This window comes from Clostridium sp. CTA-5, assembly GCF_054768135.1.
In genome coordinates, this window is sequence record NZ_BAAAAT010000008.1 from 1 (window position 1) to 57,671 (window position 57,671).

Here is a 57,671-nt window from a genome sequence, read left to right on the forward strand (position 1 = left end):
CTCAGTTGGTTAGAGCAACCGGCTCATAACCGGTAGGTCCGGGGTTCGAGTCCCTGAAGGTCCACCATTATGGGGGTATAGCTCAGTTGGGAGAGCACCTGCCTTGCACGCAGGGGGTCAAGAGTTCGAATCTCTTTATCTCCACCATTATTAAAAGCTATGAATTAATTCATAGCTTTTTTTGTTATAATTAAAAATATATATTAAATATTTATTATATAGTAGGAGAAAATAATAAAATGATATATAGAATAAAACAATTTTTTTGGGGAATAACATCCTTTTTTTATAAAGATGATGTTATCTTTTTAGATAAATATCTTACTGAATTAGAGAAGAAACTATTTATGAAAATGAGAAAATCTGATAGAGCTCATTCATTTAGAGTATGCAAAGAAGCTATAGAAAGTATTAATAATTATAAAAATATAGAATCTATAGAAGAAAAAAAGATGGCTAAATGTGCATTATTACATGATATAGGAAAAGTAAGTTGTTCACTAAATACTATAGAAAAAGCTTTGGTAATTATTATAAATAAGCTTACGGTAGGAAGATTTCTAAAGTATAATAAAAGTAAGAGAATAAATAATTATTATAATCATCCTGTTTTGGGAAAAGAAATGTTAGAAGAAATTGGTGTTTATGATAGTGATATTTTATACTGTATAGAAAATCATCACAATACAACCATTAATAGGATGGATGAAGACAACTTATATTTGAAAGTATTAATAATATGTGATGATCAGAATTAAGTAAAATTTTTATATTAGGAGGTTTAAAGTTATGAATTCTCTTGAAAGAAGAAAAGATATACTTAAGTCCTTAGTAGATAGTGATGTCCCATTAAAAGGAATTAAAATTGCCCAAAGATATGGAGTTACTAGACAAATAATAGTAAAAGATATAGCTATACTTAGAGCTAATGGAAAAAATATAATAGCTACTCCAGATGGATATATAATTAATAGAGAAATAAATAAAATAAGAAGAATTATAGCTGTAAGTCATAATGAAGGAGATTTAATCCGTGAGATGGGTATAGTAATAAAATATGGTGGAACTATAGAAGATGTTATTATAGAACATCCTTTATATGGAGAAATTAGAGCAATGTTAATGATTAAAAATTATAATGATTTAGAGAAGTTTTCAAAAAAATATAAAGGTCAGGAAGCAAAGTTATTATCAGTTTTAACTAATGGTGTTCACCTTCATACTATATCAGCAGACAATGAGGAGAATATAAATTTAATTATAAATGAATTGAAGGAGAATACATTTATAATATCAGATTAGGAGGCAATGTATAACTATGGATTATGATATATTAATCTTAGGTGGAGGTATAATAGGATGTGCTGTAGCCTATGAATTATCAAAGTATAACCTGAATATAGCATTAATAGAAAAAGACTATGATGTAGCAGATGATATCTCTTTTATAAATACAGCTGTTATATATGATGGATCAGAAACTTCTGATGATGTTATGGCTAAATTGGAGAATATAGGGAGAAATCTAATAGAAAAAGCATGTGAAAAGTTTAATGTACCATATAAAAAAACAGGAGCATTAAGAATAGCATCAAATAATAATCAAAAAAATAAATTAGATATTATGTATAATATAGCAAAAGAACGTAGAATAGATGGAGTACACATAATAGAAAATGATGAGATGGCAATACATGAAATTGAACCTAATCTAAATATAAAGATTGATAAGGCATTATATTCAGAAAATATTGCTGTAATTTCACCATATGACTTAGCAATATCTTATGCAGAAGTTGCTGCAGATAATGGTGTTAATTTTAGGTTAGAGGAGCTAGTAATAGATATTAAAAACATCTCTAATGGATTTAAAGTAACTACAAATAAGAATAAATTTAGCTGTAAAGTAGTTATTAATACAATAACTAATGAGGTTACAGAAGATAAACCACAATGTAATTATAAGAATATGAATTACATACTGTTTGAAAATAAGATGGAGAATAAATTAAATACTATACTTATAGATGATATAGATGATTCAACATTTATAATAAATAATCCAATAATATCAGAAGGAAACTTAATAGGAATAAAAAGTAACCACATGCTTACATTAGAAGAGGGAATAGATATGGCAAAGAATATTTTTCCTCAGGGAAAAAAGGAATTTGTAAGCAATATATTCAATGAAGTATGTGATAAAGATATAATTATAATAGATGATAATAATTTAGATAAGGGATATATAAAAGTTACAGGGACTCATTATGGAAAAATTACTATGGCACCTGCTATTGCTATGATGATAAAGGATAAATTAAAGGATAGTTTAAATGTAACTAGAAAAAAAGATTATGTAGATAAAAGAAGAGATGTATATAGATTTAATGAAATGTCAAAAGAAGAAAGAAATGAAATAATTTCCTTAGATAAAAGATATGGTAATATAGTTTGTGCTTGCAATAATATATCAGAAGGAGAAATAGTTGATTGTATTAGAAGACCATTAGGGGCACGTACAGTAGAAGGAGTAAAGAGACGTACAGGTGTAGGTCTTGGGAATTGTAATGGGTCTTATTGTAATATTAAAATAATAAAAATATTAGCTAGAGAAATGAATAAAAATATTCTAGATATAGTAGAAGATTCTAAAGACTCTAACATATTATCTACTAGAATTAAGGAATTTAGAGAGATGTAATATATTTAAGGAGAATTAATTTATGAGCAGTAAAGATATCTTTACAAGTTTGGTTAGAATAAAAGGCGATGAACGTAATAAAGTAGTTTCTGTAAGAAGTAATAAGCCAATAGAAAAAGAATTATGGAGAGAATTTTCTAAGGTGCTTAGTAGAATATATGTTAGTAGTCCTGTTAATATAGGTGATATTATATGTAAAAATATAATGAATACAGGTATAGACATTATAAGTACTAAAAAAATTAGTGATAATGATTAAAAGAAAGATTTAATATGTTGACAAATATAAGTATTTTGTAATATATTTAATACAAGTTAATATGAAAACCTTAGATAAGGCTAGTAATGATATTATGATTTTTAGAGAGTCAGTGGTTGGTGTAAACTGATATTCAGGTATTATGAATCCACCTTTGAGGGACTGTGAATTAAGCAGTACGGTAATAATATCGTTAAATTTTTAGAGTGAATAACATTTATATGTTATTAATTAGGGTGGCAACGCGGAGTCTTTCGTCCCTTTTATTAGGGGGAGAAGGATTCTTTTTTTATATAAAAAATTTTTTAGGAGGAAAATATAATGTTAGATTTAAAAAGAATTAGAAATAATCCAGAGGAAATTAAAAATCTTTTATCAAACAGAGGAGAAGATTTTGATGTTTCAGTTATTGATGAAATAATAACATTAGATGAAGAAAGAAGAAAGATATTAGTAGAAGTTGAAACTTTAAAAGGAAAGAGAAATCAAGTTTCAGCAGAAATTCCAAAACTTAAAAAAGCTGGTGAAGATGTTACTGAAATAATGAAGGAAATGAGAGAATTAGGGGATGACATTAAAAAATTCGATGTAAGAGTAAATGAAATAGATGATAGAATAAAATACATAATGCTAAGAATCCCTAATATTCCAAATCCAGAAGTTCCAGATGGAGAAACTGATGAAGATAATGTTGAAATTAAAAGATGGGGTGAGCCTACTAAATTTACATTTGAAGCTAAAGCACATTGGGATTTAGGAAAAGATCTAGATATTTTAGATTTTGAAAGAGGTGGAAAGGTAGCAGGTTCTAGATTTACTGTATATAAGGGATTAGGTGCTAGATTAGAAAGATCAATAATTAACTATTTCTTAGATAAGCATACAGTAGAAAATGGATATACTGAAATATTACCTCCTTATATGGTTAATAGAGAAAGCATGGTAGGAACTGGACAATTACCTAAATTTGAAGAGGATGCTTTTAAGGTTGAGAATAATGGATATTTCTTAATACCAACAGCAGAAGTACCAGTAACTAATATGTATAGAGATGAAGTATTAAATGGTAATGACTTACCAATAAAACATGCAGCATACTCAGCCTGTTTTAGAGCTGAAGCTGGATCAGCAGGAAGAGATACAAGAGGTCTTGTTAGACAACATCAATTTAATAAAGTTGAATTAGTTAAGTTCTGTAAACCAGAAAATTCTTATGATGAATTAAATAAATTAGTAGCAGATGCAGAATCTGTTTTACAAGGTTTAGGATTACCTTATAGAATAGTTAGAATATGTAAAGGTGATTTAGGTTTCACAGCAGCTTTAAAGTATGATATAGAAGTTTGGATGCCTAGTTATAATAGATATGTAGAAATTTCAAGTTGTTCTAATTTTGAAGATTTCCAAGCTAGAAGAGCAAACATTAAATATAGAGAAACACCAAAAGATAAACCTCAATTTGTCCATACATTAAATGGATCAGGAGTAGCTATAGGAAGAACAGTAGCAGCAGTATTAGAAAATTATCAAAAAGAAGATGGAAGTGTGGAAATTCCAGAAGCAATAAAGAGATTTATGGCTGTAGATTTTATTAAATAATATATTAAAGATGTATTAGACTATAAGAAGAATTATAGTTTAATACATCTATTTTAATTTATAGATATGTTATAAATTTAAAAGTATAACAAAAGAATACACAGATTTTTGGTTTATTGGACAATTCTTATTGCAACATAATATATAATATTTATAAAAAATTAAAAAAGTTTTTAAATTTAGTTGACAATATAAAATTAAGTTGATATAATAACTCATGTAGTCACGGAGAGATGGTCGAGTTGGTTTAAGGCACCGGTCTTGAAAACCGGCGTGCGTGTGAGCGTACCTAGGGTTCGAATCCCTATCTCTCCGCCATTTTTTTTTATAAAAAATTATTTAGAAGGCACATGGAGAATTACTCAAGTGGCTGAAGAGGCGCCCCTGCTAAGGGCGTAGGTCGGGCAACTGGCGCCCGGGTTCAAATCCCGGATTCTCCGCCAAAGCATCTAACGATATGTTAGATGCTTTTTATTTTTAAGGGAATTATAGAGATTTAAATTGTTATGTAATTTATAATGCAATTTGGAATACACATGATCTAAAATCAAAAACAAAATATATTTATTTTTAGATTATATATAAATATTTTATTAAGTTAAGACATATATAATTTTTTATAGAAAATTATATAGTTAATTAATAATATCTAGTTAGATGCATATATATAATAATTTTTTTTCTATAAGTTCATGACTATACTGATGAATTATAACCTTTATAAATATTCCAAGATTTATATTAATGAACATATTTTATTTAAACTTATATATATTTAAAAAATATGGATATTAAGAATTAATGAATCTAAAAGGTATATAAAATATTTTCTATTCATTATACATATGTTGCAATATGATTTCTACAATCAAATTTTTAATTTGGAATTATCTTTAACAAGATAATTTAAACAAATGTAGATTTTAAATTGCAAGATATATAAATAATAAAAATATACAGCAATTAATTATAAAATTATGTTGACACTTTCCAATTTGATTGATATAATAATTTCTGTAAGTTATGGAGAGATGGTCGAGTTGGTTTAAGGCACCGGTCTTGAAAACCGGCGTGCGTGTGAGCGTACCTAGGGTTCGAATCCCTATCTCTCCGCCATTTTAAATTTATATGTAAGGCACATGGAGAATTACTCAAGTGGCTGAAGAGGCGCCCCTGCTAAGGGCGTAGGTCGGGCAACTGGCGCCCGGGTTCAAATCCCGGATTCTCCGCCAAAACATCTAACAATATGTTAGGTGTTTTTTTTTACAAAAATTTATTAATTACAAATATTGTATTAAATTGATAAATAGTATAATAGTATGATAGATTAATTTTTATAGGAGATATTGTGCTGAAAGGTAATAAGATATACTTAAAGCTAATAGAAATTAAAGATTTAAGACGATTATATGATTTATGTAATGATAAAGAAGTAAGGAAATATAACAATCAATCAACCAATATAGAAAAAAATACAGATTTAATAAAGGATATAAATGATAGATATTTTAATAGAAAAAAAGTATTAAGTATAATTAATGAAAAAAATGTTTTGGTTGGATTCTTAACTTATAGTGAAAAAATTGACTCTAAAGGTACTTATTTAATAGGAGTTACTATTGGAAGGAAGTTTTGGAATCGGGGATACGGAAAAGATTCTATAAATACATTATTAAAGTATTTATTTGATGAATTAAAAGTTAAGAGAGTAGAATTAAAAGTTGTATCAGGGAATTTAAGAGCAATCAGCTGTTATAAACGATGTGGTTTCATAGAGAAAGAAAGAAAACCAAATAAATATTATATAGATGGAAAATATATGGATATAATAATAATGGAAATTACAAAAAAGATGTAGTTGTATAATATTATTAAAATATAAGATTAATAGGAGTCATTATGGGAATAAGATTTATTTACGGAAGAGCAGGAAGTGGGAAAAGTCAATTTTGTATAAATTCAATAAAAAGTTTAATAGAAAGTGGAAAATCAAATAATGCTGTCTTAATAGTTCCAGAACAATATACATTTACTACAGAAAATAAAATATTAAAACAAATAGGAGAAAGGGCACTTTTAACAACACAAGTTTTAAGTTTTAAAACTATGTGCCAAAAAGTATTTGAAGAATGTGGGGGTAGGGTTAAACAGATAATTAAGGATACTGGTAAGCATATGTTAATTGACAAAGTTCTAAATGATAAATTTAGTGAGTTAAACTATTTTAAAAAGATGTCTAAGGAACAGGGCTTTAATAACATAATTTCTAAAGTAATTACTGAATTTAAAAAATATAATGTAGATATTGATAGTTTAACATCTTTAGAGAATAAACTAGATGATAATGAATTAATTGAAAAAATAAAAGAACTAGCATTAATATATGAGGAATTTAATTTTAAAATGCATAAATCATATATAGATACGGATGATGAATTATATTTTTTAAGTAAAAAATTATTAAAACATAATGTATTTTCAGGAAGTGAAATTTGGATAGATGAATTTACAACTTTTACACCACAACAATTAGAAATAATAAAAATATTATCAAAAACTTCAAAAGTTAATATAACACTTTGTATGGATAAAGTGGAATGTACTATTAATGATGATATCACTAATGTATTTAATTGTATAGAAAGCACAGAAAATAAGATTTTATTATTAATGGAAGAAAATAATATAGAGTATTTGCCACCTATTAATTTAAATGATAGAGAACCATATAGATTTAGAAATAGTAATGAATTAAGACACATAGAAAAATATTATATTGCTTATCCTTTTAAACCTTACAAAGGAAAAAATAAAGATGTAAAACTTTATAAAGCTAATAATATTTATGATGAAGTTGAAAAAATAGCTCAAGATATAACAAGGCTAGTAAGAGATAAGAATTATAGATTCAAAGATATATCTGTTGTTTGTAGAAATATTGATGATTACAATAAAATAATATCTGTTATTTTTAGTAATTATAATATACCAGTTTTTATGGATAAAAAAATCAAATTATTAAATAATCCATTAATAATTTTGATAAGCTCTGCTTTTGAAGTATTAATAAAAAACTGGTCATATGAAAGTGTATTTAAGTATTTAAAGAGTGGATTAGCAGGAATTAATAATTATGACATTGATAGATTAGAAAATTTTGTTTTAGAACATGGAATAAAGGGATATAAATGGAATATAGAAGAAATAAATAAGTTTAGAGAAGTAAGTAAGCAAAATGATATGACAGAAGAAGATTTATCTATTTTTGATGTAATGGAACAAGTTAAAAATTCCATTACATCATTTCATAAAAGTATATCTGGTAAAAATAGAGTAATAGATATATGTAAGGCTTTATATGAGTTTTTAGTTGATATAAAAGTCTTTGAAAAAATTAATACTCTAATAAAAGAATTTGAAGAATTAGGATTAGAGGATAAAGTCAAAGAATATAGTCAAGTACAGTCTATAGTTATTGATATATTAGATCAAGCGGTAGATGTTATAGGTTTTGAAGAAATGGAGCCTTTTGAATTCTTTAAGGTATTAAACTCAGGCTTTGAAAATGAAGAGATAGGTGTTATACCAGTTGCCTTAGATCAAGTTAATGTTGGAGATATTGCTAGAATAAAAGGAAGAGATGTAAAAGCATTATATATAGTTGGTATTAATGATGGTGTTTTACCAAGTGCCCATAAAGAAGAAGGGGTATTATCAGATAATGATAGATTAAAATTAAAAGAACTTGGAATTGTTTTGGCATCAGATACTAGAACTAAAGCATTCGAAGAGCAGTTTTTAGTATATACTGCATTAACAATAGCTAGTAATTATTTAGTTCTATCTTATCCAATGGCTGATTTTGAAGGAAAGTCTTTAAGACCATCAACGGTAATATCAAGAATTAAAAAAATACTACCTAATTTAATTGAAGAAAGTGATTTGTATGATTTAAATAAAAAAAATGATTATTTAAACAAAGTTATTTCTCCAATTCCAACATTTAATGAATTAATACTTGCTTTAAGAAGAGAATTTGAAAATGAAGAAGTAGATGAAGAATATTGGGGAGAAGTATATAGATGGTTCAAGAATAATCCAGAGTTTAAAATAAAGCTAGAAAACACGTTTAAAGGGCTTAATTATACTAATGTAGGTGAAAAAGTACATAGAGATAAATTAAAATTATTATATGAAAACAATGCTGGAAAGTTAGCATTTAGTGTTTCAAGATTAGAAAAATATGCTCAGTGTCCATTTTCATATTTTATTCAATATGGTCTTAAAGCTAAAAATCGTAAGATATATGAATTTGCGCCTCCGGATTTAGGCTCATTTGTACATGATATTTTAGATTTGTTTACAGAGAAAGTTAAGAATGAAAAGATATCTTGGTCTGAATTAGATAATCAAAAATGCAAGAATATTGTATCACAATTAATTGATAATAAATTAAAAGAAGAAACAGGATCTATATTAAATAGTAGTAACAAATATAAATATTTTTCTAACAGATTTAAAAGAGTTATATCTAAATCTGTATCTGTTATATCGGAACAAATGAGAAGAGGAAAATTTGAAGTATTTAATAATGAATTTTCTTTTGGTAGTTATAAAGATGGAGAAGCTATAGTATTAAATCTACCATCAAATGAAAAAGTATATTTGAATGGAAGAATAGATAGAATAGATACTTTAGATTTAGAGGGTAATACATATTTAAGGATTGTAGATTATAAAACAGGGAATAAACAATTTGATTTAGTCGAACTTTATTATGGACTTCAAATGCAATTACTTGTTTATTTAGATGCTTTAATTAGAAATTCACAATATATACTTCATAAACAAGCTTTACCTGGTGCTATATTATATTTTAGAGTAGATGATCCAATAATTAAGAGTAGTAAAGAAATGAATGAAGAAGAGATAGAAAAAGAAGTATTAAGCAATTTAAAAATGAACGGGTTAATTTTAAAAGATGCCAGAGTTGTTAAGGCTATGGATAATAAAATTGAATCAGAAGGTTATTCTTTAATTATTCCAGCAGCTTTAAAGAAGGATGGAGATTTTAAAGCTAATAGTGATGTTGTTACTGAAGAACAATTTAATATGCTTAGAGAATATGTAAATAAGAAAATGGTTGACTTATGTGAAGATATGTTATGTGGCGATATAAAAATTGAACCAACTAAAAATTCAGATAAAACTCATTGTGATTTTTGTGATTTTTCTTCTATATGTCAATTTGATAGTAGTATAAAAGACAACAAATATAAAATTATAATGAAAAAATCTAAGGATGAGATTTGGAATAATATAAAATCTGATTTAGATGTAGATAATGAAGTAAATTAGCTATTTGAATAGGAGTAGAATATTATGGGAGATACTAAATGGACAAATGAGCAGCTAAATGCTATTACAACAAGGGAATGCAATTTATTAGTTGCAGCAGCAGCAGGATCAGGAAAGACTGCTGTTTTAGTAGAAAGAATTATAAGAATAATTACTAATGAAGATAATCCAATAGATATTGATAGACTTCTAGTTGTTACATTTACAAGTGCAGCAGCAGCAGAGATGAGAGAAAGAATAGCTAATGCAATATCAAAAAAACTAGATGAAAATCCAGCTTCTAAAAACCTCCAAAAACAGTTAACTCTATTAAATAGAGCTAATATTACAACTATGCATTCTTTCTGTCTAGATGTAATTAAAAATAACTTTCATAAAATAGATTTAGATCCATCTTTTAGAATATCTGATCAAACAGAAGGAATTCTTTTAAAAATGGAAGTTATAGAGGAGTTATTTGATGATAAATATGATGAGGATAATGAGAAATTTATAAAATTTCTTGAGGCTTTTGGTAATTATAAGAGTGATGAATCATTAAAGGAGCTAGTTTTAAAATTATATGGTTTTACAATGTCTGGACCTTGGCCGAAGGAATGGTTAGAAAAATCTTCAGAATCTTTTAATATAAATACTTTAGATGAACTAGATAAAACGCCTTGGGTAAATGTATTAAAGCAAAGTATAAAGATTGAACTAGAAAGTTATATAAAGATGGTGGATAAGGCAATAAATATAATTAATGATACAGAAGGATTAGAACCGTATTTAGAAGGGTTTAGCAGTGAATTAGAATCTATAGAGTATGCTTATGATAACATAGACTCTAATTTAGAGAATTTATATGATTCGTTATATAAAATAAAGTTTAATAGATTAAAAACAATAAAGAAAAATACTGTAAGTGATGAAAATGCACAAGCGTTAGTTAAACAAATTAGAGAGCATGTAAAAAAGAAAATAAATTCTTTATTAGAAAGTACATTTTCAACAAACCCTAGTGAGATGTTAAAAAATATTAAATTATCTTATCCTTATGTAAAAGAGTTAACAGTACTTGTATCTGAATTTATAGATAGATTTAGTGCAAAGAAAAAAGAAAAAAATATATTGGATTTTAATGATTTAGAACATTTATGTTTAAAGATATTAACAGATAGAGATGAAGATAATAACATAATTCCATCTAGTATAGCAGAAAAATTTAAAGAATATTTTGAAGAGGTATTAGTTGATGAATATCAAGATTCTAATAATGTACAAGAAGCAATAATAGAATTAGTATCTAGAAAGAATTCTAATAATCCTAATGTATTTATGGTTGGTGATGTAAAACAAAGTATATATAGATTTAGACAGGCTAAACCAGAACTTTTTATTGATAAATATAATACTTACTCATTAGACGAGGGAAAAAATAGAAAGATACAATTATATAAGAATTTTAGAAGTAGAGAAGGCATTATAAATGGAGTAAATTATATATTCAAAGAAGTTATGTCTAAAAATGTAGGAGAATTAGAATATACGGATGATGAATCATTAAATTTAGGTGCAAATTACCCTTTAAAAGACAATGAAGAAGATATAGTTGGCGGATCTATAGAAGTTAATATATTAAATAAAAAAGATAGTGAATCATTAGGAGAAACAGATCAAGATGATGTAGATGAAGAGGAAATAGGTGATATTAATTTTGAAGCAAGAATCATTGTAAATAGAATTAATGAATTAATGTCTAAAAATAATGATAATAAATTTAAAGTTTTAGATAGTGAAACAGGAAAATATAGGAATTTAAAGTATAAGGATATAGTAATTTTATTGAGAGCAACAAAAAATTGGTCTGAAGTATTATTAGATGAACTTGGTTTAGCAGGAATTCCAGTATATGCAGATACTGGATCAGGATATTTTGAATCAATAGAAATTAGAACAATTATGTCTTTATTAAAAGTAATTGATAATCCTATGCAAGATGTACCAATGTTAGCATTTCTAAATTCACCTATTATAGGTCTTACAGCAGAAGAATTAAGTGATATAAGGCTTATAGATAAGGATCGATATTATTACGAAAATATAAATAAGATTATTCAAGAAGAGTTATTATCAAAAGAAATAAGAGATAAATGCGAATATATAATTAGAAGTATTGATAAGTGGAGAAAAAAATCAATATATATGCCTATTGATGAATTTATTTGGTATTTATATATGGATACTGCATATTATGGATATGTTGGAGCAATGCCAAACGGAGTTTTAAGGCAAGCAAATTTAAAAATACTTTTCCAAAGAGCAAAGCAATTTGGTGAAACTAGTTTTAAAGGGCTATTTAATTTTATAAACTTTATAAATAAACTTACTAAATCATCAGGGGATATGGGAAGTGCCAAAATATTAGGAGAAAATGAAGATGTAGTACGAATTATGAGTATACATAAAAGTAAGGGATTAGAATTTCCAGTAGTATTTTTGGCGGGTACAGGAAAGAATTTCAACCTAATGGATTTAAATAATAAAATTTTATATCATGATGAATTAGGAATAGGACCGGATTTTATAGATTTAGAAAAAAGGATTAGCATGACTACATTACCAAAGGAAGCGATAAAAAAGAGTATTAGATTAGAAACGTTATCTGAGGAAATGAGGATATTATATGTTGCATTCACTAGAGCAAAGGAAAAATTAATTATAACAGGTGCAGTAAGAGATATTGAGAAGTCTATAGAAAAGTGGTTTAATGCAGCCATATTGGATAATAAACTTATATTATCTAGTGAAGTTTTGAAAGGTAAGTCATATATAGATTGGATTGGAATGGCTTTATCTCAACATAAAGATGGGAGTGTATTGAGGGAAACTTTAGGGTATTCAAATGAAATATGTAAGAATGATTTGTCTAATTGGAGTATTAATATATGGAACAAAGAAACTTTAAAATCTGGAAATATATTAGATGAGATAGTTGATGATAACAATAATAAAGTATCAATATTAGATAAGAATGTAGATAAGAATATGGAGTATGAGATTAATAGAAGATTAGGATATGAATATATTTTTAAAGAATCAACAAAACTTAAAAGTAATATATCTGTATCTGACTTAAAAAAAAGAAATGCTGAAGAGAATAATGAAACTATTAATTTATATGAAGATTCAAGCGAAATTATTACTCCTAAATTCCTTCAAGAAGAAAAAGGACTGTCAGCAGCTGAAAGAGGTACAGCGGTACATTTTGTAATGAAGAAAATAGATTTTGATAAAGTTAATTCATTAGAAGAAATTAAAGAGCAATTAAAAAATCTATATGAAGAAGAATTTATCTTAAAAGAAGAGCTTAATGCTATTAATCCGTATAAAATATTAAACTTTTTCAGAAGCGGGTTAGGTAAGAGATTGATAAAAGTTCATAAGCTTGGAGGCATGATATATAGAGAAATTCCATTTTATACAGAAATAAGTAGTCTAGAACTAGATAATACATTATCTAAAGAATATAATAATGAAAAAATAAGACTACAAGGTATTATAGATTGTTTTTTTGAAGAAAATAATGAATTAATACTTTTAGATTATAAAACAGATTATATAGAAAAAAATAATGAATTTGATTTAATTGAAAAATATAAAAAACAATTAATATATTATAGTAATTCAATATTTAAGATGACAGGAAGAAAAGTTAAACAAAGTTATTTATATTCATTCTTCTTAGATAAGGAAATAGAAATAATATAAATAAATAAAGGGCTTTACTAAAACGTAAAGCCCTTTATTATATAGTGTTATTTAATTATAACAGAAGTTTCTTTTGGAATATTGTCGTAAATCCATCTAGCATCATTTAATGAAAGCCTTATACAACCATGTGATGAACGTTTATTTAAAGTATTATCTAATACTGTTGTTCGGTCTTCTGCGAATGGGACTGAATGGAATAATATATTTCCATTTATTTGAGTCCAGTATTTCCCGCCTTGTTTATATTTATCAGAGAAGAACCAATCCCCTTTTTCTTTAATAGAGAAGGAACCAGTAGGGGTATTTTCACCATCTATACCAGTAGAGCATGGGAATGTTCTATCTAGAACCCAACTATTAGAATTACCTTTATAAATATATGTTTTTTGATCTTTGATACTAATGTTTATTAGATAAGGAGTATCACTTTTTAAATTTAGAGTATTAATATTTTGAGTTGATATGTTGCTTATAAAAGATTGAGAAACTGCTGGAGCAACTTTTGAATCTTTATCAAGATATTCTTGTTGTTTAACTTTAATTTCAGCTATTTTTCTTTTAATCTCACTATCATCATTGAATAAATAAGCATTATCATATAATTGGTTTAATGCCTGCTTATAGTAATTACTATCACATAATTCATCACATTTATTAAATAAATCATCTTTAAGTTTATTTTTACATTCTCTTAAATATGTTAATGAATCTCCATAATCTGGACTAAGTGAAGAAATATTGTTGAAACAAATCATTGCTTCAGAATATTGATTATTATTAAGAAGATTAATTCCATTAGAATATTTATTAATTGAATCTTCAAGAAATGGAACTGAATCAATAAAAGATGATATTTCATTTTTATTAAATCCATATCTATTGATTTCATTAACTTTTAATAAAATCTCTTCTATAGTTAAGCTTCTATTATCTAAATCTTGTTTTAAATTATCAATATTATTAACAAAGTAATTAGATAAATCTTTTTTTAACATTAAAGCCTTAAATGGGTTGAATTCTTCCTTTGTTAATAATAAATTATTTGCTTGTGAAAATTTATTATCATTAAAAGTTGTTTTAAAGTTATTAAAAAATTTATTGTATCTATAGGCTTCAAAAAATATATATGAACTAATCAGTAGAAATAGTAATAAAATATATATAATTATTTTATTAAGTTTTTTATTAAAGTGAATAAATCTATTAATTATCAAAATATACCTCCTATTTATTGTAAAATTAAAATAATGCAATTAAAAATTATATTTCAATAACATAAATAATAGTTTTATATTATATTATTACCATAAAGTTCTAAATATAAACATCTATGTTTAATGCATATTCAATATATGTTAAGATATTTAATATAGTATACTTAAATGTATAAGATAAAACTATGATTGGAGGATCTAATGAAAGGAAAAACTAAATTTTTAGAAAAATTTATTAATTCTATTTATAATATAAAAGAATTTTCTAAATATGTAACAGAGGGATTAGGTAAAGCAATACTATATGTATTTTTAATGTCATTAATTTTTGGAACTTTGAAGGGGATATCAATAGGTTATGAAATTAATAAGCAAGCAAATGGTATAAATGAAAAATTGCAAGATGAAGAAAATGGATTTATTATAGAAAATGGAATATTAAATACCAAAAACTCTCCATTAAAATTTGAGGAAAATTCAAGTTTAATATATATAGATTCAAGTATAGAATTAGACAAATCTAGTGAATTAAGAAATTTAACAGTTAATAATGACATTAATGTATTATTTTTGAAAGATGGGGTATCATTAAAAACTCCTTTTGAAAATAAGGTAGTTTATTATAAAGAAGCTTTTGGAAATGATAAGATTGATAATAATGAAATAATATCACAAATGTCAATAATAACAAAAGTTTTAATAGGTATTTCGTTTATTTATGCAATAGGTATGTGCTTCATAAATGTATTAATAAATTGTATTTTTGTAACTATATTTGCAGGACTTGCATTAATATTTATGAAATTAACAATAAAGTATAAAGTGTTGTATTCATTAAGTTTATATGCATGTACATTACCACTTATATTTAAAACTATTTTAGAGATAATATTCCCTAATATTTATTTAGATACTATGTTTATAGTAGGGACTTTAGTATATGTTATTTTTATATTAAGATATATAAAATTTGAAATAATAAGTAAAATTAAATCATCTAAATGAATTAAAAGATAAATATAAAAAAAGAGCTATCCGAATTTAGATAGCTCTTTTTTTATAAATACAAATAAATTATTTTATAAACTAAGCTGATAATTTATTTTCATTTTCAATTCTTTTTAATGAAGATTGTTTTTTAAATTTATTTTTAACAAAGTAATCAATAATTAACGCTAAAGCACCATCACCAGTTATGTTAGTGGCTGTACCAAAACTATCTTGAGCAGCATGAAGTGCAATCATTATTGGTTTTTCCAAACCACCAAATCCAAGCATTGATTCAAGTAATCCAAGTGCTGCCATAACTCCACCCCCAGGTACACCAGGTGCTGCTACCATAGTAACACCAAGCATTAATATAAATGGCATCATCATAGTGAATGTTGGTACTTGACCTTTCATAAGCATAACCCCAATTGAAGTTAATACAAGAGTTATAGTATCCCCTGCTAAATGAATAGTTGCACAAAGTGGAACTACTAAGTTTGCTACATCTTCTGATACATTATTCTTTTTAACACAATTTAGAGTAAAAGGAATAGTTGCGGCAGATGATTGAGTTCCCACTGCTGTAAAATAAGCTGGAGCCATATTTTTTAGCAGTTTAAATGGATTCTTATTATTAAGTACTCCTGCAATTGAATATTGACCTATTAAATATAAAAATTGTAATGCAAATAATATAGCATAAACAGTTATGAAAGATTTTATAGTAGTAAATATTTCTCCATTTAGGCTCAACTTAGAAAATATTGCTCCAATATAAATAGGAACAAGTGGAATAAGTATTTTAGAAAGTATCATTGATACTATAGAACTAAATTCTTCAAAAGCTTTTAATAGACTACTATTTTTTATTTTAGAAATTCCAACTCCTAATATAAATGCTAAAACTAATGCAGACATAATATTAAACATTGGTGGTATATCTATAGTAAAATAAGGAGATACATCCATACCTTCATTAGATGCCAATGTAGCATTTGTAATTAGTTTTGGTAATAAAGCTACACCTAAGAAGTAAGCTAAAATCCCAGCAATAATAGTAGATATATATGACAATATAGTTGTGAACATTAATACTTTACCTGAACTTTTACCTAATGATGCTATACCAGGAACTATAAATGCAATAATAATTAATGGAATCACAAATGATAAAAAACTTGAAAATAATGAACTAAAAGTCGCTAATATTTTAATTGGGAACAAAATGTTGGTGTGTTTACAGACCAATCCCAATACTATTCCTAATATAAGAAATAAAAAAATACGTTTAATTAATGAAAAATTTTTCAATTTTAAGTTCCCCCCTTTATAATAATCATGTATTCTTATGAAATACATGTGTAATTCTAACAAGTACAAATATAACATTAAACTACTTATTGGTCAAGTATTCACTATAATTTTACAAAAAATTATAATAAACAAGAAAACGTTGTAATTATTTTCATTCTTGTATTTAATATATTTGAATTTATTAATATTTAAGTGTACGATTAATATGATAGTTAAATAAAAAATTATAAATAAAATGGTTGTTTACATAAATCGCATGTGATAATATATAAATATAAAATAGAATAATTTGGAAAAAATCCAACAAGATAATTTATTTATAAGAAGGGGAATTTGTAAATGGGTATAGTTGATAATTTAATTAGCGATACAACAGAAGAAAATGGAATACCAAGTAAATCTGAACTTGCCAAATTGTCAAAAGAAGAATTAATAAATAAATGTATTGAAATAAGTCGTTATAAAAATTTACAAGAAGATCTCCTTTTAAATGTTTCTCATGATTTAAGATCACCACTAAGTGTAATTTTAAGTGTATTGCAATGTTATGAAAGTGGGTATGTAGATGAAAATAATAAAAGTAAAATGAAACAATATATGAAAAATATAAAGAGAAATAGTTATAAAATGTTAAAGCTTATAAATAATTTAATAGATACAACAAGATTAGAAAAAGATTATTATAAAATAGAAAGAAGAAATTTAGATATAGTTAAATTAATAGAAAATACAATAGCATCAATAGATAGATATGCAAAACAAAAAAATATATCATTAGTATTTGATACTAATGTTGAACAATGCATTATGGCAGTAGATGCTCAAGCATTAGATAGAATAATTATGAATTTAATTTCAAATGCTATAAAATTCTCATTTGAAAATAGTAGTATATATATTAATTTATTAAAGTGTTGTAATGAATTAGTTATATCAGTTAAAGATGAAGGTATAGGAATACCAGAAAAAGATCAAAATAAAATTTTTAATAGATTCATACAATCTACAAGTAAAAAACAATATGAACATTGTGGAAGTGGAATAGGATTATCTTTAGTAGAAAATTTAACTAAAGCACATGGTGGCAGTATAGAATTAAATAGTATAGAGAATCGAGGAAGTGAATTTATAATTAAATTGCCAATAATAAAAGTTTCAGAAAATATAGTAGATAAAAATATTAGTAATTGTAATAAGAATAATGTTCAAATGTTAGAAATAGAATTTTCAGATATTTATTTATAAAACAGTATCAAATACTTAGGTTATTTTGTAAATAACTTAAAGTATTTGGTTGTATAAACTTGCGTATTATAATAGCTTGTGATAAGATATTTTTGTGGAAAAAATAAATAATATAATGAGGAGCGTTAGTTAAACGGATATAACACACCGCTACGGACGGTGAATTAAGGGTTCGATTCCTTTACGCTCTGCCATAAATAAAAGGCTTAGTTTATCAACTAAGTCTTTTATTTTTATTTAAAATAATAAAAATAATATATGATAATAATAAAATATAAAGTTAAGGCACATTCTAAAGATAATAGACTATTATGATTATGGATTTAAACTATTATTTATATAGCAAAATTTATTATACATAACTATATAGAAGTGAAGGTGTAATGATGAAAACTGATATTTTAATTAATTTATTAGATGAACATAATGAAGGGAATTTATTAGCTACAGATAAACTACAACCTAATAAAGTTATTTATTTAAAAAGTAAAGAAAATGAATTATTATATGAAAAATTAGAAAAATATCATAAGAGTATTTTTCCACAGATAGATATTGTAAGTTATAGCATTAGTAATGGGGATATAAAAGGTATTAACGAAATATTAGATAAAATGAGTATAGAAGAAACCATTATAAATATAACAGGTGGAAAAAGAATAAATTCTTTAATATTATTAAACCAAGCATTAATTAGAAAATTTAATATAATATACGTGGATATTTTAAATAAAAGATGGTATCAGTTAGGATTGAATGCAAATGATAAAAGTGAAAAATTTAAAGATATATATTTAGAGGATATATTAAGAATAACAGGTGCGAATATTTTATTAGATTCAACCCAAATAAGTACATATCCTAATATAATAAAAATAACAGAAAAAATATATGAAAATTTAGATATATGGTATAAATATAAGCATCGTCTTTATGATAATAATGTATTTATTCATGATTACACTGATAATAGTAAAGTATTAGTTGATTTACAAGAACTAGAAGAGGAAGAAGTTAAAATATTAAAAGCTTGTTTAAAATATTTAGTTGAAATAGATGGAATTATATATAAAAAGATTAAAAATAAAATAAAGATAAATTTTCAAAAAAATTATTTAAAAAGCTTTATATTTAAAAGTGGAACATGGTTAGAAGTATTAACTAATATAGTGGTTAGAGAAATAAATGAAATAGATGATGTTAAATGTGGAGTAGTATTTGTCTGGAATGAAGAAGATAGTAAAGTTAAAAATGAATTCGATGTATTAGCTGTTAAAGATGATATATTAATATGTATATCATGTAAAGATAGTGCAAAATATGATGAAAATGCATTAAATGAACTTGATGTATATAGTAAAAGACTGGGAGGAATTAATGCAAAAAAAATATTAGTAGCCACAAAAGAACCAAATAAAAAATGCATAAATGAAAGAGCTAATGCTATGGGAATAAGTCTTATAATTTTAGATAGAGATATTAAAAAATTCAAAAATAGTTTAAAAACTATAATTAATAGTTAAAATTAATGCTCACTCTTAAAATAGAGTGAGCATTAATTTTAACTATTAAATTTTATACCAATTTTTTCACCAAATAAAACTTTACATTCATAGCCATTTTTTGACTGATATAATATATCATCATCTATTTTAATTTTGTTTTTTTCAAAAAATAGAATAGTAGTTGATCCACCAAATTTAAAATATCCTTTTTCTTCTCCCTTTTTTACTTTTTTATTAGGAGTATATGTTTGAATTATAGATCCGACACAGGTAGCACCAACTTCTATATTCAATATATTACCAAAATTATCTGATTTCAGTACAGACCATTCTCTTTTGTTTTCGCAAAAGAGCTTTGGAATTGAATTAAGAGCAATAGGGTTAACAGAATAATAATGTCCTTTTATTTTATATGTTTCAGATGGAACCCCAGAGTCTGCAAAATGAAATCTATGATAATCAGTAGGACATAATCTTAAAATCATACAAGTTCCATCTTCATAATTTTTAGCTATTTCATTATTTTTAATTAATTCATTTAAACTATAAGTTAAACCTTTAATCTGAATAATATTATTTAAATCTATATTTTCATAAACAGTAATTCTTCCATCACCAGGAGAAATGAGCACATTATTATCATTTGAAATAGGTCTTGCATTAGGAACTAAACGTCTAACAAAAAAATCATTAAATGATTTAAAGTCAGATACATTTTTTTCTGCAATTGACATATCAATATTAAAATTTTCAACAAAATCAGGAATATTTTTAGCACTAAATTTAGTATCACAAAATTTACCATATATTTTAGAAAACATTTTTCTTTTTGCTATCAATTCAGCAAAATTTTTACCTAATGGTGATTCATAAGTCCACTCAATAAATTTTTTTCCAGCGACTTTTTCCTCTTCATATTCTTTAGTAACTCTATTATATACTTTAATCATATATACCTCTTTCTTTAAAATAATTAAGAAATAAATCAATATACAATGATTTTATCATATATATTAAAAATATCAAAAAATTAAAAATAAAAGGAATATATAGTAAAATAATAGTGGTATAATGAAATTATCAATGAGATTAGAAAATGAGGGATATGTTGTGAATAAAACTAAACGTTTAATTTTTAATTCGGGAATAGAAATATTTTCAAATGCAGGTTACAGAGGGGCAACAATGGATGATATAGCAAAAAGGGCTGGACTTGCAAAAGGAACATTATATTACAATTTTACTAGTAAAGAAGATATTTTTAATTTTATAGTGGAAGAGGGTTTGAATATACTTAATGAGCGAATTTTAAAAGTTAAAGAAATGGACATAAGTTCTATTGAAAAATTAAAACAAACATGTAACATACAGTTAACATTTTTATATGAAAATAAAGATTTTTTTAAAGTAGTAATGAGCCAATTATGGGGAAATGAAGAGAGGCAAATTGTATTAAGAGAAAAAATAAAAAATTATATAAAAGAATTAGAATTTTATATAAAATGCGGAATTGAAGAGGGAAAAATAAGAACAGGAGACAGTAGGCTTATGGCTTATGGAGTTTTTGGTACATTATGTTCTGCAGCTATATATGAATTAATTAATATAGAAAAAATTGACTTAGAAAATCTTATTGAAAAAACATTAGAATTCACATTAAATGGTTTAGCAACTAAATAAAAATTTAAAATATATATAGAAAAAATAAAGGTATTAAAATGTTTATAAAATACCTTTATTTTTCTTTTTAACTAATAAATATTATTATTTACCACTTATTTTTATTTAATAATTATGTTAAAATTATATTTGCTTAATTTTAAATAATATTTAATTGGAGGATTATCTTTTATGATAAATGTAATAATAGATGGAGAACAAATAAAAAGTGAAGAGAATAAAACTATTTTAAAAGTGGCATTAGAAAATGGAATAGAGATACCAACATTATGTTACTTAAATGATTGTAGTAATACTGGAAAATGTGGGGTATGTGCTGTTGAAATAGAAGGAGAAGAAAACTTAGTATTATCTTGTGAAACTTTAGTTAAAGATGGTATGGTTATTAAAACCAATTCTGAAAAAGTTCAAGAAGAAATTAAATCAAAAGTTTCTAATATGTTAGATAAACATGAATTTAAATGTGGACCATGTAAGAGAAGAGAAAACTGTGAGTTTTTAAAATTAGTTATAAAAACTAAGGCTAGAGCAAGTAAACCGTTTATAGTTCCAGATAAATCTAGTTATGTAGATGACAGAAGTAAATCTATAGTACTAGATAGAACAAAATGTATATTATGTGGAAGATGTGAAGCTGCATGCAGTGAAAGAACAGGTACTGATTCTATTAAGATTATAAATGATAATGGAGAAAGAAAAGTATCATCTATAGAGAATAGATGTTTTGATGAAACTAATTGTTTATTATGTGGACAATGTGTAGCTGCATGTCCAGTAGATGCACTCTCTGAAAAATCTCATATTGAAAGAGTACAAAATGCAATAAATGATTCGAATAAACATGTAATAGTTGCAATGGCACCATCAGTTAGAACTGCTCTGGGAGAGCTTTTTAAAATGGGTTATGGAGTAGATGTGACAGGAAAAATATATACAGCTTTAAGAATGTTAGGTTTTAATAAGATATTTGATATTAATTTTGGTGCAGATATGACAATAATGGAAGAGGCTACTGAATTAGTCAAAAGAATTAATGAAGGTGGACCATTCCCAATGTTTACGTCATGTTGTCCATCATGGGTTAGAGAAGTAGAAAATTATTTTCCAAGCTTTATCGAAAATTTATCTACTGCTAAATCGCCACAACAAATTTTTGGAGCTGCAAGTAAAACATATTATCCTGAAATAGAAGGGTTAAATCCTAAAGATGTATTTACAGTTACTATAATGCCATGTACATCTAAGAAGTTTGAAGCTGATAGAGGTGAAATGGAGAATGACGGCTTAAGAAATATAGATGCAGTAATAACTACTAGAGAATTAGCAAAAATGATAAAAGCTGCAAAGATAGATTTCATTAACTTAGAAGAGGGTGTAGTAGATCCAGCTATGGGAGAATACACAGGAGCAGGCGCTATATTTGGAGCAACAGGTGGGGTCATGGAAGCTGCTTTAAGAACAGCTAAAGATTTCATAGAAAATGAGTCATTAAAAGATATAGAATATAAACAGGTTAGAGGAATAGAAGGAATCAAAGAGGCCACAGTAGAATTAGGTGGAAAAGGATATAATATTGCTGTTATTAATGGATCTAAAAATGTATTTAAATTTATAGAAAGTGGTAAATTAGACGAAAAAGAGTATCACTTTATTGAAGTAATGGCATGCCCCGGTGGTTGTGTAAACGGTGGTGGACAACCTCATGTAAATGCAAAAGAAAGAGAAAAAATAGATATTAGAACAGTAAGGGCTTCTGTTTTATATAATCAAGATAAGGGATTAGAAAAGAGAAAATCTCATGAAAATTCAGCATTATTAAAGATGTATGATAATTATATGGGCAAGCCTGGTGAAGGACGAGCACATAAGCTTTTACATATTAAATATAAAAAATAAAATATTATATAAATATTGTTTCAGAAGATATTAAAAACATATTTCATGTAAATTTTAATGGCGATATTGTAAAAAAACAATATCGCCATTTATTTTAATTATTTATTTGATTGAGAAAACTCTAAGTATTCATCAAAAGTCATAGTTCTATCAACAATAGATCCATCATCTTTGATATCAATAATTCTATTTGCTATAGTTTGAACAAATTGGTGGTCATGAGAAGCAAATAGTATGTTACTATTATAATCTTTCAATCCGTTATTTACAGCAGTAATTGATTCAAGGTCTAAATGGTTAGTAGGTTGATCTAACATTAATACATTTGCATTAGAAAGCATCATTTTAGATAACATACATCTAACCTTTTCTCCTCCAGATAATACATTAGCTTCTTTTAATGCTTCTTCTCCAGAGAATAACATTCTTCCTAAGAAACCTCTTATATAGCTTTCAGATTTTTCTTCTGAATATTGTCTAAGCCAATCTACTAAAGAAAGATTACAACCATCGAAATATTCTGAGTTATCACTTGGGAAGTATGCGTTAGTTATAGTTATTCCCCACTTGAATTCACCACTATCTGGTTCCATTTCGCCAGCTAATATTTTAAATAATGTAGTTACAGCTATTTCATTACCAACAAGAGCAATCTTATCACCTTTATTAACCATGAAATTTACATTATCTAAAACCTTAACTCCATCAACAGTTTTTGAAAGATCTTTAACAGTTAATATATCATTACCAACTTCTCTTTCAGGTTTAAATCCTACAAAAGGATATTTTCTGCTTGAAGGTTGGATATCATCTAAAGTGATTTTATCTAATAATTTTTTTCTTGAAGTAGCTTGCTTAGATTTAGAAGCATTAGCACTAAATCTTGCAATAAAGTCTTGTAATTCTTTAATTTTTTCTTCTTTTTTCTTATTTTGATCCTTTGACATTTGAAGAGCTAATTGGCTTGATTCATACCAGAAATCATAGTTACCAACATAAATCTTAATCTTACCAAAGTCAACATCAGCCATTTGAGTACAAACTGAATTTAGGAAATGTCTATCATGCGATACAACTATAACAGTTCCATCGAAGTTTCCTAAGAAGTCTTCTAACCAATTTACAGCTTTTAAATCTAGACCATTAGTAGGTTCGTCTAGGATTAGTATTCCAGGATTACCGAATAAAGCTTGAGCTAAAAGAACTTTAACCTTTTCTCCACCAGTTAATTCTGATACATTTTTAAAATGATATTCAGTTCCAATTCCTAAACCTTGTAAAAGTGAAGAAGCTTCAGATTCTGCTTCCCAACCATTAAGTTCAGCAAATTCACCTTCTAATTCAGATGCTCTGATTCCATCTTCATCAGAAAAATCAGGTTTTGCATATATCTCATCTTTTTCTTTCATGATTTGATATAATCTTTCATTACCCATTATTACAGTTTCTAAAACTTGAAAATCATCATATTTATAATGTTCTTGTTTTAATACTGACATTCTTGTATTAGGAGCGATTATAACTTCACCAGTATTAGGTTCTACTTCACCTGATAATATTTTTAGGAATGTACTTTTTCCAGCACCATTTGCTCCGATAACTCCATAACAGTTTCCAGGAGTAAATTTAAGGTTGACATCTTCAAAAAGTTTACGTCCACCAAATCTTAGACTAACATTTGATACAGTTATCAATAAATTTCCCTCATTTCATTGCGTATTATTCAGTTATTATACCATAGAATAGCAGTTAAAGAGAATAATAATAAGATTTAAATACTTTTTATTATTGACATTTTTGTAAAAAAGATGGTAGAATTAAGGAAAATTAATTAAATGGAGATAATGATTATGATATGCACTATTTGTAAGACTATACAATTTAATAACGCATATTACTTTAGCTATTATAGATAGAGCTTGTATCAGTTTTTATAGGTACAGGCTAAGCAAGAAACTTGGTTTTGTATCTATGATGGTTGAGGATTTTTATCGTCTTCAAAGTTTACCACATAGAAACAAAAAGCTATGTGGGTGTAGAATATTAGAATTGTAGGAAAGCCGCATAGTAAGAACTATGTGGCTTTATTTTATGTAGGAGGGACAGTAGGAAAAATGGCTAAAAGAGAAAATTTTAAGAGTAGGGCTGGCTTTGTATTAGCTTGTATAGGGGCAGCAGTAGGATTAGGAAACATATGGATGTTTCCATATCGATTAGGTCAAAATGGAGGAGCAGCATTTTTAATTCCATACTTCATATTTGTTTTATTATTAGGATCAACGGGATTAATAACTGAATTTTCATTTGGAAGAAAATTTAAAGCTGGATCAATGACTGGGATTAGAAATGTGTTTAATAAAAAGAAAAAAAGTGGAGGACTATTAATTGGTTTAATTCCTGTAATAGGTTTAGCAGGAGTTTTCATGTTTTATAACGTAGTTGTAGGTTGGATATTAAAGTATTTCACAATGAGTATTTCTGGGGAATTATTTTCTGTAGATGTTAATTTATTTTTTGATGGATTTGCAGGAAATAGTCAAACTATAATATGGAACTTTATTGCAATAGCATTAACACTAATTATAGTTTATATGGGAGTGACAAATGGAATTGAGTTAATAAATAAAATAATAATGCCATTATTATTTCTTATATTTATACTTCTTGCTATAAGATCATTAACTCTTCCAGGAGCTATGGAAGGCGTTAAATACCTTTTGAATCCTAAATGGGAATTTTTATTAAAAGCTAATACTTGGGTTATGGCATTAGGACAAGCATTTTTTACAGTATCTTTAAATGGTTGTGGAATGGTTGTTTATGGAAGTTATATGAAAGATGACTTTGATATACCAAGATCAGCTTTAAGCACAGCAATATTAGATACATTAGCAGCATTACTTGCATCGTTTGTTATAATGCCTGCAGTGTTTGCTTTTAAATTAGACCCTATGGCAGGTCCACCTTTATTATTTATAACAATGCCAACAATATTTAAAGAAATACCAGGTGGAAGAATAATATCAATAGTATTTTTCTTAAGTATTTTATTTGCAGCAATATCTTCATCTATTAATATGTTAGAAGGGCCAGTTGAAGCATTAATGTCACAAACTAAATTGAATAGGAAAAAATCATCTATTATTATAGCGAGTATAGGATTTATTCTATCTATTCCATTAAATTTAAGTATGGGTGCTTTTGATAATTTTACTAACTTTATAACAATAATAGTATCACCAACAGCAGCACTTATAGTATTTATAGTATTTTACTATATGTATGATTCTAAAAAGGCATTAGAAGAAATAAATATGGGAGCTAGCAGAAAACTAGGAATTACGTTTTTAAATTTTGCTAAATATGTTTTTGTATTTATTACTGTTCTAGTTATAATTTTAGGTATCATATATGGAGGAATTGGCTAATTATTATAATAAAATATAAATAGTTATTAAAAATATAGCGATAAAAAAGCTGAGTTAACTTAAAGATATAATTTTATAAGTTAACTCAGCTTTTTTTATTTTATCTATGTTTTAAGTGAATGTTGATATTGTAGCATAAAGCAAATTCCAATGCCAGTTCGCCCTTATACTATAATATCAACACTGTTTCAAAACATAGCATTTATTTTATATAAACACTATATTATATAGAAAAATACACATATAAAGTGACAAAGTGTTCCAAGCATTATAAATATATGAAATATCTCATGTGAACCAAAGACACCTATTTTAATTTTATCTTTTTTTAATGCATATATTATTCCACCTATTGTATACATAAGTCCACCTAATATAAGTAAATTTAATCCAGAAGTAGATAGAACCTTAGATAATGGATAGATTGCAAAAATAGCAAACCATCCTATAACAATATACATAACACTGCTTAACCATCTAGGGCATGTAACCCATAATAGCTTAAATATTATTCCTAAAATTCCAGCAGTAGCAACAGCTGTAAATAATTTATTACCAGTAGAATTTTGTAATGCTACTAAGCAAAATGGTGCATAAGAACCTGTTATTAATACAAATATCATAGAGTGATCTAGTTTTTTTAATGATTTTATTACTTTTGAATTTGCAATAACAGAGTGATAGGTTGCTGAAGCGCTATAAAGTAAAATCATACTAACCCCAAATAGTATAACAGCAAAGTATTCTGTTAATGATCCGTTATTAGTTATTAATTTACTTGTCATTAGAATTAATCCAATAAGTGATAGAATAGCTCCTATTAAATGAGTTAACCCATTTACAGGTTCTCTTAAATATTTAGTCATATTTACACCTCCAAAATTCATCATATAGTTTTTAAAACTATATGATGATATATAAATATTATTATATATAGTAAGTGAAAAGTCAACACATAATTATTATATTTTAATTCATTTTCTTGAATTATATTCAGAATACTATTAATATATAAATATATATGATACATTATATAGTTTTTAAAACTAGATAAGGAGAAAAAAGTGTGAGTAATAAAGATATATTAAATATTATAGAAAATTTAAATGTAGATAAAAAAATAGAACTTAAAGATATACCTGATTTAGATTTATATATGGACCAAGTAATTCAACTTTTTGAAAGTAAATTATCAGTACTTAAAAGAAATGAAGAAGATAAGGTATTAACTAAAACTATGATTAATAACTATGCAAAAGCAAAATTATTAATGAGCATAAAGAATAAAAAATATTCTAAAGAGCATTTAATACTTATGTGTTTAATTTATGATTTAAAAGGGTCTTTATCAATTAATGATATAAAACTTGTTTTAAACAATATAGTTAATAAATATGAAAATAATGAAGAATATGATTTAAGGGCTTTATATGATACCTATTTACAAATCAGTAGTGAGGATAGTGAAGAATTTAAATCATCTGTAATCAATAAGCAAGAGAACTTAAAGAAGTTATTAAATGATAATAATATTACAGGTGATTTTGAAGAAAAGTTTTTACTTATAGGATCTATGATATCAATGAGTAATATGTATAGAAAAATGGGTGAAGCATTGATTGATGAATTTTTTATAGAAGGTGATAAATAAAATGAAAAATTTTAATGATTTACGTAAAGAATTAATTAGCATAGATGGTAGGGGATATAAAGCATATAAACAACTTGAAGGGATGTATGATTTTAATAAGTATATATTATCAATAGACCATGTTCAAGGAGATCCATTTGCATCTCCATCTAGAGTAAGGATAATAATAGATAAAAAAATTTCGGATATTCCAGAAGAATTAGTAAATGATACTTATAAAAAAGTAGCAGTTCAAGATTATTTGACTAGAATATTTTATAAAAATATATATTCATATAGTAGTAAGGTTTTTGGGTCAGGAAAAAGTGGGTTAATTTCTATAAGTAAATGCACACAAGAAATCTTAGATAGAACTTCAATTGTGATAAGTGATAAAAAAATAGAAGCTAGAATAGAAGTAGGATTTCCAGCAAGGGGAAGAAGTGTCCTTTCAAAAGAATTAGAAAAGATTTTATTTGATTTTTTACCTAAGATAGTAGAATCTTCTCTTATTTATAAGAACTTAGATAAAAACAAACTTATAAATCAAGTAAGATTAGTTGAGGATCAAGAAGTTATAAGAAATGAAATAAAAAGAAACAATTTAATTGCATTTATTGCAAATGATTCTATATTACCTAGAGAATCAGGAGTATCAACTAAACCTTTAAGGGAAGGGATACCATTTAAATCTCCTAAAAATTTAGAAGTTAAATTTACTTTACCTAATAAAGGTGAAATTATAGGAATGGGAATAAAAAAAGGTATAACAATTATTGTTGGTGGTGGATATCATGGAAAGTCTACACTACTAAATGCATTAGAGCTAGGTGTTTATAACCATATAGAAGGTGATGGAAGAGAATTTGTAATAACAGATAATACTGCATTAAAGGTTAGAGCGGAAGATGGAAGAGTAATTCTTAAAGATGATATATCATTATTTATAAATAATTTACCTAATAAAAAAGACACAACTAAATTTTATAGTGAAAATGCAAGCGGAAGTACATCTCAAGCTGCTAATATAGTGGAAGGGATAGAGAGTGGAACTAATGTATTTTTAATTGATGAAGATACATCAGCAACTAATTTTATGATTAGAGATGATGTAATGCAAATGTTAGTTTCTAAAGATAAAGAACCTATAACACCTTTTATTGAAGTTGCTAGAGATTTATATAGTCAAAAGGGAATCTCAACGATTATAGTAGTAGGAAGTTCAGGAGATTATTTTGATATAGCTGATAATGTAATACAAATGGATTGCTATAATATAAAAGATGTAACAGAGCAAGCAAAAACTCTTAGTAAAGGAAAAATACTTTCAAAAATACAAGAAAGAAATTCTGATATAAAGATAAATCTAAATAGAGTAGTAAAAAAGGGTAGCATTGAAAAAGGATACAAAGGTATAAAAGTAAAAACTTTAGGTGTAGATGGATTATTTATTAATAAAGAAAATATAGATTTAAGAGCAGTTGAGCAGATTGTTGATAGTGAACAAATTAATACTATTGGAGAAATAATGAAATGGGCAGAAGATAATGTTATAGATGGAAAGAGAACATTGATAGAAATAACAGATGAAATAATGAACTATATAGAAAAGAATGGAATTATTTCAATTAGCAATACAAGAGGTGGCAATGGCAGATTATCAATGCCAAGAAGACAAGAAATAATGTCAGCATTTAATAGATTCCGTGGTTTAAAAATATAACGTAAAGGTTGATATTTTAGTATAAAGCTTACCTTATAGAAGGATTTAATTTTTAAAATTTAAAAACTGCCACAGAATGATTTATCAAAATATTCTGTGACAGTTTTTTTATATTATATTTTATTAAAATTTCTATATTAAAATAATAAATTAGCTATAAGTACAATTATAGGTAATGTTATTAAAGTACGTTCTATAAAGATAATAAATAAATCTTTTAAAGATACAGGTATTTTTGATCCAAGAAGTAATCCACCTACTTCTGACATATATATTAATTGAGTTACTGATGTACACGCAATTATGAATCTAGTCATTTCATTTTGAATAGTTGTAGCTAATACTGAAGGTATAAACATATCAGCAAACCCTACAACTAATGTTTGAGAGGCAGCAACTGCTTCAGGAACTCTTAATAATTTTAAAAATGGAATAAATGGCAATCCTAATATTTCAAAGAATCTAGAGTATTCCGCAATCATAAGAGCAATCCCTCCCATGGCCATAACCACTGGTAAAACTCCTAACCACATATCTATTACATTCTCTAATCCATCTAAAATGAATGCTTTAAAACCTGAATTACTTTCAGCTTTTTCAAGAGCATTTTTTAAACCCCAAGTAAATGGAGTATATTCATCAGGAATAAAGTCTACATTTTCCTTAAGAGGTGTTCCATCTATGTATGTATCCGGTTTTTTACATAGTGGTCTTATTCTAGGAATAATGATAGCAGCTACTATTCCAGAGAATGTAACAGTTAGATAAAATGGAACAAACATATGTGCAAGTCCAACTTGACTTATAACCATCAAGCTAAATGTAATTGATACAGCTGAAAAAGATGTTCCGATTACAGCAGCTTCTTTTTTTGTATAGAATCCTTCTTCATATTGTTTACTTGTTAAAAGTATTCCAATAGTTCCATCACCAAGCCAAGATGTAATACAGTCTATTGAAGATCTTCCAGGAAGTCTGAAAATTGGTCTCATTACCTTTGTTAATAAAGCACCAAAAAATTCTAATAGGCCATGATTAAGTAGTAATGGTAAAAATAAACCAGCAAATAAAAATACTGATGTTAGTAAAGGTAATAAATTAAATAATACCATTCCACCAGTTTTTTCTGACCATATGAATTCAGGTCCTATTTTAAAATAACACATTATTACTAAAAACATACCTATTATTCTTGCAGTTAACCAAGGGTAACTAACATTAAATAGTGAATTTATAAATTTATTTTTAGATTTAAATAATTTAACTAAAATACTTCCAATTGCTGATACTGAAATAAAAATAACAGCTAAAATCGGAAGAATATTTTCTAATAAATTAACTATAAAGTTAGATAGAAATGCTATTGGAATTGTAAAATTTCCATCTATCTTTACTGGAGTCATAAATAATAAAATACCCATTAGTGAAGGTATCATAAATTTTAATAATGAAAGAATGTTTAAATTAATACTTGAATTTTTATTCATTTTTCCCCCTAATTTTTTCATAAATATACAACAGATACTATTTTAATATATAAGGCATAAAAAAGATAGCCCTAATTTATAGCAAATATTTAATTATTATTTCATAAAATTAAAATTAATAAATATAAGTAGTCTAATTTTGCCATTAGTAAATTAAAAGATATAAATTTAAAACATTTTAAAAAATAATTAAGTCGAAATAAAGTAGATGCATATAATGTATTAGTAGTTAAATCTAAATTAAACAACTAAGGAGGAGAGATATATGTACAAAAGTATAAAAAATATGTTTAAAAACTTTTCTATAAGAAGAAAAATAACTACAGGATTTTTAACTATATTGATATTAACTTTTGTATTTATGGGAGTATCATTAAAGGGCTTTCAAAATGTAGCGAATAAAACAAATGATTTATATGAAGGTCCATTTAAAGTTAATGAGTTAACTTGGAGTATAAGAGCAGAATTTATAAGAGTGCAAAAATATATGTATGAAGCTATGAGTGAACCTAATGCAGATAAAATAAAAAATCATATAGATAATTTAAATGAGGAAATGAATGCTTTAGATAATGATTTAAAAGAACTAAAGAATGTGTTTTTAGGTGATAAAAAATTAATAAATGATTTCGAATATTATATGAAAAATATTGAATCGGATAGAAATCAAATTTGTAAATTAATTTTAGAAGGAAAAGACGAAGAAGCAAATGAGATAGTAATGGGAGACTATACTAAGGAAGAAGAACTTGCAAAAAAGGCAATATTAAGTATTTCTGAAAATTCAAATGAACAAGCTGAAGCTTTTGTAAAAAATGCTAATGAATCTAAGGAAAAAGTTATGCTAATATCTATAATAATGTTGATAGTTATATTAATTTTATCAGCTTTAATGAGTAGCATTATAAGAAAAGTTTTGTTAGATGGTATTAATCATATTATGAAGATGTCTAAAAATTTATCAGAAGGTCATCTTAATACTGATTATAGCTATGAATCTAAAGATGAAATGGGACAAATGACTAAAGATTTAAATAATACTATAGAAACATTGAATTTATATTTAAGTGATTTAACAGTAGTGATAAAAAATATAGCAAATGAAAATTTAGATATAGATACTTCAGTAGATTACAAAGGGGACTTCGTACCTATAAAAACTTCTTTAGAAAATATTATAAATTCTTTTAATAATATTTTTAAGAATATACACGAAGTATCTGATTTAGTAGCAAGTAGCTCAGAACAAATTTCATCAACTACTCAAACTTTAGCAGATGGTTCAACTGAACAAGCAAGTGCTGTTGAAGAATTACTATCAAGTTTTAGTGAAATATTAACACGAGTTAATAAGAACACAGAAAATACTAAGACAGCTAGTAATTTTTTTGAAAGTACAAAGAAAATTGTAGAGGATGGAAACATTAAGATGGATGCATTAATGGAATCCATGATTAATATTATAAAATCTTCAAAAGAAATTGCTGCAATAATAGAAACGATAGAAGAAATATCATCACAAATAAACCTTTTATCATTAAATGCTGCAATAGAAGCTGCAAGAGCGGGAGAAGCAGGAAAAGGATTTGCTGTATTAGCAGAAGAAATTAAAGTACTTGCTCAACAATCATCAAAATCAGTAAAAAGTATTACTGGCATTATAACAGAATCTATAGATACAGTTAATAATGGAGGAGAATTAGCTAAGGAAACAGAGCGTGCATTTGAAGCTATTTCTAAAGATATAGATAATATATCAGAATTAGTTAAGGATATAGCAGTTGCATCTGAATATCAATCAAAATCAATAAATGAAATGACAATAGGTGTAGATAAAATATCAGAGGTAATTCAAACAAATTCTGCAACAGCACAACAAACTGCTGCAGCGACCCAAGAATTAGCAGTACAAGCTCAGACATTAGAAAAAGAAATATCTAAGTTTACACTAAAAAGCAAATAACAGGATATAAATTAAATATTACAATATAAAATATAACTGGAGATAATATCCAGTTATATTTTTAAGTGTATTAAGCATGGGCACGCACTAAACGATGAAAGTTTGCAATGGAAGCTAGCAATAATGGCAATTATAAGGTAGAATTTGAAGGAAGATTAAGGCGAAACCTTGGTTTGAGGTGAAAGTGTGTACTTTTACTTGAGTAGATCTGATAGATATGTATCAAAAGAATTAGGGTTTTAGGATATAACCTATGTAGATATATGACTTACAGACAATTATCATCAATATTTTTATATTTCCAGTAAACTCTAAAAATATATTTTATATATATTTATAGTATTGAAAAAAATCTAATATTATATATAAATTTTACAAAAAGCACAAGAAGTTAAGCTAATTATTGATTTAATTGCTATGCAAATATTATTGATAACTCTGAGAGTGTCTTACCCGACTTTTTAATATCTCTTTATATACTTCCATGTTATATCCTAAACAAATGTAAACAGCATTATTTACAATTATTCCATTACTTTTAACTTTAAAATACATTGCATCTAGATAAACTATAGGATAAATCTTATCTAGTGCTCTATTTTACTATTCAATAGCTCCATCCATAACTTTATCAGTAAGTCTAGATACCATTGATTGGGAATCTGTTATTCTGTAAAGATTCTCTATTTCTACTTGAATTTCACTACTTGTAATCCCTTTAGCATAAAGTGAAATTATTTTTTTATCGAATTTATTGAATTCTTAAATGTTTTATATTTATGTACTAATCTCTAATAGAGTTTTGATTTACTTCTAAATTTTACCCATTTGATTTAAGAGAATTTTATTATACAAACTTAATATTAACTTCTGGCAATATCTTAGATTTTCTTCTCATAATAAAATGTCCCCTCTATAGTTACAGTTTCATTATTTTAACTGTATAATATAAAGAGAACATATGATTTTTCTAATATTTTTTTAATTTTATAGTAAAATATCCTTTTTAATAATATTCATGATAACTAGATATTTAGTTATTTTTATTTAAGGCATTATATGCATTAGCAAGTCCTGCTCCATAATATTGTTTTGAGTTATCATTAGCTAATTTATCACATGTTTCATAAATTATTTCTGCAACTTCTTTTGGAGTAAGGTTTTTATCTTTTGATATAATAAGACCTGCTATTGCTGCAACCTTTGGAGCTGCAATTGATGTTCCTTCTTGAAACATATATGAAGAATCCATTGCTGTGCTAAAACACATATCATAAACAGAGTGTGTTTTAGAATACTCACCACCAGGTGCTGTTACATGAACAAAGTTTTTTCCGTAATTTGAATAGTTTGCAATAGTATCTTTTTTTCCAGTAGCTGACACATTTATAACTCCATCAATACTTCCTGGAATTTCGTAGATTACTCCTATATATTCCAAGCCATCTTCTTCAGCTGATTTATTAATAAATTCAGTTAAAGTTTTTTCATCTGTACAGTCAAGACCGTCATTTCCTGAAGCAGTAACTACGGTAACATTGTGATTTATTGCATATTGAATTGCACGTTTATACAATTCATATTCAGCCATATCATCGCCTAAATCATATTTAATACCCGTCTTATTATCAGTCCAATAGCATTTACCATTTAGATCATAGCTTGCCATACTTAAGTTAATAACATTAACACCATCATCAACAGCTTTTATTATTGCAGAAGAGATTATGGTAGCATTTGTATTCCCTTGTGAATCAAACACACGATAACTCTTAAATCCTATATTAGGAGCTACACCTTTAATTCTCCCGTTACCTGCGATATTTCCTGCTAAATATGTTCCGTGACCTAATCTATCTTCTATATCTTTTGGATCTCCAGTTTCTGTTTTATCATTTTTAAAATCTTTTGGAATAAAATTTTCTCCACCTAATAGATTATTTTTTAAATCTGGATGATTTTTATCTACTCCTGAATCTAAGATAGCTATTACTACATTATGGTTTCCAGTACCTAATTGGAAACTTTTACCCTCGTTTGTTACTCTTTTTATGTCCCATTGATATAAATTGTATAAATCACCGTCTTGAGTAATAATACTTCTTTTACTTCTTTTACTTCTTTTATTTTCTTTGAATTTTATTTGTCTTTCTTTTGGAAGTTTAATAGTATGGTTTGGTGCTAATGATTTTACAGTGCTATAAGATCTAATTTTGGGTATAAGATTAGAATTACATTTAACTTCTATTCCTCCAACTTCAGGTAAAGTATTAACTATTTCTCCACCAGAATTTTTTATGAAATTCTTAACACTTGTATCAATATTATTATCATTAAACATAATAATTAGATTAATATTATTATCTAAGTTTGCTGTTATAGAATGTACTTTATTTTCTATAAATATAATATTAAATATAAAAATTGTAAAAAATAACAAACAAATTTTCTTAAAAACCTTTATTTTTTTCATATTCATTTCTCCTTGAAGTATATTTCGTTCAATTAAGTTATATAAATATTGATCTTCCCAATCTTAGGGAATACTATGAGTTTAACAAGAACCCAATAGCACCATTGAAAGGAGAAGAACAATGAACAAAACAAAAAGTAAAATGTCCTAATTCTCATTTTGAGCAATTGTATAAGATTGTTTTATATAAAGAGATTAATCCCTAGTATTAATGTAAGAAATGTAAGCAACAATCCGATCTTGATATTGTCAATAAAGCGAAAAGATCATCAATAGCTGTACACTTTTTCACTTTAGCTTTGTAATTAAAATTATCATCAATTATTTTTATCATAATAAATTGTCTTAAATATTTATAAATTATATTATTTCAAAATTACTAAACTAATTATGTAAAAAATAGTAGATAGTTTTGTTTTTATACAAACCTATCTACTTTCATACTTATGCTATACTCTATACATCACTTTTACGAGTAGTTAAATAGTTAGCACTAACCCTCACTTCACCAATCTTATCCATATAATAATAAGCATAGCCGTTACGTACAGAAACATCCTCAATACAATCCCCAACATCTAAATATGCTGCTATATCACTTGAGTGAGCCATACGCACCCTTACATGGTAACCAGTACACCATAATTTTGAATAACCTTCTCCATTTTTTGGTTGATGCTCAGAAACCCATGCAGGTGATATGGTGCCACTTGGTTTAGTCATTGGAACTGTTGCAGCATTGGCTGGAATGGCACCTGCACAACTAATACCTATTATTAATGTACTTAATAAAATTTTTAAATTTTTATTCAATATAATATCCCCCTTATTTTTACGAATAATTACATATATTCTGTTATTATTTATATTTCATATAAATAATAACACTTATTACAAAAAAAGTAAATATATTTATTAATTACATGATTTGTAATATAAATGGGAAAATTTATACTAAAATATTATATATAAATATAATAAACTTGAGAAAGGACTGATAAATACAAGATATTAAATTTTATATCTAAAATTTAAAGAAAATTTGACTATTTTATATAGAAAGGTAGTCAGTTTTTATAACCTGATATTTAGAAATAATCTTTATAAATATCATAACTATGATTATTTACAGAGATAATAATGCTCATACTTTACGTAAAAATAGAGCTATCTTTAAATAATGATTATTGTTATGTATATTATTTCTATATTTTTTAATAAATACTGTATATTAATTTATTTGGAATGATTTTCATGAACTGTGTAATTAATTATACCTTTTTATATTCTGAATGTTTTTCTATCCACATTTTTAATTTTAATCCATATAATTATGTCTCAAGACAGAAATAATCTTTCTTTTACAAAACAAATTTATAAAAGAAAGGTGGTTTCTATAATCAAGAATATATTACTACAGAATTGAAAAAATGATAATTATGTAAGATACGAATTTAATATGATTTCGATGCTACTATAATTGCAAATATAGAGTTTAAAAACGACAATTTATTTAAGTTTATAGATGAAATTTTTCAATGGAAATATTGTATTATATAAGAGTTAGAAATATTCATTTTTGATAAATTGCTTAAAACACTGTAACTAGCAAAAAATATAGCAACAGTCAAAGATGTAATTAATTTGCTTGTTTCGCATGACGAACTCATATAATTTTATTGTAAAGTGGTGTTGATAAAGTAAATAAGTTATAATAGGAGTAAAATGAAATTAAGGGGATGTAAAAATGGGCTTTCGTAATAATTTAAAAGATGCAAATAGAATAGTTGTAAAGGTAGGAACATCAACACTAACATATGAAAATGGAAATATCAATTTAAATAGAATTGAAAAATTAACAAGAATTTTATCTGATATGGTGAATTCAGGTAAAGAGGTTGTACTTGTTACATCAGGTGCAATTGGAGTTGGTGTCAGTAAATTAAAATTAAGAGAAAAGCCCGAAAGCATAAGAGAAAAACAAGCAGTTGCATCAGTAGGACAATGTGAATTAATGCATATATATAGTAAGTTTTTTGGAGAATATAGTCATATTGTTGGTCAAGTATTACTTACTAGGGATGTAGTAGAAGATGATCATATTAGAGAAAATGTGTGCAATACTTTTGAAACTTTATTAGAAAATAAAATAATACCAATAGTAAATGAAAATGACACTGTTTCTATAGATGAGATAGAAAATATAGTTAGATTTGGGGATAATGACAATTTATCAGCTATAGTTTCTTCATTAGTTAATGCAGATTTATTAATAATATTATCTGATATAGATGGTTTTTATGATTCAGATCCAAGAGATAATGTAAATGCCAAATTATTAAGAGAAATTGAAAAAGTAACACCAGAATTAGAAGAGTGTGCAGGTGGTGCTGGATCAAATCTTGGTACAGGTGGAATGATAACTAAATTAACAGCAGCTAAAACAGCAACTAAAGCAGGAGTAGATATGGTATTAGCTAATGGTAGTGATCCAAGCATACTATTAGATATTATATCAGGAGAAGAAATAGGGACTTTATTTATAGGAAAGAAATTGGGGTATAAAAAATGAATGAATTAGTATTGAAAGGACAAAGAGCTAAAGAAGCATCATATGTACTTATGAATACTACAACGACACAAAAAAATGATGCATTAGTAAAAATGGGTGAATATCTTATAAAAAATACAGAATATATTCTTGCAGAAAATAAAAAGGATTTAGATAATGCCATAAAAAAAGGAACATCTGAAGCTATGCTTGATAGACTTTCTTTAGATGAAAAAAGACTTAGAGATATGGCTGATGGATTAAATCAAATAGTTAATCTTGCAGATCCAGTTGGAGAAGTTATATCTATGTGGAAAAGACCTAATGATCTTCAAATTGGAAAGCAAAGAGTTCCTATGGGGGTTATTGGTATAATATATGAAGCTAGGCCTAATGTAACTTGTGATGCAGCAGGTCTTTGTTTAAAAGCTGGTAACTCAGTAATTTTAAGAGGTGGAAGTGAAGCAATAAATTCTAATAAAGCAATAGTAAAGGCCTTAAGTGAAGGAATAAAAGAATCTGGACTTCCAGAGTATTCACTTCAATTAGTTGAAGATACTAGTAGAGAAGTAGCAAATGAAATGATGAGATTAAATGAATATATAGATGTTCTTATTCCAAGGGGTGGAGCAGGACTTATTCAAGCTGTTGTTAAAAATGCTACAGTTCCTGTAATAGAAACTGGAGTAGGAAATTGTCATGTATATGTTGATGAAGAAGCAGATTTTAATATGGCAAAAGATATAATAATAAATGCTAAAACAAGTAGACCAGCTGTTTGTAATGCAGAAGAGAAATTATTAGTTAATGAAAAAATAGCAGATAAATTTTTACCTACTATTATTTCAGCATTAAGAGAAAAAAATGTTGAAGTAAGAGGTGATAGTAGAGTACTACAAATAGTTAATGATGTAAAAGAGGCAACTGAGGAAGATTGGAATAAAGAATATCTTGATTTTATTATTGGGGTTAAGGTTGTAAATAATATAGATGAAGCTATTAAACATATAAATAAATATGGATCAGGGCACTCAGAAGCTATTATCACAAATAATTATCAAAATTCACAAAAGTTTTTACAAAGAGTTGATGCAGCTGCAGTTTATGTTAATGCTTCAACAAGATTTACAGATGGATGTGAATTTGGATTTGGAGCTGAAATAGGAATAAGTACTCAAAAGCTTCATGCAAGAGGACCTATGGGATTAACTGAACTTACAACTACTAAATATATTATTTATGGAAATGGTCAAATAAGATAATGTATTTTAAAATAAGATTATGTTTTAAGTGAATGTTGATATTGTAGTATAAACAGAGTTCTTAGCTTTAGGTAAAGCTTGCTTTTAACTAAAGGTTAGAAATTGTTATTCAGGAGCTAGTAGCTGTTATGTAATTACAGATACTAGCTATCGGATAAAGCTCACTATACAGAGGAATTTATTTTAATATCAATATAATCCAAAATACATTTTTAAATAAAAGAATTAGTGAAGCAATCATGTTAGTTTTGTATTTTTTAATATAATATTAGCGTGATTGATTTTTATTATATGGATATATTTAGTAAAAATTAAGAATTTAATCAGAGATTTTTTTTATTATTTTATTTATAATTATAAGTTAAGGAGAGATTTTATGGAGTGGAAGATAAAAAAATTTAGTGAACTTACTTTGGATGAATTATATGAAATATGTAAAGTTAGGTATGAAGTTTTTGCATGTGAGCAAAAAATTTTTCAAGAAAATGACTTTGACGATATAGATAAAAAGGTATTCCATTTATTTTTACAAGATAAAGAAAAAATAGTTGCATATGCTAGGCTTATACCAAGTGGAATTACATATACTCAATCTTCAATAGGAAGAGTTTTAGTTTTAAAAGAATATAGAAGAAAAGGTATAGCTTTTGATCTTATGAAAAGAAGTGTAGAATTTCTTAGAGAAAAGCTTAATGAAGATGAGATTGTTGTGTCGGCTCAATTGTATGTAAAAGAGCTTTATGAAAGTGTAGGATTTAAAGTTGTTTCTGATATATATGATGAGGTAGATATACCTCATATTAAAATGAAATTGGGTTAGTTATTTGAATTTAAAATTGTAAAAATATTTATTAATATTGGGGGATTTGATGAATAAATTACACAAGAATGCTGTGAAGTCATGGGTTATAGCAAGAAGTATAGGAGCTGTAATATTTTTAGTTATTTCTTTACTTATTACTTATATTATGAAACATGAATTTCAAATACAGTGGATAATACGAGGAGAAAAATATATATTAATTTTAATAATGATTATAGAGATACTATTAATAATAGATGCAATAATATATCCGTTATTGGAATATAATCAATGGGTGTATAAACTTACAGATGATAAGATAGATTTTACTGAAGGGATATTTATTAAGAAGAGGACAATAGTGCCGATAGTACGAATCGAACATATAAAAGTTAATATAGGGCCTATAAATTCAAAATTAGGACTAGCAGATCTTGAAATATTTACTGCTGGTGGGGAACATAAAATTCCTAATATAGAGATTAAAGTTGCAGAAGAGATAGGTGATTATTTAAATAAAAAGATAAAGCAAAAAGTGGATGAAATCCATGAGTAGAACAGAGATATATAGAGGGCATTGGAGTAATATACTTAGAATAATATTTTCTAATATATATTCTGTATTTATTTTTATAGCAATATTCTTTAAGCATATTGAATCTTCAAAAATTTTAACTTGTATAATAGTGTTTACATTAGCTATAATTTCATATTCAATTTTACATTGGAGAAGTAATTATTTTTATATAGAAGATAATATCTTTATTTATGTTAAAGGTGTTTTTGGAAAGAGTACAGAACAAATACCTTTAAATAAGATAACTACAGTGGATATGGAATCAGATGCAATAGGTAGAATATTAGGAGCTACTACATTAAAATTAAATAGTGGAAATGCTACATTAGATGAATCGGAATTTAAAATGAGTGTTAAAAGCGTAGACGCTATAGAAATTAAAAAATTAATATTAGTACAAGATAATAAGAATGATGATACTAAGATAGAAATTAATAAATTAAAGGAATTTAAAGCAACAACTAAAGACATAATAATATATGCGTTAACACAAAATAAATTTAGCTGGATGCTGATATTATATGTAGTAGTAGATAAATTTAAAGATTTATTTAAAGAAAAAATAGCTAATAACATAGATAATTATGCAAACATGACTAAAACATTTTTTCTATATAAAAATAAAATAGTTTTAATATTTAATATAATTTTAATTATATTAAGTATATATATTTTAGCAACAATAATTTCTATAATAATTGAATTAGTAAGATACAATAAATTTAAAATATTTAAAAATAAAGATTCTCTTAATGTTCAATATGGACTAATTAATTTAAAGCAATACTCGATACCTATAGATAAAATACAAGCAATAAAATTTAAACAGAATATAATACAACAATTTTTTAATCTGTATAAAATAGAATCAGTAGTCATTGGTGATGATAAAAGCAATTCTTTACTTTTTCCAATTGTAAATAATAAGTTAAAAAATAACTTTATAACAGAATTATTACCTGAGTATTCAGTTGAGTCACCTATAAATAAACCTCCTAAAAGGGCAATTTCAAGGTTTATAATTAAAAGGACTATAATTATTTTACTATTATCTATAATATCAATTAGTTTGTTTGATATAGTATTTAATAAAATCAGTTTCTCTATTTCGATTAAGTATATTGTTATATTAATATTAATGATTTCACAAGTTGTTCTTGGATATATTAATTATCTCAATAATGGTATATCTGTAGAGGAAAACTTAGTGTTACTTACAAGGGGGACAATAACAAAAGTAACCTATATCGTAAAAAAAGATAAGATACAATCTTTAGAAGTACAACAATCTATATTTCAAAAAAGAAAGGAATTATGTACATATAAAATAGATATTGCTACAAATTCTTTTGGAGAAACTATAGAGATAAAAAACATGGAAGTAAATAAATTTATGGATATATTATAATAATCAAACAAAGATTATCTCAAAAAGATTATATTTGAGATAATCTTTTATTTTTAGCTATGTTTAAAGCTAGTGTTGATATTTTAGTATAAATAAAATTCTAATGTTAGTTTGTTAATATGCTAAAATATCAATATTTACTTAAAACATAGCGATAATAAAAATATAGGATTAATATTTTTTATATTGATATTTTATTTGATATAATTGGAATAAATAATTAAAAAGGAAGCGTGTGTATGGAAGGTTTGAAGAATTACACATTAATAACAGGTGGAAGTGAAGGAATTGGTTTAGAATTTGCTAAACTGTTTGCAAAAGATAAACATAACTTAATTATAGTGGCAAGAAATAAAATAAAGTTAGATGAAGTTAAAGTGAACTTAGAAAAACAATATGGTATAAATGTAGAAATTTTAGCTGTTGATTTAGCTGTTGATAACTCTTGTGAAAAAATATTTAATTTTGTGGATGAAAAAAATTTAGTTGTGGATAATTTAATAAATAATGCTGGTGTTGGCTCCTTCGGATTTTTTTATGATAGTACGCAAGAATTTGATGAAAATTTAATTAGTATAAATATAAGAGCACTAACAAAACTTACAAAATATTTTATAAAAGATATGATAAAAAGAAAATCAGGTTCAATAATGAATGTAGCATCAACCGCGGCTTTTGTTGGAGGGCCTAAAATGGCAATGTATTATTCTAGTAAGGCATATGTTTTATCATTAACAGAGGCATTACACGAAGAAGTAAAAGATTTAGGAATAAAGGTAAGTTGTTTATGCCCTGGACCTGTAAAGACATCATTTCAAAATAAATCAGGAATCAAGAAATCAAAACAAGCACAAAAATATTTAATGAATCCACAGGAGGTTGCTAAAGAGGGGTATAAGGGATTTTTAAAAGGAAAAGCAATTATTATTCCAGGAACAAAGAATAAATTAATTGTGTGGTTTAGTAAATTTATACCTAGAGCATTAAGCAGAAAAGTAATATTAAAAAATAATACTTTATAAATTGGGGGAAGAAAATGGATAAGATTTTTTATGGATACCTTTTGGTATCTGATATGGATGGGACACTATTAAATGACTCAGGAAAGTTATCAGACCAAAATAGGATGGCTATAGAATACTTTATAAATAAAGGTGGGAATTTTACTTTAGCAACTGGAAGAACCATTGCTTCAGCAGGCAAGTTTTTAGAAGAAATAAAAGTAACATTGCCTGTAATACTATATAACGGAACAAAAATTTATGATTATAAAAATAAAAAAGTTATTTATGAAGAATTTATTGAAGAAGATAGAAAAAATATAATTACTATAGTAAAAGAAAAATATCCTACTTTAGGGATTGAGGTTTATTCAGAAGAAAGTATATACATATATTCTTCATGTAAATATACAGATAGATTTTCAAAGCTAGGATATGATGTTATCTATGATTTGCCTAAAGAAGTATGGAATAAAAGATGGACAAAGGTTCTTATTGTTGGAGAAGAAAATGAAATAGACTTTTTAGAAGAAAAACTTGATAACATTTATGGAAATATAATAAGAAGTGGGGCTAGATATTTAGAAATATTACCTAATGATATATCTAAAGGTAAGGCTATAGAAAAGTTAGTAGATATATATAATATTAAATTTAAAAAACTAATTACTGTTGGCGATAATATGAATGATATTGAGATGATAAAATTAGCTGATTATGGATTCTGCGTAGAAAGTGGAGCAGAAAGAACAATAAAGAGTACTAAATTTATTGCACCAAGCAATGAAAATAATGCAATAGAATATATAATAAATTGGATTGAGAAGAATTTTATAATGAATTAAAGAGAGTTTAAGTAATATTTTAGAGAGGAATGTGACATATGTTTAATAGCAAAAATAGAATGTTAGATAAATTAATAACAGATATATCATTATTAAAACCGATAAATAGTAATATAAAAATAGATAATAGTACTTTAGAAAAATTTAAATCTATTTATATGAGGTTAGACGTTGGAAAATCAAGTTTTCAGGAGATAACAAAATTAGTTTTAAACTCAGTTATACAAATGAGTAGTTTAGATTTAATACTAAAAGATAAAGAACAGAAATTAGATTATATAAGTAAAGAAATAGTAAATCTTATGGATAATATATCAAATGCTTCTGAAATATCAACTCAAATATCAGAAGAGGTATCAACAGCACATTTTGATATGACACAAGCAATAGGTAATTTATCATCAAATTCTGATGTTTTATTAGAATCAAGTAAAAAAAATGAAACAGAATTGGTTGATATAAAGGCTTTTTCAGATATGGCAATTAATCATTCAAAGGGAATGAAGGAAGATATGAGTAATTTAATTAATGTCATAAAAAATGTACAAGGTGTTATAAATGCTATTGAGGGAATCTCAGAACAAACAAATCTTTTAGCATTAAATGCATCTATAGAAGCAGCTAGAGCTGGTGAAAGTGGAAAAGGATTTGCTGTTGTTGCAGAGGAGATAAGGAAATTATCAGATGAGACTAAAACATTAACATCTAGCATGTCAGATTTTATGTCTGCAATAGAATCAGCATCTAATAAAAGTACTAATAGTGTAGATAGCACAGTTGAATCATTAGAGATGGTAAATAAAAAACTAGATTCAGTTGTTAAGACAAGTAATGATAATAAAGAGAATATTAATAATATTACAGAAGCAATAAGTTTAGTTGCAGCTAATAGTGAAGAAATAAATAGTTCAATGGATGAAGTAACATCATCAATAAGGACACTTGATAAAGATGTTGATAAATTAAATAATAATACTACTATGCTAAAAGAAATAAGTACAAGTTTAAGCAATGTTATTTCACCTGTATCATTAATGGAAGAAGAATTAGATAAAGCTTCAACAATAATAGGAAATTTAGTTAATGATAGATATTATATGATAACTAATAAATTATTTATAGATACAATGAATCAGGCTATAAATGCACATCAAAATTGGTTAAAAACTTTAGAAAATATAATTATCACAAAAGAAATAATACCATTACAAGTTAATGAACATAAATGTGGGTTTGGACATTTTTATTATTCAATGAAACCTAAAAATAAAGAAATATTAGAAATTTGGATTAAGATAGAGAAGAAACATAATGATTTTCATAAATTCGGGAAAGATATAATATCCAGACTTAAAAATAATATTTCAGATAATGAAGTAAATAAAATATATTCAAAAGCAGAAAAATTATCTGTTGAATTAATTAATGACTTTAAAGACATAATAAAAATTGCAGAGAAACTAGAAACTTTAGATAAGAATGTTTATGAAGAATAATTATATAAAAATAAGAACATAGTTATAACTAATTTATTATATATACATTTAAAAATAAGATTATTTTCCTTGACAGTGATTGTATGATAAACTAAAATAAGAAACAAGATAAAAATAAATAAAAAATGAATAAGAAAAAGATACACTTTAAATTGGTCCAGTGAGGCCAGAAAGGAGTCTATAACTATGTTATTTAATAAATTTAAAAATAATTTCATAGCTTTGTCTTTGAAGGCATTTAGTAAAATTAATTATAAATATGTTTGGATAGTGAGGAGACCAGTGTTTCTGTAGTCTCTTTATTATCCTTTTTATTTTACCTAAAAAGATAGATTTTAAGTGTATTTTAAATTAAACATAAAATTAAGGAGGGCTAAGTGATGAAAGCAAAGCTTATATTAGAAAATGGTATGATTTTTGAAGGTAAAGCATTCGGATATTTAAGTGAATGCGTAGGAGAAGTAGTATTTACAACAGGGATGACAGGTTACCAAGAAGTACTTACTGATCCATCATATTATGGGCAAATAGTAACAATGACTTATCCTTTGATAGGGAACTATGGAATAAATCTTGAAGATTTAGAATCTGATTCAGTAAAAGTTAGAGGATTTATAATAAAAGAAAAATGTAATTTACCAAGTAATTTTAGATGTGAATTAGAATTAGAAGATTTTTTAAGACAAAATAAGGTTATAGGTTTAGAAGGAGTAGACACAAGAGCTTTAACTAAAATTCTAAGAAATAATGGAACAATGAGAGGAACAATAGTATTAGAAGATATAGGACATAAAGAAGTTAAGAAAAATTTAGAGAGTTTTTCAAGCAAAGATTCAGTAAATATAGTAACTACTAAAAAAGTATACACAATTGATGGAAATGGAAAACATGTTGCAATAATGGATTTTGGAATAAAACAAAATATAATAAGAAATTTTCAAAAAAGAGGTTGCAAACTAACAGTTTTTCCAGCAACAGCAACAGCAGAAGAGATTTTATCTGTTAATCCAGACTTGGTATTTTTATCTAATGGACCTGGAGATCCAGAAGACTTAGACTTTGCAATAAATAATATAAAGAAAATGATAGGGAAGAAACCAATAGTAGGTATTTGCTTAGGTCATCAATTATTAGCATTGACTTTAGGTGGAACTACTACTAAATTAAAGTTTGGTCATAGAGGATGCAATCATCCAGTTAAGGATCTAGAAGAAAACTTAGTTCATATAACCTCACAAAATCATGGTTATGTAGTAGAAACATTACCAGATGATGTTGAAGTAACGCATATAAATATAAATGATGGAACAATAGAAGGATTAAAGCATAAAACTTTACCAATATATTCAGTTCAATTCCATCCAGAGGCATCAGCAGGGCCAAAGGATAGCGAATATATATTTGATAAATTTTTAGAGTATGCACTATAGGAGGTTATTGAAAATGCCATTAAATAAAGATATAAAAAAAGTTTTAGTTATAGGATCAGGACCGATTGTTATAGGTCAAGCAGCTGAGTTTGATTATTCAGGAACACAAGCATGTGAGGCATTAAAATCAGAAGGAATAGAAGTTGTACTTATAAATTCAAATCCAGCAACTATTATGACTGATAAAGACGTTGCAGATAAAGTATATTTAGAACCATTAACTTTAGAATTTGTTGAAAAAGTTATTGAAAAAGAAAGACCTGATAGTTTGCTTGCAGGAATGGGAGGTCAAACAGGACTTAATCTAGCAGTTGAACTTTATGAAGCAGGGATTTTAGATAAATATGATGTAAAAGTAATAGGAACATCTATTGAATCTATTAAAAAAGGTGAAGATAGAGAATTATTTAGAGATATGATGAATGAAATTGGAGAGCCAGTTATAAAAAGTGAAATTATAACTGATTTAGAATCAGGAGTAAGATTTGCGAGTGGAATTGGATATCCTGTTATAGTTAGACCAGCATATACCTTAGGAGGAGCTGGTGGAGGCATAGCTAATGATGAAGAAGAGTTAAGAACTATATTAGAATCAGGACTCCAATTAAGTACAATAGGTCAAGTTTTACTTGAAAAAAGTGTTAAGGGTTGGAAAGAAATAGAATACGAAGTAATGAGAGATTCTTATGGAAATTGTATTACTGTATGTAATATGGAAAATATAGATCCAGTAGGAATACATACAGGAGATAGTATTGTTGTTGCTCCATCGCAAACTCTTTCAGATAAAGAATATCAAATGCTAAGAACGGCATCAATTAATATAATAAATGCTGTAGGGATAGAAGGCGGATGTAATGTACAATTTTCATTAAATCCAAATTCATTTGAATATGCAGTTATAGAAATAAATCCAAGAGTATCTAGAAGTTCAGCTTTAGCATCAAAGGCAACAGGATATCCTATTGCAAAACTTGCAGCTAAAATAGCGTTAGGATATGGGTTAGATGAGATTAAAAATGCAGTAACTCAAAAAACATATGCTTGTTTTGAACCAGCATTAGATTATGTAGTAGTAAAGATACCTAAATGGCCTTTTGATAAATTTTTTGGTGCTACTAGACAGCTTGGAACAAAAATGATGGCAACCGGAGAGATAATGGCAATTGGTGCTAATTTTGAGCAAGCTTTCTTAAAGGGAATAAGAAGTTTAGAAATTGGAAAATATTCTTTAGATCATAAGAAATTTAAAGAATTAAGTATGTCAGAACTTAAAAAAGCTGTAATGTCACCAGATGATGAAAGAATATTTGCTTTAGCAGAAATGCTAAGAAGAGATTACATGGTAGAAAAAATAAATAAAATTACAGGAATAGATATGTTCTTCTTAGAAAAAATAAAATGGATAGTTGAAGAAGAACAAAGATTAAAGTTAAGTAAAATAGAAGATCTAGATAAAGAATGGCTACACAATTTAAAGAAAAAAGGATTTTCAGATAAAGCTATAGCTGATATGTTAAATATAGATCCTGATGATATATATAGACTTAGAGGTATATGGAATATAAAACCTTCATATAAGATGGTTGATACTTGTGCAGGGGAATTTGAAGCATTATCACCATATTATTATTCAACTTATGAACAATATGATGAAGTTGAAGTGTCAGATAAAAAGAAGGTTATAGTTATAGGTTCTGGTCCAATAAGAATAGGTCAAGGTATTGAGTTTGACTATGCTTCTGTACATTGTGTAAAGGCATTAAAAGCTATGGATATTGAAACTATAATAGTTAATAATAATCCAGAAACAGTAAGTACTGACTTTGATATATCTGATAAATTATATTTTGAACCACTAACAGAAGAAGATGTTTTAAATATAATAGAAAAAGAAAAACCAGATGGAGTAATACTTCAATTTGGGGGTCAAACAGCTATTAAACTAGCAAATTTCTTAAAGGAAAAGCATATTGTAACATTAGGAACAACAGCTGATCAAATAGATATGGCTGAAGATAGAGAGAAATTTGATGAATTATTAGAAAAGCTAGGAATAGCAAGACCTAAAGGTAAAGGAATATGGTCAGTTGAAGAAGGCTTAGAAGAAGCTAGAAAATTAAATTTCCCAGTACTTGTTAGACCTTCATATGTAATTGGTGGTCAAGGAATGGAAATAACTCATGATGAAGAAGAATTAACATTCTATTTAGAAAATGCATTTGCAAAAGATAAGAAAAATCCTATATTAATAGATAAATATTTAATGGGTAGAGAAATAGAAGTAGATGCAATTTCAGATGGAGAAAATATATTGATTCCAGGAATAATGGAACATTTAGAAAGAGCGGGGGTTCATTCAGGGGATAGTATTACTATGTATCCAAGCCAAAATATTTCTGAAAAAATTAAGGCAGATGTATTAGAATATACGAAGAAGTTGGCTTTAGCAATAGGAATAAAAGGAATGATAAATATTCAATTCATAGAATTTGAAGGACAATTATATGTAATTGAAGTTAATCCTAGAGCATCAAGAACAGTACCATATATAAGCAAAGTTAGTAAGGTTCCAATAGTAGATTTAGCTACAAAGGTTATGCTCGGAGCTAAATTAAAAGATTTAGGATATGGAGTAGATATATATAAAGAACCAGAACTAGTATCGGTTAAGGTTCCAGTATTTTCAACACAAAAATTACCTAATGTTGAAGTTAGTTTAGGACCAGAAATGAGATCAACAGGGGAAGTTTTAGGTGTAGGTAGAAATATTAAGGAAGCTCTTTATAAAGGCTTTGTTGCAGCAAATATGTATCCATCAAAAGAAAAATCTAAAATATTAGCAACGATTAATAAGCATGATAAAGAAGCATTTTTATCTATAGCAAAAGATCTTGCAAATGTAGGATATAAGTTTATAGCAACAGTTGGAACATGTCAGCTTTTAAGAGAAGCTGGTATTGATGCAGAGGAAATACGTAAAATTAATGAAGAGAAACCTAATATATTAGATATTGTTAAGAATAGAGAAGTAGATTTAGTTGTGAACACTCCAACTAAAGGTAATGATTCTAAAAGAGATGGTTTCTTAATCAGAAGAGCAGCTGTTGAAAGAAACTTAGGAGTAATTACAGCACTTGATACGTTAAGAGCAATTGCAGATGTAGAATTAGCAAAACTAGATGAAAATAAAAATTTAGAAGTATTTAATATAGCTGAATAATATATTTAAGCACATGAAAATAAATAATAAGTTTAAAGTTGCAATGAATATTTTCAATTTTTTGATTGTGCCTTAGTACAAAGAAGATATCTAAAAATAGTTTTTAGATATCTTCTTTAATTTTTAACTAAAAACAAAGAAATAAACTATATTACATATTATATGTATATATAGTTTGTTTAAATTATACTATTAAGCATCATACTGAATGCTTGATATTACAATAGATAATTCATTTAACAGGTTAATATTAGATCCTATAATATCTTCATTAATGCTTTTTAATATTTTAACTGATGGTCTTAATGGATAATTTGGGATTGTATCTTGAACAATACCTATATCACCATTGCTAAGGCATACTATGGTGCCATTTGGAAATGGTACTATAACTCGAGAAAAAACTTTAATCATTTCATAATCAAAAAATGTTCCAGCATTAGACATCATATATTCTAATGCATCGCTAGGACACATAGCACGTTTATATGGTCTATCAGATGTTAAAGCATCATAAACATCTGCTATGCTAACAATTTTGGACATATAATTAATTTTATCTCCTTCTAGTCCAAATGGATATCCTAGTCCATCAATCCTTTCGTGATGTTGAAGAACTATTAATTTACTATTAGAGGATAAATCACATATATTTCCTAAAAATTCATACCCTTTATAAGGATGAGATTTTATTTTCTCAAATTCATCACGTGTTAATTTATCTGGTTTTAATATTATGTCTTTATCAATAAACGATTTACCGATATCATGTAATAGAGCTCCTGTGCATAACTGAATTAATTTATACTTAGGAAAGTTTAAGCTAATGCCTAAAACAAGTGATAAAACAGCAACGTTTACAGAATGTTGATATGTATAGTTATCCATATTCTTTATATCTACTAAAGAAATAAGTAGATTTTTATTAGATAATATATTTTCTATTAATTCTTCTGCAATATCATTAATAGATTCAAAGTAATCCAACTCTTCTTTAGAATAATCACTTAATGAGCGTTTTTTTAAATCATGTACTAAAGAAACACGTTCTATGTCTGTAAAGGTCTGTTTGATTACTTTTATTGCTTTTTGACGTAACTCGGGTTTTATTATATCTTCTATTTCATAGTCACTATATTCATCAATTATATATAAAGAAAATATATGTAATTCCTTAATTTTTTTAATTAAACTATCAGTTAATTTAACTCCAGGTCTAAGTAGAATTCTTCCTTCTTCATCGTATATGGTTTTAGCTAATAAAGAATCATTTTTTACACATTCAATTGGAACTAAACGCATTCTATAGCACCTCACAACTTCATTTGCATAGTTACATCTTGATATGAATTATTATACCATATATTCCTTATATTATGATAAAAGTTTACGAAAAGTCCTAATATATAATTATATTATTTTAAGGATAATAAATAGTGTAGATATATAGGATAGTTTAATACATTTAAGCCTTAAATTACAAATATAAATTAAATTTTTAAATTTAATTTGAAAAATCTAAAAATCAATAAATTTAATTGATTTTTAATATTAAATTAAATAAAAACATATATTATTAATTGATATTTGCAATACAATAAAATTGACATAATTTGAAAAAAGAAGTAGATTTATTTGTGTGAATTTTAACCTATAAATTAAAATCTAATTATCAGATTTCAAGTTTCTGAAAAATGATTACGAAATAGTTCTATGAAAATTTTAGGAGGAAATATTATGAAAAAAACATTAAATATTGCTCATAGAGGATTAAGTGGATTATATCCAGAAAATACAATGTTAGCATTTAAAAAAGCTTTAGAAGCAGGTTGCGATGGAATTGAGACTGATGTCCAATTAACTAAAGATGGATATGCTGTAATATGTCATGATGAAGAACTTGATAGAACTACAACAGGTACAGGATTAATTAAAGATTATACATTAGAAGAATTAATGAAATTAGATGCTGGAATAAAATTTGGTGAAGAATTTAAAGGACTAAAAATTCCAACACTTGAAGAATTCTTAGAATATATTAGTGATAAAGATATTATTATAAACTTAGAAATAAAAAACAGTATAATTGATTATGAAAATATTGAAAAAATAACATACGATTTAGTTAAAAAATATAATTTAGAACAAAAAGTTATAATTTCCACTTTCAATCACTATTCAGTAAGGAGATGTATAAGGTTAGATAGAACTATAAAAACAGGAGCATTATATTGGGATTGCATATTTGAACCATATAATTATGTACAAATGCTTGGAGCCAATGCACTTCATCCTGAATATAACAGTGTAACTAGAGAAATAGTTGAAAAAGCTCATGATAATAATCTTGAAGTAAATGTTTATACAGTTAATAAAAAAGAAGATATGAAAAAGATGATAGATTTAGGCGTAGATGCTATTATAACTAATTATCCCAATATATTAAAAGACTTATTATAATAAACAGCTTTAGGAGGAAAATTTTATGAAGAACTCTAATATGAAAAAGTGGATAACATTATTAGTGTTGTGCGCTGGTGGTGGTGTAATTTATAGATTACCATATTTAAGAGAAGTATTTTATATTCCTATGCAAAATGTATTTGGATTTGATAATTTTCAAATGGGATTTTTAACTAGCATGTATGGCATAGTAAATTTTTTATTATATATACCAGGTGGAATCATTGCAGATAAGTTTTCCTATAAAATATTAGTACCATTTTCATTAATTGCTACAGGGATTTTAGGATTCTGGTATGCAACTATACCCTCCTATACAATGTGTCTTATAATTAATGGAGCTTGGGCTATTACGACAGTATTTACTTTCTGGCCAACAATGGTTAAAGCTGTAAGAATGCTTGGTGATAGCTCAGAACAAGGGAAATTATTTGGCTTTCTTGAAGGCGGTAGAGGGGTATCTTCTACAATAGTTTCATTTGCAGCATTGGGAATGTTAGCTAAATTAGGAGAGGGATTACTGGGAATAAAGTCAATAATTATATTTTATTCAGTAGTACTTATAATACTTGGAGTATTAGCTTATTTCTTGCTTGAAGATTCAAAACAAGAGCAAGCAAAAGATAAACAAACAAGAGCAAATATTATTGATGGAATTAAAAAAGTCATAAAAATGCCAGAAGTCTGGCTTGCTGCTTCATTAGTGTTTACAACTTATGCAGCATTTTCAGGACTAGCTTACTTAACACCATATGTTACAGATATATTTAAGATGTCAGTTACAGTTGGAGCATTTATTGGAATTATAAGAAGTTATGTAATAATGTCATTAGCACCGCCACTTGCCGGAATAGTAGCAGATAAAATGGGTTCAACAATTAGATTTATGATTATCGGATTTATATTATCAATTATATTTACGGGAGCATATATACTAATTCCAGGTAAACCATCGTATATAGCTATAGTTTTAATTAATATGCTTGTATTATCAATAGTTTTATTAGCTATGAAAGGTGTATTTTTTGCACCACTTGATGAAGTTAATGTACCAAGAGAATATACTGGTATTGCAGCTGGTATAGTTTCATTTATTGGATATGTTCCAGATATGTTTATAAACTCATTTTATGGAGGATTATTAGATAAATATCCTGGTATTATTGGATATAGAATTATATTTATATATATGATCGCATTATGTGTAGTAGGATTAATAAGTAGTTTAGTTCTTTATAGAATGTTATATAAAAAGAAAAGTTTAAATAAAGAACCTAAATTAGAAGTGGCTTAATATTTCATAGTATACTCTATTATTTGTATTATCAAAAATGTGAACATTCAGATCATATAATCCAACGCCATAAGATTCAGGAGGTATGCTTATTTAAGTAAAAAATATTAATTATCAGAATAAATAATTATATATTATAAAAAATAGAAATCATAACTAAGTTATGATTTCTATTTTTATATACTAGACTGTCTTTTGTAATCTAGAATTAAATATCTAAAAGATTTTTCTTATAAGAAGAGTATAATTGTCTAAGATTTTTCATCTTATCTTCAAGCTCTAAATATAATTCTGAGGCTTTATTATAATCTTTATTAGCAAAAGCTTTTTTAATCTTTGTAAATAAGCTTTCAGTAGTATAAGTATCTTTCATTATATAAATTCTTAAATCATTTATCTTCATCCAAATAGAGATATCTAAGTCTAAAGCTTTATCTAATGAATGTAAAGGTGAGAATGATCTAATTTCATTAATATAAGTATTAATAATTCTATGAGAAATTTCAGTTGACCATCTTTCTATAGTAGCTAATTTAAAGCTATTAATAATTGCTTCAGTCATTACATTATTGTTTCTTAATACTTGAAGTTTTTCAGGATACATATCAAGTTGAGCTAAGTTTTCATAAACTGTAGCTGGTGCTTTACCAAAGTATTCATTTCTTTCATCTTCAGTAAATGCTTCAAATACATCATCTTCAGATCTATAAGATCTATCTTTTTCAAGATAATCAGCATCTTCACCAGGTTTCTTTGATAATTCTTTAAGAAGTTCATCTTCAGTTTTATTATTGTTTACAGCATAAAGTATACCATCAAGCATTGCCATGTAAGAAACAGCCATAGCTATGTAAGTATTGGTATGTGGGTTAGGAGATCTAAGTTCAAATCTAGTAGCTAGTGGTGAATTTAAATCTCTAATTAATCCAAGTAATATAGATCTATTTCTTGATGGATTTTCTGGACTTTGTCCTAGAGATGTTACTATACATACAGGAGCTTCAAATCCAGGTTTTAATCTCTTAAGAGAATTATTTGTTGAAGAAATAAATGGATTCATAACTTCATAGTTTTTAAGAACACCCATTATTGCACCATATCCTATTATGCTTAAGAAATGATCTTTAGGTCCATTAAAGATATTAATTCTCTTACCATTGTTTAATTTTAAGCTAACACCTAAATGAGTATGCATACCTGAACCAGCAACTTCTTCAATTGGTTTTGCCATAAATGTTACTTCAAGCCCATTTCTTCTAAATGTCTCTTGAGCTAATATTCTAACAAATAATTCATTATCTGCAGCTTGTAATGAATCTGAATATTTCCAATCTATTTCTATTTGTTCCATAACATGATCAAAATTTCCAGAAGAGTTTAATTTAGCTCTTACTCCACCAACTTCCTTATGACCCATTTCAGGTTCAAATCCGTATTCTTCCATTAGAATAAGAGTTTCTTCTAATGCTGTTCTTACTGCACCTTTAGTTCTAGTCCAATAGTGTTCATGTAATACTTGAGAAGTTGATAATTCTTCAACCTCAGCGTTATCATTAGGAGTTTTAACCCAGAATTCTAACTCTGTAGCTGAAGTAATAATTATCTCATTTACATCTTCAGGAGTTATTCCATAAGGCTTTAAAATCTCTGGTTTAGTCTTAAAAATATTACTAAGATTTTCTTTGAAGGTAGATACAGCAGCTTTTAGGATGTGTCTAGAATCAACAGGTTTATTATCATGATATAAGAAACAAGGAATTCTTAAAGTTCCAACAGGTTTATTACTACTTGGATCAATAAAATTGAAGTTATAGTCAACAAACCAAGTACTATCTAAATCTGTAACCATATCAACTTTAGCATTATTTAAAGTTGCAATTCCTGGTAGTACAACAGAAGAACCGTCTGTTTGAACAGCTATTCCATTTAGAAAAGAATCTATGTCTTCTAAGAAAAGTTTCATTGGGATTTTTTCATCCGTATCGTTACCAGATAAATCAATACCCACAAATGAAACAAATTTAATTTGTGGATTTTCATTCAAGATTTTTGTTAAATCTTGAGCAGTATGATTCTCTTTTTTAATAATATAAAGTAAATTATTCATATAATCGGCTACTACAGCATAACTCTGTAATAAGCTCTTCACATCCTTTCAATTATAGATTTATAGAGTGACTTATGTCGAACAAATAATAAAAAATAAGTTTTAATATTCGCGAATTCAACTATTATAAAGAATTCTATTATAAGTATGTACGACTGTCAATATATTTAAACTTAAATTTAATATGTAATTCTAATTAAGTTATTATATTTATAATTTTTATAGGAAACTATATCTTTAATTAATAATATCTAGTTAGAAGCATATATATCATAAGTTTTCTACATAAGCTCCTCACCTGTAGTGAGCGATAATATCATTTATAAATATTTTTAAATTTATATTAATGAACAAATTTTATCGGAACTTATATATCTTATATATTATAAATAAAATTTACCATAAAAGTATAGTTAAAAATAATTCTATATAGATTTATTTTTAATAAAGTAATAAAATATTTATTAGATAATCTAGGAAAATTGGAGTGTGAACACTTTGGATATTAAAAATAGACCTATAGGATTCTTTGATTCAGGTGTAGGCGGATTAAGTGTAATGAAAGAAGCTATTCGTTTAATGCCTAATGAAGATTATATATATTTTGGTGATTCTCAAAATGCACCATATGGTATAAAAAGTTTAGAAGAAGTTAGAAAGCTAACTATTAATGCAGTTGATCTATTATTAGAAAAAAATGCAAAGGCGATAGTTGTAGCATGTAATACAGCAACAAGTGCAGCAATAGATTTAATTAGACATAAGTATAAAGAAGTCCCTATAATAGGAATAGAACCAGCATTAAAACTAGCAGTAAAGTATAATAGAAAAGGTAGTATAATAATAATGGCTACACCTATGACATTAAGAGAAGAAAAATTTAAACACCTAATGGAGAATTATGATAAAGATTATAATATAATATCATTACCATGTGCTAAATTAGTTGAATATATAGAAAAAGGTGTACTTGAAGGTGAAGACTTAGAAA

40 protein-coding genes, 6 tRNA genes, 1 pseudogene and 1 other annotated feature (1 of these 48 running past the window's edge) are annotated in these 57,671 nt (G+C 26.2%); of the genes and pseudogenes, 36 read left to right on the forward strand and 11 right to left on the reverse strand.

The window, feature by feature from the left end; translation table 11 throughout:
* The first annotated feature begins 71 nt into the window (after positions 1–71).
* The 13 genes from ACYUET_RS13995 to addA all read left to right on the forward strand — a co-directional run bounded on the left by ACYUET_RS13995 (position 72) and on the right by addA (position 13,670).
* Positions 72–147 (forward strand) — tRNA-Ala (locus ACYUET_RS13995).
* 92 nt (positions 148–239) lie between these two features.
* Positions 240–758, forward strand: a complete 519-nt coding sequence (locus tag ACYUET_RS14000; protein WP_460280609.1) for an HDIG domain-containing metalloprotein — start codon at positions 240–242, stop codon at positions 756–758.
* A gap of 31 nt (positions 759–789) precedes the next feature.
* Positions 790–1,302, forward strand: a complete 513-nt coding sequence (locus ACYUET_RS14005) for a 3H domain-containing protein (protein ID WP_460280611.1) — start codon at positions 790–792, stop codon at positions 1,300–1,302.
* Between the two features lie 16 nt (positions 1,303–1,318).
* A complete protein-coding gene (locus ACYUET_RS14010; RefSeq protein WP_460280613.1) occupies positions 1,319–2,704 on the forward strand; it encodes an FAD-dependent oxidoreductase in 1,386 nt (461 codons plus the stop codon).
* Between the two features lie 22 nt (positions 2,705–2,726).
* Positions 2,727–2,963 (forward strand): DUF1667 domain-containing protein, encoded by a 237-nt coding sequence (locus ACYUET_RS14015; RefSeq protein ID WP_460280615.1) that lies wholly within the window; start codon positions 2,727–2,729, stop codon positions 2,961–2,963.
* Between the two features lie 62 nt (positions 2,964–3,025).
* Positions 3,026–3,228, forward strand: a binding site (T-box leader).
* Between the two features lie 56 nt (positions 3,229–3,284).
* Positions 3,285–4,562: a serine--tRNA ligase gene (gene serS, locus ACYUET_RS14020; RefSeq protein ID WP_460280617.1), complete on the forward strand. Its 1,278-nt coding sequence runs from the start codon at positions 3,285–3,287 to the stop codon at positions 4,560–4,562.
* Between the two features lie 227 nt (positions 4,563–4,789).
* A tRNA-Ser gene (locus ACYUET_RS14025) sits at positions 4,790–4,880 on the forward strand.
* A 34-nt stretch (positions 4,881–4,914) separates the two neighbouring features.
* A tRNA-Ser gene (locus tag ACYUET_RS14030) sits at positions 4,915–5,005 on the forward strand.
* A gap of 582 nt (positions 5,006–5,587) precedes the next feature.
* Positions 5,588–5,678 (forward strand) — tRNA-Ser (locus ACYUET_RS14035).
* Between the two features lie 25 nt (positions 5,679–5,703).
* Positions 5,704–5,794, forward strand: a tRNA-Ser gene (locus ACYUET_RS14040).
* 116 nt (positions 5,795–5,910) lie between these two features.
* Positions 5,911–6,420, forward strand: a complete 510-nt coding sequence (locus tag ACYUET_RS14045; RefSeq protein ID WP_460280619.1) for a GNAT family N-acetyltransferase — start codon at positions 5,911–5,913, stop codon at positions 6,418–6,420.
* Between the two features lie 41 nt (positions 6,421–6,461).
* Positions 6,462–9,920, forward strand: a complete 3,459-nt coding sequence (gene addB / locus ACYUET_RS14050) for a helicase-exonuclease AddAB subunit AddB (RefSeq protein WP_460280621.1) — start codon at positions 6,462–6,464, stop codon at positions 9,918–9,920.
* Between the two features lie 24 nt (positions 9,921–9,944).
* Positions 9,945–13,670 (forward strand): helicase-exonuclease AddAB subunit AddA, encoded by a 3,726-nt coding sequence (gene addA, locus ACYUET_RS14055; RefSeq protein ID WP_460280623.1) that lies wholly within the window; start codon positions 9,945–9,947, stop codon positions 13,668–13,670.
* A 47-nt stretch (positions 13,671–13,717) separates the two neighbouring features.
* Here the strand turns inward: addA and ACYUET_RS14060 are convergent, their stop codons facing one another.
* Positions 13,718–14,887 (reverse strand): L,D-transpeptidase, encoded by a 1,170-nt coding sequence (locus ACYUET_RS14060; RefSeq protein WP_460280625.1) that lies wholly within the window; start codon positions 14,885–14,887, stop codon positions 13,718–13,720.
* 201 nt (positions 14,888–15,088) lie between these two features.
* On the opposite strand from ACYUET_RS14060, the gene ACYUET_RS14065 reads away from it, so the two are divergent.
* Positions 15,089–15,892, forward strand: a complete 804-nt coding sequence (locus ACYUET_RS14065; RefSeq protein WP_460280627.1) for a DUF1189 domain-containing protein — start codon at positions 15,089–15,091, stop codon at positions 15,890–15,892.
* Between the two features lie 81 nt (positions 15,893–15,973).
* Here the strand turns inward: ACYUET_RS14065 and ACYUET_RS14070 are convergent, their stop codons facing one another.
* Positions 15,974–17,188, reverse strand: coding sequence for a dicarboxylate/amino acid:cation symporter (locus ACYUET_RS14070; protein ID WP_460280629.1), 1,215 nt, complete (start codon positions 17,186–17,188; stop codon positions 15,974–15,976).
* A 342-nt stretch (positions 17,189–17,530) separates the two neighbouring features.
* On the opposite strand from ACYUET_RS14070, the gene ACYUET_RS14075 reads away from it, so the two are divergent.
* The 3 genes from ACYUET_RS14075 to ACYUET_RS14085 all read left to right on the forward strand — a co-directional run bounded on the left by ACYUET_RS14075 (position 17,531) and on the right by ACYUET_RS14085 (position 19,959).
* Entirely contained in the window at positions 17,531–18,436 is a 906-nt protein-coding gene (locus ACYUET_RS14075) for a sensor histidine kinase (RefSeq protein WP_460280631.1), read from the forward strand.
* A gap of 119 nt (positions 18,437–18,555) precedes the next feature.
* Positions 18,556–18,630, forward strand: a tRNA-Arg gene (locus ACYUET_RS14080).
* 192 nt (positions 18,631–18,822) lie between these two features.
* Positions 18,823–19,959: a Card1-like endonuclease domain-containing protein gene (locus ACYUET_RS14085; RefSeq protein ID WP_460280633.1), complete on the forward strand. Its 1,137-nt coding sequence runs from the start codon at positions 18,823–18,825 to the stop codon at positions 19,957–19,959.
* 38 nt (positions 19,960–19,997) lie between these two features.
* Here the strand turns inward: ACYUET_RS14085 and ACYUET_RS14090 are convergent, their stop codons facing one another.
* Complete coding sequence (locus tag ACYUET_RS14090) at positions 19,998–20,891, reverse strand: phosphatidylserine decarboxylase (protein WP_460280635.1); 894 nt, start codon at positions 20,889–20,891, stop codon at positions 19,998–20,000.
* Positions 20,892–21,051: 160 nt separating this feature from the next.
* Between ACYUET_RS14090 and ACYUET_RS14095 the strand changes: the two genes are divergently transcribed.
* On the forward strand, positions 21,052–21,621 hold the full coding sequence (locus tag ACYUET_RS14095) for a TetR/AcrR family transcriptional regulator (RefSeq protein WP_460280637.1): 570 nt from the start codon (positions 21,052–21,054) through the stop codon (positions 21,619–21,621).
* 171 nt (positions 21,622–21,792) lie between these two features.
* A complete protein-coding gene (locus ACYUET_RS14100; RefSeq protein WP_460280639.1) occupies positions 21,793–23,517 on the forward strand; it encodes a ferredoxin hydrogenase in 1,725 nt (574 codons plus the stop codon).
* A 98-nt stretch (positions 23,518–23,615) separates the two neighbouring features.
* Here the strand turns inward: ACYUET_RS14100 and ACYUET_RS14105 are convergent, their stop codons facing one another.
* Positions 23,616–25,211: an ABC-F family ATP-binding cassette domain-containing protein gene (locus tag ACYUET_RS14105; RefSeq protein WP_460280641.1), complete on the reverse strand. Its 1,596-nt coding sequence runs from the start codon at positions 25,209–25,211 to the stop codon at positions 23,616–23,618.
* Between the two features lie 420 nt (positions 25,212–25,631).
* Between ACYUET_RS14105 and ACYUET_RS14110 the strand changes: the two genes are divergently transcribed.
* Positions 25,632–26,945, forward strand: coding sequence for a sodium-dependent transporter (locus ACYUET_RS14110; RefSeq protein ID WP_460280642.1), 1,314 nt, complete (start codon positions 25,632–25,634; stop codon positions 26,943–26,945).
* Between the two features lie 218 nt (positions 26,946–27,163).
* Here the strand turns inward: ACYUET_RS14110 and trhA are convergent, their stop codons facing one another.
* Positions 27,164–27,811 carry a PAQR family membrane homeostasis protein TrhA gene (gene trhA / locus ACYUET_RS14115; RefSeq protein ID WP_460280644.1) on the reverse strand — a complete coding sequence of 216 codons (648 nt, stop codon included), beginning with the start codon at positions 27,809–27,811 and terminating at the stop codon, positions 27,164–27,166.
* Positions 27,812–28,011: 200 nt separating this feature from the next.
* On the opposite strand from trhA, the gene ACYUET_RS14120 reads away from it, so the two are divergent.
* Both ACYUET_RS14120 and ACYUET_RS14125 read left to right on the forward strand, forming a co-directional pair.
* Positions 28,012–28,596 carry a DUF1836 domain-containing protein gene (locus tag ACYUET_RS14120; protein WP_460280646.1) on the forward strand — a complete coding sequence of 195 codons (585 nt, stop codon included), beginning with the start codon at positions 28,012–28,014 and terminating at the stop codon, positions 28,594–28,596.
* 1 nt (position 28,597) lies between these two features.
* A complete protein-coding gene (locus tag ACYUET_RS14125) occupies positions 28,598–30,298 on the forward strand; it encodes an ABC-ATPase domain-containing protein (protein ID WP_460280648.1) in 1,701 nt (566 codons plus the stop codon).
* A gap of 137 nt (positions 30,299–30,435) precedes the next feature.
* Here ACYUET_RS14125 and ACYUET_RS14130 read toward each other — a convergent pair whose 3' ends face one another.
* Positions 30,436–31,785 carry a YjiH family protein gene (locus ACYUET_RS14130; RefSeq protein ID WP_460280650.1) on the reverse strand — a complete coding sequence of 450 codons (1,350 nt, stop codon included), beginning with the start codon at positions 31,783–31,785 and terminating at the stop codon, positions 30,436–30,438.
* Between the two features lie 265 nt (positions 31,786–32,050).
* Here ACYUET_RS14130 and ACYUET_RS14135 point away from each other — a divergent pair, with 265 nt between their 5' ends.
* Positions 32,051–33,748 carry a methyl-accepting chemotaxis protein gene (locus ACYUET_RS14135; RefSeq protein ID WP_460280651.1) on the forward strand — a complete coding sequence of 566 codons (1,698 nt, stop codon included), beginning with the start codon at positions 32,051–32,053 and terminating at the stop codon, positions 33,746–33,748.
* Between the two features lie 426 nt (positions 33,749–34,174).
* Here the strand turns inward: ACYUET_RS14135 and ACYUET_RS14140 are convergent.
* From ACYUET_RS14140 to ACYUET_RS14150, 3 genes and pseudogenes are all read right to left on the reverse strand, one after another.
* Positions 34,175–34,501: pseudogene (locus tag ACYUET_RS14140) on the reverse strand (transposase); the annotation flags it as partial.
* Between the two features lie 280 nt (positions 34,502–34,781).
* On the reverse strand, positions 34,782–36,221 hold the full coding sequence (locus tag ACYUET_RS14145; protein ID WP_460280652.1) for a S8 family peptidase: 1,440 nt from the start codon (positions 36,219–36,221) through the stop codon (positions 34,782–34,784).
* A gap of 456 nt (positions 36,222–36,677) precedes the next feature.
* Positions 36,678–37,034: a hypothetical protein gene (locus ACYUET_RS14150; RefSeq protein WP_460280653.1), complete on the reverse strand. Its 357-nt coding sequence runs from the start codon at positions 37,032–37,034 to the stop codon at positions 36,678–36,680.
* Positions 37,035–37,968: 934 nt separating this feature from the next.
* On the opposite strand from ACYUET_RS14150, the gene proB reads away from it, so the two are divergent.
* The 10 genes from proB (at position 37,969) to carB (ending at position 50,816) form a co-directional block, all read left to right on the forward strand.
* Entirely contained in the window at positions 37,969–38,793 is an 825-nt protein-coding gene (gene proB, locus ACYUET_RS14155) for a glutamate 5-kinase (RefSeq protein ID WP_460280654.1), read from the forward strand.
* Positions 38,790–40,034, forward strand: a complete 1,245-nt coding sequence (locus ACYUET_RS14160; RefSeq protein WP_460280655.1) for a glutamate-5-semialdehyde dehydrogenase — start codon at positions 38,790–38,792, stop codon at positions 40,032–40,034. The genes proB and ACYUET_RS14160 overlap by 4 nt, the downstream gene beginning before the upstream one ends.
* A 376-nt stretch (positions 40,035–40,410) precedes the next feature.
* On the forward strand, positions 40,411–40,854 hold the full coding sequence (locus tag ACYUET_RS14165) for a GNAT family N-acetyltransferase (RefSeq protein WP_460280657.1): 444 nt from the start codon (positions 40,411–40,413) through the stop codon (positions 40,852–40,854).
* Positions 40,855–40,903: 49 nt separating this feature from the next.
* Positions 40,904–41,392, forward strand: coding sequence for a PH domain-containing protein (locus ACYUET_RS14170; protein ID WP_460280658.1), 489 nt, complete (start codon positions 40,904–40,906; stop codon positions 41,390–41,392).
* Entirely contained in the window at positions 41,385–42,821 is a 1,437-nt protein-coding gene (locus tag ACYUET_RS14175; RefSeq protein WP_460280660.1) for a PH domain-containing protein, read from the forward strand. The genes ACYUET_RS14170 and ACYUET_RS14175 overlap by 8 nt, the downstream gene beginning before the upstream one ends.
* Positions 42,822–43,060: 239 nt before the next feature.
* Complete coding sequence (locus ACYUET_RS14180; protein ID WP_460280662.1) at positions 43,061–43,843, forward strand: SDR family NAD(P)-dependent oxidoreductase; 783 nt, start codon at positions 43,061–43,063, stop codon at positions 43,841–43,843.
* Positions 43,844–43,857: 14 nt separating this feature from the next.
* Positions 43,858–44,667 (forward strand): HAD family hydrolase, encoded by an 810-nt coding sequence (locus ACYUET_RS14185; protein WP_460280663.1) that lies wholly within the window; start codon positions 43,858–43,860, stop codon positions 44,665–44,667.
* Positions 44,668–44,705: 38 nt separating this feature from the next.
* Positions 44,706–46,163: a methyl-accepting chemotaxis protein gene (locus ACYUET_RS14190; protein WP_460280664.1), complete on the forward strand. Its 1,458-nt coding sequence runs from the start codon at positions 44,706–44,708 to the stop codon at positions 46,161–46,163.
* A gap of 380 nt (positions 46,164–46,543) precedes the next feature.
* Positions 46,544–47,593, forward strand: a complete 1,050-nt coding sequence (gene carA / locus ACYUET_RS14195; RefSeq protein WP_460280666.1) for a glutamine-hydrolyzing carbamoyl-phosphate synthase small subunit — start codon at positions 46,544–46,546, stop codon at positions 47,591–47,593.
* Positions 47,594–47,606: 13 nt separating this feature from the next.
* On the forward strand, positions 47,607–50,816 hold the full coding sequence (gene carB / locus ACYUET_RS14200) for a carbamoyl-phosphate synthase large subunit (RefSeq protein ID WP_460280668.1): 3,210 nt from the start codon (positions 47,607–47,609) through the stop codon (positions 50,814–50,816).
* 192 nt (positions 50,817–51,008) lie between these two features.
* Here carB and ACYUET_RS14205 read toward each other — a convergent pair whose 3' ends face one another.
* Positions 51,009–52,118, reverse strand: a complete 1,110-nt coding sequence (locus ACYUET_RS14205; RefSeq protein WP_460280670.1) for an HD-GYP domain-containing protein — start codon at positions 52,116–52,118, stop codon at positions 51,009–51,011.
* Positions 52,119–52,553: 435 nt separating this feature from the next.
* On the opposite strand from ACYUET_RS14205, the gene ACYUET_RS14210 reads away from it, so the two are divergent.
* Positions 52,554–53,276: a glycerophosphodiester phosphodiesterase gene (locus ACYUET_RS14210; RefSeq protein WP_460280671.1), complete on the forward strand. Its 723-nt coding sequence runs from the start codon at positions 52,554–52,556 to the stop codon at positions 53,274–53,276.
* 25 nt (positions 53,277–53,301) lie between these two features.
* On the forward strand, positions 53,302–54,573 hold the full coding sequence (locus ACYUET_RS14215; protein WP_460280673.1) for an MFS transporter: 1,272 nt from the start codon (positions 53,302–53,304) through the stop codon (positions 54,571–54,573).
* Positions 54,574–54,781: 208 nt separating this feature from the next.
* On the opposite strand, the gene ACYUET_RS14220 is transcribed toward ACYUET_RS14215, so the two are convergent.
* A complete protein-coding gene (locus ACYUET_RS14220) occupies positions 54,782–56,680 on the reverse strand; it encodes a type I glutamate--ammonia ligase (protein ID WP_460280674.1) in 1,899 nt (632 codons plus the stop codon).
* A 498-nt stretch (positions 56,681–57,178) separates the two neighbouring features.
* Here ACYUET_RS14220 and murI point away from each other — a divergent pair, with 498 nt between their 5' ends.
* A protein-coding gene (gene murI, locus ACYUET_RS14225; RefSeq protein ID WP_460280676.1) for a glutamate racemase crosses the window boundary here: on the forward strand, positions 57,179–57,671 show its 5' portion. 281 nt of this gene lie beyond the right edge of the window; 493 of the gene's 774 nt are visible here — the first part of the coding sequence; the start codon lies at positions 57,179–57,181; its stop codon lies off the right edge, out of view.

Bases quoted from the DNA above. Each gene is read 5' to 3' on its own strand.
- ACYUET_RS14015 (WP_460280615.1), top strand. From the start codon at position 2,727: ATGAGCAGTAAAGATATCTTTACAAGTTTGGTTAGAATAAAAGGCGAT.
- serS (WP_460280617.1), top strand. From the start codon at position 3,285: ATGTTAGATTTAAAAAGAATTAGAAATAATCCAGAGGAAATTAAAAAT.
- ACYUET_RS14085 (WP_460280633.1), top strand. From the start codon at position 18,823: ATGAAAACTGATATTTTAATTAATTTATTAGATGAACATAATGAAGGG.
- ACYUET_RS14205 (WP_460280670.1), bottom strand. From the start codon at position 52,118: ATGCGTTTAGTTCCAATTGAATGTGTAAAAAATGATTCTTTATTAGCT.
- carA (WP_460280666.1), top strand. From the start codon at position 46,544: ATGAAAGCAAAGCTTATATTAGAAAATGGTATGATTTTTGAAGGTAAA.
- ACYUET_RS14180 (WP_460280662.1), top strand. From the start codon at position 43,061: ATGGAAGGTTTGAAGAATTACACATTAATAACAGGTGGAAGTGAAGGA.
- ACYUET_RS14130 (WP_460280650.1), bottom strand. From the start codon at position 31,785: ATGAATAAAAATTCAAGTATTAATTTAAACATTCTTTCATTATTAAAA.
- ACYUET_RS14065 (WP_460280627.1), top strand. From the start codon at position 15,089: ATGAAAGGAAAAACTAAATTTTTAGAAAAATTTATTAATTCTATTTAT.
- addA (WP_460280623.1), top strand. From the start codon at position 9,945: ATGGGAGATACTAAATGGACAAATGAGCAGCTAAATGCTATTACAACA.
- ACYUET_RS14215 (WP_460280673.1), top strand. From the start codon at position 53,302: ATGAAGAACTCTAATATGAAAAAGTGGATAACATTATTAGTGTTGTGC.
- ACYUET_RS14170 (WP_460280658.1), top strand. From the start codon at position 40,904: ATGAATAAATTACACAAGAATGCTGTGAAGTCATGGGTTATAGCAAGA.
- carB (WP_460280668.1), top strand. From the start codon at position 47,607: ATGCCATTAAATAAAGATATAAAAAAAGTTTTAGTTATAGGATCAGGA.
- ACYUET_RS14145 (WP_460280652.1), bottom strand. From the start codon at position 36,221: ATGAAAAAAATAAAGGTTTTTAAGAAAATTTGTTTGTTATTTTTTACA.
- ACYUET_RS14010 (WP_460280613.1), top strand. From the start codon at position 1,319: ATGGATTATGATATATTAATCTTAGGTGGAGGTATAATAGGATGTGCT.
- addB (WP_460280621.1), top strand. From the start codon at position 6,462: ATGGGAATAAGATTTATTTACGGAAGAGCAGGAAGTGGGAAAAGTCAA.
- ACYUET_RS14175 (WP_460280660.1), top strand. From the start codon at position 41,385: ATGAGTAGAACAGAGATATATAGAGGGCATTGGAGTAATATACTTAGA.
- ACYUET_RS14090 (WP_460280635.1), bottom strand. From the start codon at position 20,891: ATGATTAAAGTATATAATAGAGTTACTAAAGAATATGAAGAGGAAAAA.
- ACYUET_RS14165 (WP_460280657.1), top strand. From the start codon at position 40,411: ATGGAGTGGAAGATAAAAAAATTTAGTGAACTTACTTTGGATGAATTA.
- ACYUET_RS14135 (WP_460280651.1), top strand. From the start codon at position 32,051: ATGTACAAAAGTATAAAAAATATGTTTAAAAACTTTTCTATAAGAAGA.
- ACYUET_RS14220 (WP_460280674.1), bottom strand. From the start codon at position 56,680: ATGAATAATTTACTTTATATTATTAAAAAAGAGAATCATACTGCTCAA.
- ACYUET_RS14125 (WP_460280648.1), top strand. From the start codon at position 28,598: ATGAAAAATTTTAATGATTTACGTAAAGAATTAATTAGCATAGATGGT.
- ACYUET_RS14005 (WP_460280611.1), top strand. From the start codon at position 790: ATGAATTCTCTTGAAAGAAGAAAAGATATACTTAAGTCCTTAGTAGAT.
- ACYUET_RS14185 (WP_460280663.1), top strand. From the start codon at position 43,858: ATGGATAAGATTTTTTATGGATACCTTTTGGTATCTGATATGGATGGG.
- ACYUET_RS14160 (WP_460280655.1), top strand. From the start codon at position 38,790: ATGAATGAATTAGTATTGAAAGGACAAAGAGCTAAAGAAGCATCATAT.
- proB (WP_460280654.1), top strand. From the start codon at position 37,969: ATGGGCTTTCGTAATAATTTAAAAGATGCAAATAGAATAGTTGTAAAG.
- ACYUET_RS14000 (WP_460280609.1), top strand. From the start codon at position 240: ATGATATATAGAATAAAACAATTTTTTTGGGGAATAACATCCTTTTTT.
- ACYUET_RS14190 (WP_460280664.1), top strand. From the start codon at position 44,706: ATGTTTAATAGCAAAAATAGAATGTTAGATAAATTAATAACAGATATA.
- trhA (WP_460280644.1), bottom strand. From the start codon at position 27,811: ATGACTAAATATTTAAGAGAACCTGTAAATGGGTTAACTCATTTAATA.
- ACYUET_RS14110 (WP_460280642.1), top strand. From the start codon at position 25,632: ATGGCTAAAAGAGAAAATTTTAAGAGTAGGGCTGGCTTTGTATTAGCT.
- ACYUET_RS14210 (WP_460280671.1), top strand. From the start codon at position 52,554: ATGAAAAAAACATTAAATATTGCTCATAGAGGATTAAGTGGATTATAT.
- ACYUET_RS14075 (WP_460280631.1), top strand. From the start codon at position 17,531: ATGGGTATAGTTGATAATTTAATTAGCGATACAACAGAAGAAAATGGA.
- ACYUET_RS14100 (WP_460280639.1), top strand. From the start codon at position 21,793: ATGATAAATGTAATAATAGATGGAGAACAAATAAAAAGTGAAGAGAAT.